52 protein-coding genes (1 of these 52 running past the window's edge) are annotated in these 57,671 nt (G+C 55.3%); 16 read left to right on the forward strand and 36 right to left on the reverse strand.

Translation table 11 applies throughout. From position 1 onward, the window contains the following. Positions 1 to 284: 284 nt before the first annotated feature. A complete protein-coding gene (gene gmhB, locus BM007_RS12135; protein ID WP_090418968.1) occupies positions 285 to 851 on the reverse strand; it encodes a D-glycero-beta-D-manno-heptose 1,7-bisphosphate 7-phosphatase in 567 nt (188 codons plus the stop codon). 188 nt (positions 852 to 1,039) lie between these two features. On the opposite strand from gmhB, the gene metN reads away from it, so the two are divergent. The 6 genes from metN to proS all read left to right on the forward strand — a co-directional run bounded on the left by metN (position 1,040) and on the right by proS (position 6,619). Next, complete coding sequence (gene metN, locus BM007_RS12140) at positions 1,040 to 2,071, forward strand: methionine ABC transporter ATP-binding protein MetN (protein WP_048990396.1); 1,032 nt, start codon at positions 1,040 to 1,042, stop codon at positions 2,069 to 2,071. Then, positions 2,064 to 2,717, forward strand: coding sequence for a methionine ABC transporter permease MetI (locus tag BM007_RS12145; RefSeq protein ID WP_014168730.1), 654 nt, complete (start codon positions 2,064 to 2,066; stop codon positions 2,715 to 2,717). The genes metN and BM007_RS12145 overlap by 8 nt, the downstream gene beginning before the upstream one ends. A gap of 40 nt (positions 2,718 to 2,757) precedes the next feature. After that, positions 2,758 to 3,573 carry a methionine ABC transporter substrate-binding lipoprotein MetQ gene (gene metQ, locus BM007_RS12150; RefSeq protein ID WP_014168729.1) on the forward strand — a complete coding sequence of 272 codons (816 nt, stop codon included), beginning with the start codon at positions 2,758 to 2,760 and terminating at the stop codon, positions 3,571 to 3,573. A 106-nt stretch (positions 3,574 to 3,679) separates the two neighbouring features. Beyond that, positions 3,680 to 4,084: an Rcs stress response system protein RcsF gene (gene rcsF, locus BM007_RS12155; RefSeq protein WP_032649711.1), complete on the forward strand. Its 405-nt coding sequence runs from the start codon at positions 3,680 to 3,682 to the stop codon at positions 4,082 to 4,084. Further along, positions 4,081 to 4,788 (forward strand): tRNA (N6-threonylcarbamoyladenosine(37)-N6)-methyltransferase TrmO, encoded by a 708-nt coding sequence (tsaA, locus tag BM007_RS12160; RefSeq protein WP_090418971.1) that lies wholly within the window; start codon positions 4,081 to 4,083, stop codon positions 4,786 to 4,788. The genes rcsF and tsaA overlap by 4 nt, the downstream gene beginning before the upstream one ends. Positions 4,789 to 4,900: 112 nt before the next feature. Then, positions 4,901 to 6,619 carry a proline--tRNA ligase gene (proS, locus tag BM007_RS12165; RefSeq protein ID WP_090418973.1) on the forward strand — a complete coding sequence of 573 codons (1,719 nt, stop codon included), beginning with the start codon at positions 4,901 to 4,903 and terminating at the stop codon, positions 6,617 to 6,619. Positions 6,620 to 6,666: 47 nt separating this feature from the next. Here proS and nlpE read toward each other — a convergent pair whose 3' ends face one another. From nlpE to BM007_RS12180, 3 genes are read right to left on the reverse strand one after another with little or no spacing between them, the layout of a single operon-like run. Next, a complete protein-coding gene (nlpE, locus tag BM007_RS12170; protein ID WP_090418976.1) occupies positions 6,667 to 7,365 on the reverse strand; it encodes an envelope stress response activation lipoprotein NlpE in 699 nt (232 codons plus the stop codon). Positions 7,366 to 7,399: 34 nt separating this feature from the next. Further along, a complete protein-coding gene (arfB, locus tag BM007_RS12175; protein WP_024907534.1) occupies positions 7,400 to 7,822 on the reverse strand; it encodes an alternative ribosome rescue aminoacyl-tRNA hydrolase ArfB in 423 nt (140 codons plus the stop codon). Next, positions 7,819 to 8,364 (reverse strand): YaeQ family protein, encoded by a 546-nt coding sequence (locus BM007_RS12180; protein WP_061715939.1) that lies wholly within the window; start codon positions 8,362 to 8,364, stop codon positions 7,819 to 7,821. The genes arfB and BM007_RS12180 overlap by 4 nt, the downstream gene beginning before the upstream one ends. Positions 8,365 to 8,560: 196 nt before the next feature. Here BM007_RS12180 and BM007_RS12185 point away from each other — a divergent pair, with 196 nt between their 5' ends. Together BM007_RS12185 and rof are read left to right on the forward strand one after the other, a co-directional pair. Next, positions 8,561 to 8,761, forward strand: a complete 201-nt coding sequence (locus tag BM007_RS12185) for a YaeP family protein (RefSeq protein WP_008501889.1) — start codon at positions 8,561 to 8,563, stop codon at positions 8,759 to 8,761. Next, positions 8,748 to 9,008, forward strand: a complete 261-nt coding sequence (rof, locus tag BM007_RS12190) for a Rho-binding antiterminator (RefSeq protein ID WP_024907532.1) — start codon at positions 8,748 to 8,750, stop codon at positions 9,006 to 9,008. Before BM007_RS12185 ends, rof begins: the two co-directional genes overlap by 14 nt. 28 nt (positions 9,009 to 9,036) lie before the next feature. Here rof and tilS read toward each other — a convergent pair whose 3' ends face one another. From tilS to rpsB, 20 genes are all read right to left on the reverse strand, one after another. Continuing rightward, on the reverse strand, positions 9,037 to 10,326 hold the full coding sequence (tilS, locus tag BM007_RS12195; protein WP_090418979.1) for a tRNA lysidine(34) synthetase TilS: 1,290 nt from the start codon (positions 10,324 to 10,326) through the stop codon (positions 9,037 to 9,039). A gap of 58 nt (positions 10,327 to 10,384) precedes the next feature. Next, positions 10,385 to 10,774 carry a VOC family protein gene (locus BM007_RS12200; RefSeq protein ID WP_023334583.1) on the reverse strand — a complete coding sequence of 130 codons (390 nt, stop codon included), beginning with the start codon at positions 10,772 to 10,774 and terminating at the stop codon, positions 10,385 to 10,387. A gap of 65 nt (positions 10,775 to 10,839) precedes the next feature. Continuing rightward, positions 10,840 to 12,972 carry a lysine decarboxylase LdcC gene (locus tag BM007_RS12205; RefSeq protein WP_090418982.1) on the reverse strand — a complete coding sequence of 711 codons (2,133 nt, stop codon included), beginning with the start codon at positions 12,970 to 12,972 and terminating at the stop codon, positions 10,840 to 10,842. 100 nt (positions 12,973 to 13,072) lie between these two features. Beyond that, a complete protein-coding gene (gene accA / locus BM007_RS12210) occupies positions 13,073 to 14,032 on the reverse strand; it encodes an acetyl-CoA carboxylase carboxyl transferase subunit alpha (RefSeq protein WP_008501895.1) in 960 nt (319 codons plus the stop codon). A gap of 12 nt (positions 14,033 to 14,044) precedes the next feature. Beyond that, positions 14,045 to 17,527, reverse strand: a complete 3,483-nt coding sequence (gene dnaE / locus BM007_RS12215) for a DNA polymerase III subunit alpha (protein ID WP_024907529.1) — start codon at positions 17,525 to 17,527, stop codon at positions 14,045 to 14,047. Positions 17,528 to 17,565: 38 nt separating this feature from the next. Further along, on the reverse strand, positions 17,566 to 18,162 hold the full coding sequence (rnhB, locus tag BM007_RS12220) for a ribonuclease HII (protein WP_045907841.1): 597 nt from the start codon (positions 18,160 to 18,162) through the stop codon (positions 17,566 to 17,568). Beyond that, positions 18,159 to 19,307: a lipid-A-disaccharide synthase gene (lpxB, locus tag BM007_RS12225; RefSeq protein ID WP_090418985.1), complete on the reverse strand. Its 1,149-nt coding sequence runs from the start codon at positions 19,305 to 19,307 to the stop codon at positions 18,159 to 18,161. Before lpxB ends, rnhB begins: the two co-directional genes overlap by 4 nt. Further along, on the reverse strand, positions 19,307 to 20,095 hold the full coding sequence (lpxA, locus tag BM007_RS12230; RefSeq protein WP_023310462.1) for an acyl-ACP--UDP-N-acetylglucosamine O-acyltransferase: 789 nt from the start codon (positions 20,093 to 20,095) through the stop codon (positions 19,307 to 19,309). The genes lpxB and lpxA overlap by 1 nt, the downstream gene beginning before the upstream one ends. A 3-nt stretch (positions 20,096 to 20,098) precedes the next feature. Continuing rightward, the gene (gene fabZ, locus BM007_RS12235; protein WP_010426706.1) at positions 20,099 to 20,554 is read right to left on the reverse strand and encodes a 3-hydroxyacyl-ACP dehydratase FabZ; all 456 of its coding nucleotides are present in this window, start codon (positions 20,552 to 20,554) and stop codon (positions 20,099 to 20,101) included. Between the two features lie 102 nt (positions 20,555 to 20,656). Continuing rightward, positions 20,657 to 21,682, reverse strand: a complete 1,026-nt coding sequence (lpxD, locus tag BM007_RS12240; RefSeq protein WP_032644136.1) for a UDP-3-O-(3-hydroxymyristoyl)glucosamine N-acyltransferase — start codon at positions 21,680 to 21,682, stop codon at positions 20,657 to 20,659. 3 nt (positions 21,683 to 21,685) lie between these two features. Beyond that, positions 21,686 to 22,180, reverse strand: coding sequence for a molecular chaperone Skp (gene skp, locus BM007_RS12245; RefSeq protein ID WP_008501902.1), 495 nt, complete (start codon positions 22,178 to 22,180; stop codon positions 21,686 to 21,688). A 122-nt stretch (positions 22,181 to 22,302) separates the two neighbouring features. Beyond that, positions 22,303 to 24,720, reverse strand: coding sequence for an outer membrane protein assembly factor BamA (gene bamA, locus BM007_RS12250; RefSeq protein ID WP_024907525.1), 2,418 nt, complete (start codon positions 24,718 to 24,720; stop codon positions 22,303 to 22,305). Positions 24,721 to 24,749: 29 nt separating this feature from the next. Beyond that, a complete protein-coding gene (gene rseP, locus BM007_RS12255) occupies positions 24,750 to 26,102 on the reverse strand; it encodes a sigma E protease regulator RseP (protein WP_024907524.1) in 1,353 nt (450 codons plus the stop codon). An 11-nt stretch (positions 26,103 to 26,113) separates the two neighbouring features. Further along, complete coding sequence (gene cdsA / locus BM007_RS12260; RefSeq protein WP_024907523.1) at positions 26,114 to 26,971, reverse strand: phosphatidate cytidylyltransferase; 858 nt, start codon at positions 26,969 to 26,971, stop codon at positions 26,114 to 26,116. A 12-nt stretch (positions 26,972 to 26,983) separates the two neighbouring features. Beyond that, positions 26,984 to 27,742 (reverse strand): (2E,6E)-farnesyl-diphosphate-specific ditrans,polycis-undecaprenyl-diphosphate synthase, encoded by a 759-nt coding sequence (gene ispU, locus BM007_RS12265; protein WP_024907522.1) that lies wholly within the window; start codon positions 27,740 to 27,742, stop codon positions 26,984 to 26,986. Between the two features lie 186 nt (positions 27,743 to 27,928). Further along, on the reverse strand, positions 27,929 to 29,128 hold the full coding sequence (gene ispC / locus BM007_RS12270; RefSeq protein ID WP_061715944.1) for a 1-deoxy-D-xylulose-5-phosphate reductoisomerase: 1,200 nt from the start codon (positions 29,126 to 29,128) through the stop codon (positions 27,929 to 27,931). Between the two features lie 95 nt (positions 29,129 to 29,223). Next, positions 29,224 to 29,781 carry a ribosome recycling factor gene (gene frr / locus BM007_RS12275; protein WP_014882629.1) on the reverse strand — a complete coding sequence of 186 codons (558 nt, stop codon included), beginning with the start codon at positions 29,779 to 29,781 and terminating at the stop codon, positions 29,224 to 29,226. Between the two features lie 167 nt (positions 29,782 to 29,948). Further along, positions 29,949 to 30,674 carry a UMP kinase gene (gene pyrH, locus BM007_RS12280; protein WP_008501910.1) on the reverse strand — a complete coding sequence of 242 codons (726 nt, stop codon included), beginning with the start codon at positions 30,672 to 30,674 and terminating at the stop codon, positions 29,949 to 29,951. 150 nt (positions 30,675 to 30,824) lie between these two features. Further along, positions 30,825 to 31,676, reverse strand: a complete 852-nt coding sequence (tsf, locus tag BM007_RS12285; protein WP_090418988.1) for a translation elongation factor Ts — start codon at positions 31,674 to 31,676, stop codon at positions 30,825 to 30,827. Between the two features lie 117 nt (positions 31,677 to 31,793). Beyond that, on the reverse strand, positions 31,794 to 32,519 hold the full coding sequence (gene rpsB / locus BM007_RS12290; protein WP_003856207.1) for a 30S ribosomal protein S2: 726 nt from the start codon (positions 32,517 to 32,519) through the stop codon (positions 31,794 to 31,796). A 321-nt stretch (positions 32,520 to 32,840) separates the two neighbouring features. On the opposite strand from rpsB, the gene map reads away from it, so the two are divergent. From map to BM007_RS12310, 4 genes are all read left to right on the forward strand, one after another. Further along, positions 32,841 to 33,635 (forward strand): type I methionyl aminopeptidase, encoded by a 795-nt coding sequence (gene map / locus BM007_RS12295; RefSeq protein WP_023310454.1) that lies wholly within the window; start codon positions 32,841 to 32,843, stop codon positions 33,633 to 33,635. A gap of 63 nt (positions 33,636 to 33,698) precedes the next feature. Further along, complete coding sequence (glnD, locus tag BM007_RS12300) at positions 33,699 to 36,374, forward strand: bifunctional uridylyltransferase/uridylyl-removing protein GlnD (protein ID WP_024907520.1); 2,676 nt, start codon at positions 33,699 to 33,701, stop codon at positions 36,372 to 36,374. A gap of 32 nt (positions 36,375 to 36,406) precedes the next feature. After that, positions 36,407 to 37,231 carry a 2,3,4,5-tetrahydropyridine-2,6-dicarboxylate N-succinyltransferase gene (gene dapD, locus BM007_RS12305; RefSeq protein WP_008501915.1) on the forward strand — a complete coding sequence of 275 codons (825 nt, stop codon included), beginning with the start codon at positions 36,407 to 36,409 and terminating at the stop codon, positions 37,229 to 37,231. Positions 37,232 to 37,342: 111 nt separating this feature from the next. Further along, complete coding sequence (locus BM007_RS12310; RefSeq protein ID WP_008501916.1) at positions 37,343 to 37,732, forward strand: DUF3461 family protein; 390 nt, start codon at positions 37,343 to 37,345, stop codon at positions 37,730 to 37,732. A gap of 59 nt (positions 37,733 to 37,791) precedes the next feature. Here the strand turns inward: BM007_RS12310 and cdaR are convergent, their stop codons facing one another. The 3 genes from cdaR to dgt form a co-directional block, all read right to left on the reverse strand. Further along, entirely contained in the window at positions 37,792 to 38,949 is a 1,158-nt protein-coding gene (gene cdaR, locus BM007_RS12315) for a DNA-binding transcriptional regulator CdaR (RefSeq protein ID WP_045327810.1), read from the reverse strand. 146 nt (positions 38,950 to 39,095) lie between these two features. Next, the gene (degP, locus tag BM007_RS12320; RefSeq protein ID WP_090418991.1) at positions 39,096 to 40,532 is read right to left on the reverse strand and encodes a serine endoprotease DegP; all 1,437 of its coding nucleotides are present in this window, start codon (positions 40,530 to 40,532) and stop codon (positions 39,096 to 39,098) included. A gap of 131 nt (positions 40,533 to 40,663) precedes the next feature. Beyond that, entirely contained in the window at positions 40,664 to 42,178 is a 1,515-nt protein-coding gene (gene dgt / locus BM007_RS12330) for a dGTPase (protein WP_024907517.1), read from the reverse strand. An 82-nt stretch (positions 42,179 to 42,260) separates the two neighbouring features. Between dgt and mtnN the strand changes: the two genes are divergently transcribed. From mtnN to BM007_RS12345, 3 genes are read left to right on the forward strand one after another with little or no spacing between them, the layout of a single operon-like run. Continuing rightward, on the forward strand, positions 42,261 to 42,959 hold the full coding sequence (gene mtnN, locus BM007_RS12335; protein WP_024907516.1) for a 5'-methylthioadenosine/S-adenosylhomocysteine nucleosidase: 699 nt from the start codon (positions 42,261 to 42,263) through the stop codon (positions 42,957 to 42,959). Continuing rightward, a complete protein-coding gene (gene btuF / locus BM007_RS12340) occupies positions 42,952 to 43,752 on the forward strand; it encodes a vitamin B12 ABC transporter substrate-binding protein BtuF (RefSeq protein ID WP_024907515.1) in 801 nt (266 codons plus the stop codon). The genes mtnN and btuF overlap by 8 nt, the downstream gene beginning before the upstream one ends. A 27-nt stretch (positions 43,753 to 43,779) precedes the next feature. Beyond that, positions 43,780 to 44,397 carry a TRIC cation channel family protein gene (locus tag BM007_RS12345; RefSeq protein ID WP_024907514.1) on the forward strand — a complete coding sequence of 206 codons (618 nt, stop codon included), beginning with the start codon at positions 43,780 to 43,782 and terminating at the stop codon, positions 44,395 to 44,397. A 93-nt stretch (positions 44,398 to 44,490) separates the two neighbouring features. Here the strand turns inward: BM007_RS12345 and erpA are convergent, their stop codons facing one another. Further along, positions 44,491 to 44,835 carry an iron-sulfur cluster insertion protein ErpA gene (gene erpA / locus BM007_RS12350; RefSeq protein ID WP_013095643.1) on the reverse strand — a complete coding sequence of 115 codons (345 nt, stop codon included), beginning with the start codon at positions 44,833 to 44,835 and terminating at the stop codon, positions 44,491 to 44,493. Between the two features lie 85 nt (positions 44,836 to 44,920). Further along, on the reverse strand, positions 44,921 to 46,321 hold the full coding sequence (gene clcA, locus BM007_RS12355) for a H(+)/Cl(-) exchange transporter ClcA (RefSeq protein WP_048990258.1): 1,401 nt from the start codon (positions 46,319 to 46,321) through the stop codon (positions 44,921 to 44,923). 177 nt (positions 46,322 to 46,498) lie between these two features. On the opposite strand from clcA, the gene hemL reads away from it, so the two are divergent. Beyond that, complete coding sequence (gene hemL, locus BM007_RS12360) at positions 46,499 to 47,779, forward strand: glutamate-1-semialdehyde 2,1-aminomutase (protein WP_032649736.1); 1,281 nt, start codon at positions 46,499 to 46,501, stop codon at positions 47,777 to 47,779. Positions 47,780 to 47,875: 96 nt separating this feature from the next. Here hemL and fhuB read toward each other — a convergent pair whose 3' ends face one another. The 7 genes from fhuB to BM007_RS12395 all read right to left on the reverse strand — a co-directional run. After that, positions 47,876 to 49,858, reverse strand: a complete 1,983-nt coding sequence (gene fhuB / locus BM007_RS12365; RefSeq protein WP_090418994.1) for a Fe(3+)-hydroxamate ABC transporter permease FhuB — start codon at positions 49,856 to 49,858, stop codon at positions 47,876 to 47,878. Beyond that, positions 49,855 to 50,745 (reverse strand): Fe(3+)-hydroxamate ABC transporter substrate-binding protein FhuD, encoded by an 891-nt coding sequence (gene fhuD / locus BM007_RS12370; RefSeq protein ID WP_045907824.1) that lies wholly within the window; start codon positions 50,743 to 50,745, stop codon positions 49,855 to 49,857. Before fhuD ends, fhuB begins: the two co-directional genes overlap by 4 nt. After that, positions 50,745 to 51,542: a Fe3+-hydroxamate ABC transporter ATP-binding protein FhuC gene (fhuC, locus tag BM007_RS12375; protein WP_090418997.1), complete on the reverse strand. Its 798-nt coding sequence runs from the start codon at positions 51,540 to 51,542 to the stop codon at positions 50,745 to 50,747. Before fhuC ends, fhuD begins: the two co-directional genes overlap by 1 nt. Positions 51,543 to 51,592: 50 nt before the next feature. Next, on the reverse strand, positions 51,593 to 53,803 hold the full coding sequence (gene fhuA, locus BM007_RS12380) for a ferrichrome porin FhuA (protein WP_048990251.1): 2,211 nt from the start codon (positions 53,801 to 53,803) through the stop codon (positions 51,593 to 51,595). A gap of 205 nt (positions 53,804 to 54,008) precedes the next feature. After that, positions 54,009 to 55,013: a fimbrial protein gene (locus BM007_RS12385; protein ID WP_090419000.1), complete on the reverse strand. Its 1,005-nt coding sequence runs from the start codon at positions 55,011 to 55,013 to the stop codon at positions 54,009 to 54,011. A gap of 12 nt (positions 55,014 to 55,025) precedes the next feature. Next, on the reverse strand, positions 55,026 to 57,503 hold the full coding sequence (locus tag BM007_RS12390) for a fimbria/pilus outer membrane usher protein (RefSeq protein ID WP_024907506.1): 2,478 nt from the start codon (positions 57,501 to 57,503) through the stop codon (positions 55,026 to 55,028). A gap of 20 nt (positions 57,504 to 57,523) precedes the next feature. Next, a protein-coding gene (locus tag BM007_RS12395; RefSeq protein ID WP_090419003.1) for a fimbrial biogenesis chaperone crosses the window boundary here: on the reverse strand, positions 57,524 to 57,671 show its 3' end. It continues 566 nt past the right edge of the window; only the last 148 of its 714 coding nucleotides appear in the window; its start codon lies off the right edge, out of view — the gene reads right to left on this strand; its stop codon occupies positions 57,524 to 57,526.

The following is a 57,671-nucleotide window of genomic DNA, read 5'->3' on the forward strand; positions in this document are numbered from 1 at the left end:
TTAAGAATCCATGTCACTTTGAGTGCCCACACAGATTGTCTGATAAATTGTTAAAGAGCAGTGCAACGCGGCTTTCGCTCACCGTTGCGAGGTGGCGTATATTACGCTTTCCTCTTTCAGAGTCAACCCGTTATTTCAGGATTTTTTCTCTTCAACCGACCGGGTTGTTTGTGAAGTGATTCACATCCGCCGTGTCGATGGAGGCGCATTATAGGGGGCCGCCGAGGAATGACAAGCGGAAAAATGCATTTTTATTTCAACCGCTCATCTTTTCGCCAAAAAGGCTATTTATGGTGCTTTTTAATCTCTTTTGGCAGATCGGCCAGACTATTAATCACCCAATCCGCTGCATTTTCTGCTTCTGGCGTTACTGGCTTACCGGTGCGGACTAATATTTTGGTCCCTACACCCGCTGCTGCTGCTGCCTGCATATCTTCCAGTTTATCGCCCACCATATAAGAAGCAGACATATCAATGTGCAGGAACTCCTGCGCAGAGATGAACATCCCCGGATGCGGCTTACGGCAGTCGCAGGTCTGGCGATACGCTTCTACCGTTCCCTGCGGGTGGTGCGGACAATAATAGATGCCGTCGAGATCCACGCCGCGGTCGGCCAGCGACCAGTCCATCCATTCCGTCAGCGTCTCGAACTGCGCTTCGGTGAATTTACCGCGTGCAATACCGGACTGGTTCGTTACAACTACCAGCGCATAGCCCATCTCTTTCAGCTGGCGCATGGCATCTATTACGCCCTCGATAAACTCGAACTCATCAATCTCATGGACATAACCGTGATCCACATTAATAGTGCCGTCACGATCGAGAAAAATTGCGGGTACTGATTTTGCCACCGGTTTGCTCCTGAAAAAGGCATGTTCGACTAGTATCTCATGAATCGCAGCGCAATAAAGTGCTCATCATACAGAGTTGGATTGATTTAGACGTCTGGATGCCTTAACATCCGTTTTGTTTACGGTCATCACCCGTATCTGGCAGAAGAAAATGCCACGGCTAACTTACATACGATAAAAATAATCTAATGATTAAACTTTCCAATATCACCAAAGTGTTCCAGCAGGGGAACCGAACCATTCAGGCGCTGAACAACGTCAGTCTGCATGTTCCTGCTGGTCAAATTTATGGCGTCATTGGCGCATCGGGTGCAGGTAAAAGCACGCTGATCCGTTGTGTTAACCTGCTTGAGCGCCCAACCCAGGGCAGCGTAGAAGTTGGCGGCCAGGAACTTACCGCCCTTTCAGAAAAAGAACTCACCAAAGCGCGTCGTCAGATTGGCATGATTTTCCAGCACTTTAACCTGCTGGCCTCCCGCACCGTGTTCGGCAATGTTGCCTTACCGCTTGAGCTGGATAACACGCCGAAAGAAGAAGTGAAGCGTCGCGTCACCGAGCTGCTCGACCTCGTGGGTCTGGGCGATAAACATGATAGCTACCCGGCAAATCTGTCCGGTGGGCAAAAACAGCGTGTGGCCATTGCCCGCGCGCTGGCAAGCAATCCTAAGGTACTGCTGTGTGATGAAGCCACCAGCGCACTGGATCCGGCCACCACGCGTTCGATTCTGGAACTGCTGAAAGACATTAACCGTCGCCTGGGCCTGACGATCCTCCTTATTACGCACGAGATGGACGTGGTGAAACGCATCTGCGACTGCGTGGCGGTCATCAGCAATGGTGAACTGATCGAGCAGGACACAGTAAGTGAAGTGTTCTCGCATCCGAAGACGCCGCTGGCACAGCAGTTCATCCAGTCCACCCTGCATCTCGATATTCCGGAAGACTATCTGGAGCGTTTGAAAACCGAATCCACCGCAGACAGCGTCCCGATGCTGCGCATGGAGTTCACCGGTCAGTCCGTTGACGCTCCCCTGCTTTCCGAAACCGCGCGTCGCTTTAACGTGAACAACAACATCATCAGCGCGCAGATGGATTACGCCGGTGGCGTGAAGTTCGGCATCATGCTGACAGAAATGCACGGCACACAAGAAGAAACCCAGGCCGCGATTGCCTGGCTGCAAGAACACCATGTAAAAGTAGAGGTACTGGGTTATGTCTGAGCCGATGATGTGGCTGCTGGTTCGCGGCGTTTGGGAAACGCTGGCAATGACCTTTGTCTCTGGCTTCTTTGGTTTTGTGATTGGCCTGCCGGTCGGCGTATTGCTGTACGTAACGCGTCCGGGTCAAATCATTGAGAACGCGAAACTGTACCGTACGCTCTCTGCGCTGGTGAACATCTTCCGTTCTATCCCCTTCATTATTCTGCTGGTGTGGATGATTCCGTTTACCCGCGTGATCGTCGGAACGTCTATCGGTCTGCAGGCAGCGATCGTTCCGCTGACCGTAGGGGCTGCGCCGTTTATCGCCCGTATGGTGGAAAACGCCCTGCTGGAAATTCCAACCGGTTTGATCGAAGCTTCCCGCGCGATGGGCGCAACACCGATGCAGATCGTGCGCAAAGTCCTGCTCCCGGAAGCACTGCCAGGCCTGGTGAATGCGGCAACCATCACGCTCATCACCCTGGTCGGTTATTCGGCAATGGGTGGTGCAGTTGGCGCGGGCGGTTTAGGTCAGATTGGTTACCAGTACGGCTATATTGGATATAACGCTACCGTGATGAATACCGTTCTGGTATTGCTGGTTGTTCTGGTTTACTTAATCCAGTTCTCTGGCGATCGCATCGTCCGGACCGTTACTCACAAATAACGTTACACACAACACAAACTCTACGAGTTAAGGATAAAACATGGCGTTTAAATTAAAGACCTTTGCAGCAGTAGGCGCGCTGATCGGCTCTCTGGCACTGGTGGGTTGCGGTCAGGACGAAAAGGATCCAAACCACATTAAAGTGGGCGTTATCGTGGGTGCAGAACAGCAGGTTGCTGAAGTTGCTCAGAAAGTGGCAAAAGAGAAATATGGCCTGGACGTTGAGCTGGTGACCTTCAACGATTACGTTCTGCCGAACGAAGCGCTGAGCAAAGGCGATATCGACGCGAACGCCTTCCAGCATAAGCCATACCTGGACCAGCAGATCAAAGATCGTGGCTATAAACTAGTGGGTGTCGGTAACACCTTCGTTTATCCAATTGCCGGTTACTCTAAGAAAATTAAATCGCTGGACGAACTGCAGCCGGGCTCTCAGGTAGCCGTGCCTAACGACCCAACCAACCTTGGTCGTTCCCTGCTGCTGCTGCAGAAAGTGGGTCTGATCAAACTGAAAGACGGTGTTGGCCTGCTGCCAACCGTTCTGGATGTCACCGAGAACCCGAAAAATCTGAAAATTGTTGAACTGGAAGCGCCTCAGCTGCCACGTTCTCTGGACGATGCCCAAATTGCCCTGGCCGTTATCAACACCACTTACGCCAGCCAGATTGGCCTGACGCCAGCCAAAGACGGTATCTTCGTTGAAGATAAAGATTCCCCGTACGTTAACCTGATCGTGACTCGCGAAGACAATAAAGACGCGGAAAACGTGAAGAAATTCGTTCAGGCTTATCAGTCTGATGAAGTTTACCAGGAAGCCAACAAAGTGTTTAACGGTGGCGCTGTTAAAGGCTGGTAATCTCACCTCAGTGTAATATCATCAGGACGGGCTTATGCCCGTCTTGTCATTTGTGCAGTCAACTGATTCAATATCTGACGTTTTGATTATCCATTGAGGAAATATTATGCGTGCTTTACCGATCTGTCTTTTAGCACTCATGCTGAGCGGCTGTTCAATGCTAAGCAGATCTCCCGTTGAACCCGTTCAAAGCACGGCAACCCCGCCAAAAACAGAGCCTGCGAAACCAAAAGTGGTTCGCCCTGCGCCAGTTCGCATTATCACGAAAGCGGACGAACTCGTCGGTAAACCGTTCCGTGAACTGGGCGAAGTAAGCGGCGATTCCTGTCAGGCGACCAATCAGGACTCACCACCGAATATTCCGACAGCGCGTAAACGCATGCAGATCAATGCCGCAAAAATGAAAGCTAACGCGGTCCTGCTGCACAGCTGCGAAGTCACCAGCGGCACGCCGGGTTGCTACCGTCAGGCGGTTTGCATCGGTTCTGCGTTGAACATCACGGCGAAATGAGTGCATTTCAGTTCGAGCAGATAGGCGTTATCCACTCTCCCTATAAAGAGAAGTTCGCCGTCCCCCGCCAGCCCGGTCTTGTCACCAGCGGACGCGGTGAGCTTCACCTGATTGCGCCTTACAATCTGGCCGATGCGGTACGCGGGCTCGAGGCTTTCAGCCATTTATGGGTGGTGTTCGTGTTTCACCAGACGATGGAAGGCGGCTGGCGTCCTACCGTGCGCCCTCCTCGTCTTGGCGGAAATGCGCGAATGGGCGTGTTTGCAACGCGCTCGACCTTCCGCCCAAATCCGGTTGGCATGTCGCTGGTTGAACTGAAAGGCATACGCTGCCAGAAAGATCGGGTGATACTGGAGTTAGGTAGCCTGGATCTGGTCGACGGCACGCCGGTTATCGACATCAAACCCTATTTGCCCTTCGCCGAAGCCCTCCCGGACGCGCGTGCAAGTTATGCTCAGGACGCACCGCAGGCGGACATGCCTGTTTATTTTACGCCTGAGATAACCGCGCAGCTCGGTCAACTGGAGAAACGCTATCCTCGCTTACGGGATTTCATCACCGAAGTTCTGGCACAGGACCCGCGGCCGGCCTACCGTAAAGAAGAGGAAGCAGGAAAATCATACGCCGTCTGGCTGCTGGATTTTAACGTTCGCTGGCGCGTCACTGGGGCAGGTTTTGAAGTGTTTGCCCTTGAACCCAGGTAATTTTGTTCTCCTCTCTTTTGGCATCTTTGCCACACTGGTAAACTAAACCACTTTTTTTGTGTCAGGCTGGTGTTTCAGCCTGTTCCAATCGTCGAAATGGAACCGTAACAACATGCGTACTAGCCAATATCTGCTCTCCACTCTGAAGGAGACGCCTGCCGACGCCGAAGTGATCAGCCATCAGCTGATGCTGCGCGCCGGGATGATCCGCAAGCTGGCCTCTGGGTTATACACCTGGCTGCCGACCGGCGTGCGCGTCCTGAAAAAAGTCGAAAACATCGTGCGTGAAGAGATGAACAACGCCGGTGCTATCGAGGTGTCCATGCCTGTGGTTCAGCCCGCTGACCTGTGGCAGGAGAGTGGCCGTTGGGAACAATATGGCCCAGAACTGCTGCGCTTCGTCGATCGCGGCGAGCGTCCGTTCGTTCTCGGCCCAACGCATGAAGAAGTCATTACCGACCTGATTCGTAATGAGCTGAGCTCTTACAAACAGCTGCCGCTGAACTTCTTCCAGATCCAGACCAAGTTTCGTGACGAAGTTCGCCCACGCTTCGGCGTCATGCGCTCTCGCGAATTCCTGATGAAAGATGCCTACTCTTTCCATACCTCTCAGGAATCACTGCAAGAGACGTACGACGCAATGTACGCGGCATACAGCAAAATCTTCTCCCGCATGGGCCTGGATTTCCGTGCTGTGCAGGCTGATACCGGCTCCATCGGCGGTAGCGCATCCCATGAGTTCCAGGTACTGGCGCAGAGCGGTGAAGACGATGTGATCTTCTCTGACTCTTCAGACTACGCGGCGAACATCGAATTTGCAGAGGCGCTGGCGCCAAAAGAACCACGTGCTGCTGCAACGCAAGAGATGACGCTGGTTGACACGCCAAACGCGAAAACCATCGCCGAGCTGGTTGAGCAGTTCAACCTGCCAGTTGAAAAAACCGTTAAGACCCTGCTGGTGAAATCCACCGAAGGGAGCGCTTACCCGCTGGTTGCCCTGCTGGTGCGTGGCGATCACGAGCTGAACGAAGTGAAAGCCGAGAAGCTGCCGCAGGTCGCCAGCCCGCTGACATTCGCGACGGAAGCGGAAATCCGCGCCGTGGTGAATGCGGGTCCAGGTTCACTGGGTCCAGTCAATCTGCCGGTTCCGGTTGTTATTGACCGCACGGTAGCCGCGATGAGCGACTTCTCCGCCGGTGCGAACATCGACGGTAAACACTACTTCGGCATCAACTGGGATCGCGATGTGGCGACGCCGGAAGTGGCTGACATCCGCAACGTGGTAGCAGGCGATCCAAGCCCGGACGGCCAGGGTACCCTGATGATCAAGCGCGGTATCGAAGTGGGTCACATCTTCCAGCTGGGCGATAAATACTCGCGCGCGCTGAACGCCGCCGTTCAGGGTGAAGATGGCCGTAACCAGATCCTGACCATGGGTTGCTACGGGATCGGGGTGACGCGCGTGGTAGCTGCCGCCATTGAGCAGAACTACGACGAGCGCGGCATCGTCTGGCCGGACAACATCGCGCCGTTCCAGGTTGCTATTCTGCCAATGAACATGCACAAGTCTTACCGCGTGCAGGAGCTGGCCGAGAAGCTGTATGCCGAGCTGCGCGCTCAGGGTATCGAAGTGCTGATGGATGACCGTAAAGAGCGTCCGGGCGTGATGTTTGCCGATATGGAACTGATCGGTATCCCACACACCGTCGTGATCGGCGACCGTAACCTCGACAGCGACGAGATTGAATACAAATACCGTCGCAGCGGCGAAAAACAGATGATCAAGACCGGCGACATTCTTGATTACCTGGTGAAAGCCATCAAAGGCTAAACAAAAAACCCCGCTCAGGCGGGGTTTTTTAATGGCGCTACGTCAGCTTACTTGCTGTTACAGTCTTTGCCCGCAATAAATTTCGCGTCTTTGTCCGCCACCAGCGTTTTCACCATCTCTCCGCTATCCGGGTTTGGCTCCAGCGTAAAGTGACCGTCCACCGTCAGCAATACCGGCTTGCTGTCATTGCCGCGCGCCACAGCGTAATCGCGTTCAAGCTGGGCATTGTTTGCCACGCTAACCTTCTTGCCGGTTGCGCAGTCGGTAAAGATCGCCGCATCCGCCATATAGAAGTACATCCCCCGCATTGCCATCGGCGTTGCAGGCAGGGCCGCTTTCACCGGCGCCAGCGTGTAGTTTAACTGGGATTGAATAGGGTTACCTTCGCGGTCGAGCATCTCCATGCTGTCACCTTTAGGACGGAACCAGGTTTTCTCACCGGTGGTATCGGTCAGGACCAGCTTCTCCGCCGTACGCGCCCATGTTCCATAAGTCGCAAAAGAAGAAGGCTCTTTCGCCCCCTGATAGCGCTGGTTCATTACCCAGGTGCCGTCTTTTTGCAGGAACAGGGACGTTTCAATGCCTTCACAGTCCGAGCAAGGCAATACGCCACGCCAGCTCTGCTGCATCGGTTTTAATTCTTCCGTTTGCGTGGGTTGTAAAACCTGCGTTTCGGAGCGGTTGTTACACCCGAAAAGCGCAAACAGCGTACTCACTGCCAGCGCTGACCATAATGCTTTTTTCACAATGAATTCCTTATGAAAAGTGTGTTCCCTTTCGTCACTCTGTCGGGCGACGAACTTTACCGCGTAGTGCTTTCACTGTGGATTTTTGGGCCTTCGAGGACAAACGACGCTCTTTCGATGCGCGGGTTGGCCGCGTTGCCCGGCGGCTTTTTTGTACTGCCGTTAACTCTTTGATGACCGCCACCAGCCTGGCTATCGCCGCTTCCCGGTTGAGCTCCTGGCTACGGTACTCCTGGGCTTTAATCACAATCACACCATCGCTGGTGATCAGGTGGTGGCTGGCGGCAAGCAGACTTTCTTTATAATACTCTGGCAGGCTTGAGGCCCGAATGTCAAAACGCAAATGGATAGCCGTCGACGCCTTGTTGACGTGCTGCCCACCGGCCCCCTGTGCACGGATGGCGGTGATCTCCAGCTCGTTGTCAGGAATGCTGACGCTTCGGGACAAGACGATCATGAGGCCGGTTGCCACGCCGTCAAATGAATTTCCAGATTATTCTGAGAATCAGAAAGCCAGATTGCACCGTCCTGAATCGTCGCCTGCAATACCATGGTCCGGCTGGCAAACTCGCTCAGCTGCGCCAGCTGCTCATCATCCAGATACCAGACCGTAAGATTTTTAAACTGTCCGCACTTGCTCTTGTTTTGCTGCCACCAGATCTCCGCAGCGCGCTGATTATACGCGAATAAGGCCACTTCAGCGGACTGGGTGCAGGCCTTCTTAATTCGGCGCTCGTCCGGCAGTCCGAGTTCGATCCACAAATCGATACCCAGATGATCGTTGCGCAGCCAGGCTTCAGGCTCGTCTTCTGCGCTTAACCCACGGGTAAACTGCAGACGCTCGTCGGCATACTTCATCCACGCCAGCAGGCGCAGCATCATACGCTCCTGGGTTTCGGAGGGGTGGCGTGCCAGCGTCAGCGAGGCGTCCAGGAACTGGTTGCGATCCAGATCGGCCACATTGACCACTGCTTTATAAATTGTCGCTTTCAGCGCCATGAGAGAACTCCATTCGAATCAGGCGCCCATTGTAGCGAAAACCGCGGCAAAAGGCTGTTACGGGGTAATAAATACACCGCTATCAAGGCGCTGATATTGCTTAAATGAGTATGGTATAGTCACCTTGCTAAACCGAGTTTATCTTCGTAGGCTTAATGATATCTCACAGTAAGTCAGTGCGCTGGCGGGAGGGGATGTGAATAATTATTGTGAGTTAATTCGCAAACGGTATGCGGAAATCGCCAGCGGAGATCTGGGGTATGTCCCGGACGCGTTGGGCTGTGTATTGAAAGTGCTTAATGAAGTGGCCTCTGATGAGAGCCTTTCGGAGTCGGTCAGGGAAAAAGCAGCGTATGCTGCGGCGAATTTACTGGTGAGCGATTATGTCGATGAATGATACTTATCAACCCATCAATTGTGATGACTATGACAACCTCGAACTCGCCTGCCAGCATCATTTATTACTGACGCTGGAGCTAAAAGATGGCGAAGTGTTGAAGGCGAAAGCCAACGATCTGGTTTCACGTAAGAACGTGGAATACCTGATAGTGGAAGATGCCGGTGCGACGCGTGAGCTGCGTCTGGATAAAATAGCCAGCTTCAGCCACCCGCAAATCGGCACCGTCGTGGTGAGCGAATCCTGATGACACTAACGGGCAGCCTGGCTGCCCGTTACGCTTTCTGCCACTCAAACCTGACCCCGTCTTCCGCCCATCCCGCTTCCGTGACGAAAACCCCTGCCGCAGCAATTAACGTTTCACCATAGAACAGCAGTGGCGTGGTGTCGCGCAGCCACGGCGGTACGTTGCACTCCTGCCATATTTTCTTCAGCTTCCGCCCCCCGTTGCGCCCGACGATGTGCAGCATGCCGCCAGCCTTAAAGCGCACGGTGACCGGTTCACCGGGCTCCGGCAGCCGCACATGACCAGACGGCAGGAGAGAGACGCGTCCTGCCTCACAGGGCAATACCAGCGGTGCGTCAGGTGAAAGCCAGTAGAGCACCACATCGGTCAGTGAGGGCGTGGATTTTATCCACCAGAGTTCCCCTTTATAGCGTCTTACGTCAAAACCGTTCAGGTGGACGCACGGGGAAGCATCATCCCGCGCCAGCGCGACTTCGTCCCAGATGCGGCTCAGCATCGCCCGCGACGGCATCGCAGCGTGATGACAGGCCAGCCAGCGTCGTATCAGTGCGGCGCGACGCACCGGACTCATCGCTGTCAGCGGTGCAATGGCCAGCGCTCCGTCTTTAGAAATCAGTTCAGCCAGCTCGTCGCTCAACAGCTCGTCCAGCAGCGATTCCTGTTCGGCGCACAGCATGGCGCTTCTTGCCGTCGCGTCGGCGAAATGCGGCCAGCGCTCGCTCAATAGCGGGAGGACGCGCAGACGTAGAAAGTTACGGTCATAGCCGTCATCCTGGTTGCTCTCATCTTCAATCCACCTCAGCTGATGTTCTCGCGCCCAGCCCTCAAGCGAGGCACGCGTCTCGCCAAGCAGCGGACGCAGTAACGTTGTGCCGGCAAATGCAGAACGCGCCGGCATGGCTGACAGCCCCGCCGGTCCGCTGCCCCGCTTAAGCGCCAGCAGAAAGGTTTCACACTGATCGTCCAGATGCTGGGCCGTGACCAGCGCTTCTCCAGGACGTAATGCCCCGGCAAACGCGGCATATCGGGCTTTACGCGCCTGCGCCTCGATGCCCAGCCCTTCCTCCGCAAGCGTGACGCGCTCGACGATGAGCGGGATCGCCCACGCCGCACACAAGGCTTCGCAGTGCGCCACCCACTCCTCCGCGTGAGGACTTAATCCGTGGTGAATATGCATCGCCCGAAGCTGGACGTCAGGCTCCCGGTCGCGCCAGCGTTTAAGACGATGGAGCAGAACGGTGGAATCCAGGCCACCGCTAAACCCCACCAGCAGCTGGCGGTACGGTGAAACGGCGTGTGCGATAGCGGGTAAGGTCATAGGGAATTACACATAAAAAATGCCCGAACTGAGCGGGCATTATCACACAGGACGAAGATTACTGCTGATAAAGCTCCAGCGGCAGGCCGTCCGGGTCGTTGAAAAAGGTAAAGCGCTTGTCGGTGAACGGATCGACGCGGATCGCTTCACACGTCACGCCGTGCGCTTCCAGATGTTTTACTGCGCTATCAAGATCATCGACGCTGAAGGCAAGATGGCGCAGGCCACAGGCCTCCGGACGGGACGGACGCGCAGGCGGAAAAGGGAAAGAGAACAGCTCAATCACATACTGCCCGTTTAACGCCAGATCGCCCTTCCAGGAGTCGCGCTCTTCACGGTAGGCCTCGCTCATGAGCGTAAAGCCCAGGATGTCGCAGTAGAAGGCCTTACTTTTCGCGTAATCGGTCGCAATGATCGCAATATGATGAACAGCTTTTAAACCCAGCATAGCTTCTCCTTTTTATGATGCCTGAACGTTACAACCGAAAACCCGCACCTTGCAAGCGGTCACCCTTATTTTAGGACTCGCACCCAGTAAACGCCGTTCTCATCGCGCTTCGCACCGTGAATATCCGTCTCAAAACCGGGATAGTGACGCCCTACTGAACAGAGCATCAGCAGGAAATCGAGCACGGCCCGACTATCCTCGGTAATCATCTCTCCTGGCATCAGGAGCGGAACGCCCGGCGGGTAAGGCAGGATCATATTGGCCGATACGCGCCCAACCAGATTTTCCAGCTCGACGGTTTCGACCTCCCCTTTCACCTGGCGCTGCCAAGCCTTGTGCGGGGTTAATTTCATCTCAGGTAACACATCGAACGCCTGAAGCATCAGACGCGGCAGATCGTGCTGGCGGATCAATCTGTGGATCCCCTGGGCCAGATCCTGAATACGCATATTGCGATAGAAGTCAGGATCTTCCGCGTAGAGATCCGGCAGCATGTTCTTCACCCGCAGGTTAAGATCGTAGGCGCGCTTAAACTCCATCAGACCGCGCAACAACCCCATCGCCCGCGTTTTATCAATACCAATACTGAACAGGAACAGCAGGTTATAGGGGCCGGTTTTTTCCACCACCACGCCACGTTCATCAAGGAATTTCGCCACCAGCGCGGCCGGAATACCTTCTTCACTCATCTTGCCCTGCTCATCCATGCCCGGTGTCAGGATCGTCACTTTTACCGGGTCGAGGAACATATGGTCGCTATCTGCATCCCGGAAGCCATGCCAGTCTTCGCCGGGCGAGACGGGCCAGCACTCCGCCTCATCAATCTCTTCCGGCTGCCAGATATCAAAGAACCAGCCGTCGGCTTCATCTTTCAGCCGCTGAACCTCTTTGCGGAAATGCAGCGCGCGCTCCACCGAACGGTTGATGAGACGTTTGCCCGGGTTGCCGCGCAGCATCGCCGCGGCCGTTTCAATAGAGGCCACCAGCGGATAGCTCGGTGAAGTGGTAGTGTGCATCATAAAGGCTTCGTTGAACGTGTCTTCGTCGTACTCACCTTTGATGTGGATAAGCGAAGCCTGGGAAAATGCTGCCAGCATTTTGTGCGTCGACTGCGTTTCAAAGAATACTTTACCCGGCACGCGTTCACCGCTCATGCCGCTTTTACCTGCGTAAATCGGATGGAAGTTGGTGTATGGCACCCATGCGGAATCGAAGTGGATCGACGGCACGTCCAGCGCCTTTTTGATCCAGTCTGTATTGTACAGCAGACCGTCATAGGTCGAGTTGGTGATCACCGCATGGACAGGCCAGCTTGCGCCAGGCACTGCCGCGACCTTGCTTTCAATGGCTTCATGGGTGAACTCCCGGCGCGGAATGCCGCCAAGTATACCGAGCGCGTTACGCGTGGGTGACAGCCAGAGCGGTACGACGTCGCTCATCATCAGCAGGTGAGCCAGCGATTTATGGCAGTTACGGTCAATCAGCAGGGTGCTGCCAGCAGGCGCGGCGTACATCCCGACGATTTTGTTCGAGGTCGAGGTGCCGTTGGTCACCATATAGCTCTGCTCTGCGCCAAAGGTGCGGGCGATATACTCTTCGGCTTCATGATGCGGGCCGGTGTGATCCAGCAGAGAGCCTAATTCGGTGACTGAAATCGACACGTCCGCTTTCAGCGTGTTGCCACCAAAGAAATCATAGAACAGGCATCCCACCGGGCTTTTTTGATAAGCCGTACCCGCCATATGACCCGGCGTACAGAAGGTATATTTCCCCTCCTTTACGTAGGTGAAAAGCGCCCGGGTAAACGGTGGCGTAATGTTATCGAGATATTCATTCGTGTATTGCTGAATTCGGGTCGCAATATCGTCCGCCACGCCGAGGGAATATTCAAAGAACCACAGCGCCATACGCATATCATTGGCGCTGACGTCCATGGTGGAGTGGGTATTAATAAACGCATACAGCGGGAGGTATTCGTTCAGCTTGTTGATGTCGCTGCACAGTTCGAGATCATATTCATCCCAGTCGAAGATCACGCCGCAGATACGCGGGTTATGTTCGATGAACTTCAGCAGGTCGGCGCTGTTGTGCGGCCAGATTAGCTGATACCCGCGTGACTGCAGGGCTTGCTCCAGCTCCTTAATCGGCTCATCTTTATAAAAGACGCCGTGCGGCCCCATAACGGCAATGATATTCATGGGCTTCCTCCTTAAAAAACATTAGCTAAGCATAGTCCGGCTAAACCGCAGGTATAAAAAAAGCCGCAACATTGTGCGGCTTTTAGGATAATTGTGAAGCTTACGCGTAGCCGTAAGTCATCAGACGCTGGTAACGGCGGTTGAGCAGATCTTCTTTGCTCAGCACGTCAAGGTCTGCCAGATCGGCCAGCAGCTGCGCTTTCAGGGACGCGGCCATCACTTCCGGCTTACGATGTGCACCACCCAGCGGTTCCGGGATGATGGAATCGATCAGCTTAAGCTCTTTCAGACGTGGCGCAATGATGCCCATTGCTTCTGCAGCCAGCGGCGCTTTGTCGGCGCTTTTCCACAGAATGGACGCGCAGCCTTCCGGGGAGATAACGGAATAGGTGCTGTACTGCAGCATATTCACTTTATCGCCCACGCCAATCGCCAGCGCACCGCCGGAACCACCCTCGCCGATAACGGTACAGATGACCGGCACCTTCAGACGAGACATCTCGCGCAGGTTGCGCGCGATGGCTTCAGACTGACCGCGCTCTTCCGCGCCCACGCCAGGGTATGCACCCGGGGTATCGATGAAGGTGATGATTGGCATGTTGAAACGCTCAGCCATCTCCATCAGACGCAGGGCTTTGCGGTAGCCTTCTGGTGCTGGCATACCAAAGTTACGACGGATTTTCTCTTTGGTTTCACGACCTTTCTGATGACCAATGATCATCACCGGGCGTCCGTCCAGACGCGCGATACCGCCAACGATAGCTTTATCGTCAGCGTATGCGCGATCGCCTGCCAGTTCGTCAAATTCGTCAAACGCCAGGCGGACATAATCCAGGGTGTACGGACGCTGTGGATGGCGAGCCAGCTGGGCCACCTGCCATGCGCCGAGATCGGCAAAGATTTTGCGCGTCAGCTCTACGCTTTTCTCGCGCAGACGATGCACTTCTTCGTCGATGTTAATATCCAGTTTTTCATCCTGACGGCTTACCGCTGTCAGAGAATCGATTTTCGCTTCCAGCTCAGCAATCGGCTGTTCGAAATCAAGGAAATTCAGACTCATAGTATTCCTGTATTAGTCAAACTCCAGTTCCACCTGCTCCGAACCAATGAGGCCACGGAGATCGTTCAGTAAACGATCGCTCGGAGAGACACGCCACGTTGCACCAAAGCGCAACCGCGCGCGTGCATCCGCCCTCTGATAGTAGAGATGTACTGGAATTGTCCCCGAGCGGTGGGGTTCCAGAGACTGACGGAGTCGGTTTAAAAGCTGGTCATCAATTTGCCTGTCCGTCAGCGAGATAGCAAGCCCGCGAGCATATTTTTCCCGGGCTTCGTCAATGTCCATCACTTCGCGGGCGGTCATTTTAAGCCCCCCACTGAAGTCATCAAAGCTGACCTGTCCGCTGACGATAAGTATGCGGTCTTTTTCCAGCAATTGCTGGTATTTATCCAGCGCGTCGGTGAACAACATCACCTCCAGACGCCCGGAACGGTCATCCAACGTACAGATGCCGATACGATTGCCGCGCTTGGTGACCATAACCCTTGCAGCAATCACGAGCCCCGCAGCCGTGGTGATTTTACCACGTTCTGTCGGATGCATGTCTTTAAGCCTGTGGCCGCCGACATAGCGCTCAATTTCTTTGATGTACTGGTTGATCGGGTGCCCCGTCAGGTACAAGCCTAACGTCTCACGCTCCCCATCCAGTACCACCTGTTCAGGCCACGGCTGGCAGTTGGAGTAAGATTGCTCGATCTGCTCCGGCTCTTCCGCCAGCACCCCGAACATATCCGCCTGACCAATGGCTTCCGCTTTTGCATGCTGATCCGCCGCTTTCAGCGCATCGCCGAGGGAATTCATCAGCGCGGCGCGGTGCGGCCCCAGCCGGTCAAACGCACCGGACATGATCAGTTTTTCCAGCACGCGACGATTCAGTTTTTTGGTATCGGTGCGGGCGCAAAGATCGAACAGCTCGCGGAAATACCCGCCGTTGTTACGCGCTTCGATGATCGCCTCGATCGGACCTTCACCCACGCCTTTGATCGCGCCGATCCCGTAAACGATCTCTCCGTCGTCGTTGACGTGGAAGTGGTAGAGACCCGAGTTAATGTCCGGCGGCAGGATCTTAAGCCCCATGCGCCAGCACTCGTCCACCAGGCCCACCACCTTCTCGGTGTTGTCCATATCGGCCGTCATTACCGCCGCCATAAATTCAGCAGGATAGTGCGCTTTCAGCCACAGCGTTTGGTATGACACCAAAGCATAGGCGGCGGAGTGGGATTTGTTAAATCCGTACCCGGCGAATTTCTCCACCAGGTCAAAGATCTTAATCGCCAGTTCACCATCAACGCCGTTTTTTCTCGCGCCTTCTTCGAAAGTGCCTCGCTGCTTGGCCATCTCTTCCGGCTTTTTCTTACCCATTGCACGACGCAGCATGTCCGCGCCGCCGAGGGTATAGCCGGAAAGCACCTGGGCGATCTGCATAACCTGTTCCTGGTACAGGATGATGCCGTAGGTGGGCTCCAGCACCGGCTTCAGGCTTTCATGCTGCCACTGAACGTCCGGGTAGGAAATCTCTTCGCGCCCGTGCTTACGGTCGATAAAGTTATCTACCATCCCTGACTGCAGCGGGCCCGGACGGAACAGGGCAACCAGTGCGATCATATCTTCGAAGCAGTCGGGCTGCAGGCGCTTAATCAGATCTTTCATGCCGCGCGATTCAAGCTGGAAGACGGCGGTGGTCTCCGAGCGCTGCAGCATGTCGAAACTTTTCTTGTCATCCAGCGGGATGGCCGCGATATCCAACGGCGGCTCGCCGTTCTTCTCGCGGCGGGCGTTGATCATCTCCAGCGCCCAGTTAATGATGGTCAACGTACGCAGACCAAGGAAGTCGAACTTCACCAGCCCGGCGTATTCTACGTCGTTCTTATCGAACTGGGTAACCGGGTGCTGGCCCGCTTCGTCGCAGTAGAGCGGCGCAAAGTCGGTAATTTTGGTCGGGGCGATAACCACGCCCCCCGCATGCTTACCGGCGTTACGCGTGACGCCTTCCAGCTTGCGCGCCATGTCGATCAGCGCTTTGACTTCTTCGTCCGCTTCGTAGATTTCCGGCAGCTGTGGTTCAGCCTCAAAGGCTTTTGCCAGCGTCATGCCCGGATCGGGCGGCACCAGTTTAGAGATGCGATCGACAAACCCGTACGGGTGGCCCAGCACGCGGCCGACGTCACGGATAACCGCTTTCGCCGCCATCGTACCGAACGTAATAATCTGCGATACCGCATCACGGCCGTACATATCGGCGACGTGCTCGATCACCTGGTCACGTTTCTCCATGCAGAAGTCGACGTCAAAGTCGGGCATGGAAACACGTTCCGGGTTGAGGAAACGTTCGAACAGCAGGTCGAATTCCAGCGGATCGAGGTCGGTAATTTTAAGCGCATAGGCCACAAGCGACCCAGCACCGGAGCCTCGGCCCGGTCCGACCGGTACGCCGTTATCCTTCGACCACTGGATAAACTCCATGACGATCAGGAAGTAGCCCGGGAAGCCCATCTGGTTGATCACCTGGAGTTCAATGTCCAGGCGTTCATCGTACGGCGGCCGCTTCTCTTTGCGAACGGCCTCATCCGGGAACAGGAACTCCAGACGCTCTTCCAGACCTTCTTTTGATTTTGCGACCAGGAAATCTTCCGTGGTCATGTCTCCTGTCGGGAACTGCGGCAGGAAGTACTCGCCAAGGCGGACGGTAACGTTACAGCGCTTGGCAATCTCTACGCTGTTTTCCAGCGCTTCCGGGATATCGGAGAAGAGCTCACACATCTCCTCTTCGCTGCGCATGTACTGCTGCGATGAGTAGTTGCGCGGTCGTTTAGGATCGTCCAGCGTGAAGCCATCGTGGATCGCAACGCGAATTTCGTGCGCGTCAAAATCCCCCGGCTCAAGGAACCGCACATCGTTGGTAGCCACCACAGGCAACCCACGCTCTTCTGCAAGTGCCACAGCGGCATGAAGATAGTTCTCTTCGTCCTGACGGCCGGTGCGGATCAGCTCCAGATAATAACGATCCGGGAAATACTCTTCATAGAACGAGAGGCATTGATCCACCAGCGCGCTATTGCCGCGCAGCAGGCATTTGCCGACATCGCCCATACGGCCGCCGGAGATCAGCAGCAGCCCTTCGTTCAGCTCAGCCAGCCAGTCACGGTCGATCCACGGCCCCAGCGCACCGTATCCACGCTGGTAGGCTTTTGAGATAAGCAGAGTGAGGTTTTGATAGCCCGTGTTGTTCATCGCCAGCACGGAGATTTGCGTCATTTCATCGCCGATGAGATCGCTCTGCACATGAAAATCTGCGCCAACGATAGGCTTCATCCCCGCGCCATGCGCCGTTCCGTAGAACTTCACCAGGCCACACAGGTTGGTAAAATCGGTTATCGCCAGCGCGGGCATGCCAAGGGAGGCCGCCTTTTTTACCAGCGGCCCGGTCTTCGCCAGCCCATCGATCATGGAGTAGTCGCTATGCACCCGCAGGTGTACGAAACGTGGTTCAGCCATCTTCAGATTCCGCGTTACTTAATTGCTTGCGTATTGATTCAGGACACCCGTCCCAGCGCGCGCTTCACCGGGCCAAAGCTGCGACGGTGGTGTTCGGTTGCGCCATGTTCAGCCAGCCTTTCCAGATGGAAAGGTGTGGGATACCCCTTATGCTGGGCGAAACCATACTGAGGGTAAGTGAGGTCCAGCGCGGCCATTTCAGCGTCGCGCGTCACTTTGGCAATAATAGAAGCTGCGCTGATTTCTGCGACCCGGCTATCGCCTTTGACGACCGCCATTGAAGGCATGGGTAGTGCCGGACAGCGGTTGCCGTCAATCAGGACATATTCAGGGGCGATTTTCAGCCCCGCTACCGCACGCTGCATCGCCAGCATCGTGGCGTGCAAAATATTCAGCTCGTCTATCTCATGCGGTTCAGCGCGCCCCAGGCTCCAGGCCAGCGCTTTCTCCTGAATCTCACTAAACAGCGCCAGCCGGCGCTTTTCAGACAATTTTTTAGAGTCGTTCAGCCCGACGATCGGCCGAGCCGGATCGAGGATCACCGCGGCGGTCACCACAGCCCCGACTAACGGACCACGACCCACTTCATCCACGCCCGCCACAAGGTGGGTGTGAGGATAAACAAATTCCATCATTTTGCTAGCTCCAGCACCGCATCAGCCGCTTGCTCATCAGCATTACAGCGGATCAGTTGATGCAGTTCGCGGAAGGTGTCGTGCATCTGGTGGCTGGTCTTGCCGTTTGCCAGCAGCGGCAGCAGTGCATCGGCAAGCGCCTGCGGCTGGCACTCATCCTGCAATAGCTCTTTCACCAGTTCGCGCCCGGCAAGCAGGTTTGGCAGGGAGACATAATCCGTTTTCACCAGACGTTTTGCCAGCCAGAAGGTGAAAGGCTTCATGCGGTAACCGACCACCATCGGGCATTTCGCCAGCATACATTCCAGCGCCGCCGTGCCGGAAGCCAGCAATGCGGCATCGCTCGCATACATCGCTTCTCGCCCTTTGCCGTCCAGAAGACGGACGTGGAGATCCGGGGCGACTTCCGCTTTGATGCGCTCAAACTGCTCGCGGCGTTTGGCATTCACCAGCGGAACAACCACTTCAAGATCGGGATAGGTCTGGCGAAGAATTTGCGCTGTTTTGAGGAAATCGGCGCTCAGCATCTCCACTTCTGCACCACGGCTGCCTGGCAGCAGTGCCAGACAATGCACATCATGGGGGATGCCCAGCACGTCGCGCGCCGCGTTTTTATCCGGATCCAATGGCATCGCATCCGCCATGGTATGACCGATAAAACGGCACGGAACATTAAATCTGTCGTAAAACGCTTTTTCGAAAGGCAGAAAAGCCAGCACCAGGTTGGTGGACCGTCCAATTTTGAAAACGCGTTTCTGTCGCCACGCCCAGACGGACGGACTGACGTAGTGAATGGTTTTTATGCCCTGCTTTTTCAGATTCCCTTCGAGGGTAATGTTGAAATCAGGTGCATCGATACCGACAAACACATCGGGTTTGAGTTCGGTAAAACGGCGGGTGAGATCGGCACGAATGTGCAGCAAACGGCGGAGCCGTCCCAGCACCTCAACGATGCCCATCACGGCCAGCTCTTCCATTTCATACCAGGCTTCACAGCCTTCGGCCTGCATCAGCGGGCCAGCAACGCCGACAAAGCGAGCGTTGGGTACACGCGCCTTAAGCGCGCGGATGAGACCTGCACCAAGAATATCGCCGGAGGTTTCTCCGGCGACCAGGGCTATCGTAAGCGGACGACTGTCGACCATTAACGAATCAGACCCCTTGTTGAACGGTCAAAGAATTCCATGAACGCGTTCACTTCCGGGTGCTTATTCGCCAGCTCGGCAATTTCCGGCTTCGCCTCTTCCAGCGTTTTACCGCTACGGTACAGCAGTTTGTACGCGTTGCGGATGGCAGTAATCGCTTCGCGGCTAAAACCACGACGCTTGAGGCCTTCGATGTTCACGCCAAACGGCGTGGCATGGTTGCCCTGCGCAATCACATACGGTGGGACGTCCTGCGCCACACCGGAGCAGCCGCCAACCATCACGTGTGCACCAATGATGCAGAACTGATGGACTGCGGTCATGCCGCCAATAATTGCGAAGTCATCAACCGATACGTGTCCTGCCAGCGTTGCGTTGTTGGCAAGAATACAGCGGTCACCCACGGTACAGTCGTGCGCGATATGCGCATTAACCATAAACAGGTTATCGCTGCCCACCTTCGTCAACCCACCACCCTGTACTGTTCCACGATGAATGGTGACGCTTTCGCGAATACGGTTACGATCGCCAATTTCCAGACGGGTCGACTCACCAGCATATTTCAGATCCTGGTTAACTTCGCCGATGGAGGCGAACTGATAGATCTCGTTATTGCAGCCAATGGTCGTATGACCATTCACGACAACGTGAGATTTCAGTACTGTACCCTCACCAATTTCGACATGGGGTCCAACAATACAAAACGGGCCAATGTGGACGTTAGCACCAATGATGGCACCGGTTTCCACAATCGCGGTAGGATGAATAAAGGCGGATTTATCAATCACGTATCAGGACTCCCGGCTACGAGCACACATCATCGTCGCTTCGCAAACAACTTTGCCGTCAACCAGTGCTACGCCTTTGAAGCGAGTCAGGCCACGACGCGTTTTTTCAAAAGTGACTTCCATGATCATCTGATCACCAGGCACGACAGGGCGCTTAAAGCGCGCTTCATCAATACCCGCGAAGTAATACAGCTCACCTGGCTCCAGTTTGCCGACGCTTTTAAACGCCAGAATACCGGTAGCCTGAGCCATCGCTTCCAGAATCAACACACCCGGGAAGATAGGCTTACCAGGGAAGTGCCCCTGGAAGAACGGCTCGTTCACGGAAACATTTTTCACTGCGCGCAGAAAACGACCTTCTTCAAAATCCAGCACGCGGTCTACCAGCAGAAACGGGTAGCGGTGCGGCAGAAGTTCTAAAATCTCTTCAATATGCAGAGTATGAGTGTCAGTAGTCAAAATACTCTTCCTGTCAAAATGTACTGATAACAATAATAACACGGCCTGCCGGTTTATTAGAAAGCCGACAGGCCGGGAAAAATAGCGTTAAACGGATGACGCTTAGTCTTGTTGATCGATCTTACGCTCAAGAGACTTGAGGCGCTTGCTCATATCATCAATGTTCATCACCAGAGCTGCTGTTTTACGCCATACCTTGTTGGGCTGTAGCGGAATGCCTGAGGAATAAACGCCAGGTTCAGTGATAGGACGCATTACCATGCCCATTCCCGTCACGGTCACCTTGTCGCAGATTTCCATATGGCCATTAATCACGCTCGCACCGCCAATCATGCAATAACGGCCAATTTTCAGGCTGCCCGCCATGATGACGCCACCCGCAACCGCGGTATTGTCGCCAATCACAACGTTATGCGCAATCTGGCACTGGTTATCGATGATAACACCATTGCCAATGATCGTGTCGTCAAGCGCGCCACGGTCAATGGTGGTACAAGCGCCGATCTCCACGCGATCGCCAATAATAACGCGACCAAGCTGTGGGATCTTCACCCAGTTACCGCGATCGTTAGCGTAACCAAAGCCATCAGAACCAATCACGGTGCTGGACTGGACGAGGCAGTTTTCGCCAATTTCAACGTCATGATAAACGGACACATTGGCCCACAAACGGGTCCCTGCGCCGATTTTCGTATTTTTCCCAACGAAGCAGCCTGGGCCAATGACGACGTTATCGCCCAGCACAACGCCGGATTCGATAACCGCATTCGCCCCAACGGCGACGTTGTTACCCAGCCTGGCCGTCGCATCAATCGCTGCGCTGGCAGCAATGTTCTGGGCCGGTTGCGGCGTGGTATCAAGAATTTGAGCCATGCGTGCATACGTCAGGTAGGGGTTTTTCACTACCAGCGCGCTTACAGTGGCAAATGGAAGATCGTCCTGCGTCAGTACAACAGCTGACGCCTGGCATTGAGCCAGTTGCTCACGGTACTTAGGGCTTACCATGAAGGTAATCGTGCCAGCTTTAGCAGATTGCATGGACGCAACAGCGGTGATGACGATATCGCCATCACCGTGTAATTCTGCATCCAACTGCTGAGCTAAATCAGCCAGTCGAATTGAAGGCATTACTTATTTAACCTGTTTCAGAACATCAGCAGTGATGTCTTTAACATCTTTGCTGTTGAAAGCGACGGCGTTCGCATCAACAACCAGATCGATGCTCTGATCGGCAGCCACTGCTTTAACAGCGGTCTGAATGCGAGTCACCAGCTTGCCGCGTTCTTCGTTAGAACGACGCTGACGATCCTGCTCGAAAGCCTGCGCTTTCTGAGAGAACGCCTGGCGCTGAGCCATTACGTCTTTTTCCAGCTTGCTGCGGTCGCTTGCCTTCATGGTAGAACCATCACGCTGCAGACGCTGCATTTTGGACTGAAGATCGTTTTCCATACCCTGCAGTTCGCTTGCACGGCCTTTGAATTCGTTTTCCAGAGTCGCAGAAACACCTGTTTTCTGTGCAACCTGCTGGAACAAATTACCCATGTTGACGATTGCAATTTTGTCTGCTGCCTGAGCAGAAGTTGCCATCGCTAAACCGAGACCTGCAGCTAATAACCACTTTTTCACAATTAACTCCTTACCATCCCATTGGCACCAGAAGGTACCGTTCTTTGCGTGGCAAGGCGACCGTGTTACCGATCGCCAGTTGTCAGCGCTACACTGCCAACGCATTCCTTTGCAGCGGATTATTACCAGGTTTTACCAATGTTAAACTGGAATTGCTCCGACTTATCTCCATCATATTTCTTAAACGGCTGGGCGTAAGAGAAGACCAACGGTCCCAGCGGTGACATCCATTGTAATGCGATACCGGCAGACATGCGAATATTGCTCGGATCGCTGTAGTCAGGAATGCCTTCTGCGCGCATCTGGGCAGTATTCTGCCAGTTGGTATCCCATACGGTACCGGCATCCCAGAAGAAGGACGTACGGACCGAGTTCGCATATTTATCGCTGATAAACGGCGTTGGCGTGATGAACTCCAGGCTGGCAACGGCCATGGCGTTACCGCCCACCGCATCATTAGAGCTACAGACTTCCGAAGAGGAAGACTTATCACAGTTATCTTTGTCGTTCCCGCCGTAGTAAACCGCTTTCGGACCAATGTTGTTGGACTGGAAGCCACGAACGGTACTGGAACCACCGGCATAGAAGTTTTCATAGAACGGCAGTTCTTTGCCGCCTAAACCGTCGCCGTAGCCCCAGCGGGTACGACCCAGAACCACCCACTTATGATCGTCATCGATCGGGAAGTAGGACGCGGTATCCAGCGTGACCTTATAGAACTCGTTATCGGAGCCCGGCACGGTCACTTTACCGTTCAGGTTGACGCGAGAACCTTCCGTTGGGAAGTAACCACGGTCAAGACGGTTGTAGGTCCAGCCGTAGTTAAAGGTGAAGTCATCCGCAGCGAAGCCATTGTCATGACCAGTTTTGCTGGTTGACTGACCAATGGAGTCCAGGTAACGCCACATCGCCACCTGCGGTTGCATATTGGACAGGTCGTTATGCACGTAACCTAAGCCCGCACGCAGGGTGTTGTATTCGTTAACCGGGAAGCCAAGCGTACCGTCCACACCGTAACTCTTGTTGGTGTAAGAAGACAGATCCGCATCGTCTGCTTTAAAGTCGTTATAGAAGATACGACCGCCCAGGCTCACACCGTCAACGGTGAAGTATGGGTTCGTTACAGAGAACTCAGAGTAGGTCTGGTAGTCGTTTTTGGTGCCGTTAATCCCGACAGAGTAACCCGTACCCAGCCAGTTATCCTGCTGCACGCCGACCTGGAAGCTGACGCCGCTCTCGGTACCGTAGCCCACACCGAAGTTGAAGCTACCGGTGTTGCGCTCTTTCACTTTATAAACAACATCAACCTGATCCGGGCTGCCCGGTACGCGCTGGGTATCGGTATCCACCGTTTCAAAATAGCCCAGACGGTTCAGACGCTCTTTACCCTGATCAACGAGGTCGCTACCCAACCATGCGCCTTCCATCTGACGCATTTCGCGACGCAGAACGGAATCTTTGGAGGTGTCGTTACCGACGAAGCGGATCTTACGCACGTAGAAACGGTTGCCCGCGTCAACATTCACGTGCAGCTTAACGGTTTTATCCGCGTCATTGATTTCAGGCTGAGTCTGTACGCGCGGATAGGCATAACCATAGCGGCCGAGCAGCTTCTTAATGCTGTCTTCCATTTTGGTTACCTTGGAACCGCTATACAGGTCGCCTGGCTGAATTTTGGTCAGCGATTCGATTTCAGCAGAATGCCCCGCCAGGTTACCACTCACCTCAACACCCGAAAGCTTGTACTGCTCGCCTTCAGTGATGTTGACCGTAATGTAGATCCCTTTCTTGTCCGGCGTCAGGCTTACCTGAGTCGAGTCGATGTTGAAACGCGCATAGCCACGATCGAGATAGTAGCTGCGCAGGGTTTCAAGGTCGCCCGCCAGTTTCTGTTTCTGGTATTTGCGATCGCCTACCACGTTCCACCATGGCACTTCATCACGCAGCTGGAAGGTGGAGATCAGTTCGTCGGTGCTGAACGCGTGGTTGCCGACAATGTTGATCTGCTGGATCTTCGCAGAAACACCTTCCTGGAAGACCAGCTTCAGGTCAACACGGTTGCGCGGCAGCGGAGTGACAACCGCTTTCACGCTGGCACTGTATTTACCGACGCTGTAGTAGAAGTCTTCCAGACCTTTTTCAATGTCTGAAAGGGTTGTGCGGTCCAGGGATTCCCCCACACGAACACCGGATGCTTCAAGGTTTTGCTTGAGCATGTCATCTTTCACCGACTTGTTACCGGAGAAAGTGATACTGGCGATCGTTGGACGTTCTTTTACCTGTACCAGCAGCGTATCACCATCGCGCAGGACGCGGACATCCTCGAAGTTGCCGGTGGCAAACAGAGCACGGATGGTGTTACTGATATCATCATCATTAACCGTATCGCCGGGGCGTACAGGCATACTGAGGAGGGCCGCACCAACGGCGACACGCTGGAGGCCTTCGAAATGAATGTCTTTCACTACGAACCCGTCAGCACCGTATACGGTGGCGCTGCTAAACAGCAGCGACGCTATGAGCAACTTTTTCATCGCCATCGTTATTATGCGTTCTTCCTAACACTCTCTTACAACCGAGAGAAATCATTGAAAAGTGCAAGCCCCATTAACAGCACCAGCAAAATCGAGCCAATGCGATAACTAAAGTCTTGAACTCGCTCGGATACCGGTCCGCCTTTTAGCTTTTCAATCGCTAAAAACAGCAGATGACCCCCGTCTAAAACGGGAAGCGGGAACAGGTTGATTATCCCAAGGTTCACGCTAATGAGCGCGAGGAACATGAGATAGTAAATCACCCCGAACTCCGCTGACATCCCAGCCCCCTGGGCAATCGAAATTGGCCCACTGAGGTTGTTCAGTTTCACATCACCGGTTATCAATTTCCCCAACATGTTGACCGTCAGCTTCATCAGTTGCCATGTTTTATCCGTGGCTTCAAGGATGGCGCTGAACGGCCCATACTGGCGTATTGTCTTGTACTCATCTGGCAGCGGGATCACTTTTGGCACAACGCCTGCAAACCCTTCTGCCTTTTTGCCGACCGACTTCGTGTCCGGGATCAGCGTCAGCGAAAGCGGACTGCCTTGCCTTTCAACTTCCAGCGCGAGAGACGTTCCCGGATTATCGCGCACCAGAGTAACAAAGGTCATCCACTCTGTTAATGGTTGACCATCGACTTTAACGATCCTGTCGCCCGCTTGCAAACCCGCTTTGCTCGCCGCCGAATTTGCCTGTACTTCGGCTAATACCGGCTCGATCTGCGCACCGCGTGGACGAATACCCAGCGCAGCGACGGGATCTTCTTTGTCTGGCTCGAAACGCCAGTGACGTAAATCGAGCACTTTGTCCTGACGCGCATCGGAACCAAACGGCGATACGCTGATGGTGGTCTGCGGATCGCCAATTTTGGCAACCAGCTGCAGTCGCACGGCATCCCAATCAGGGGTTTCGATGCCATCAATCGCTTTAAGTTCCATCCCGGATGTAATTTGCGCACTCGCCGCGATGGAGTTGGGAGCAATTTCCCCCACCACCGGACGCACGCCCGGGACGCCGATGATAAACACCAGCCAGTAAGCGAAAATCGCAAAGATGAAGTTGGCTACCGGTCCGGCAGCAATGATGGCGGCGCGTTGTCCAACGGTTTTATTGTTGAAAGCGCTGTGTCGCAGCTCAGGTGCGACAGGCTCGACGCGTTCGTCGAGCATTTTGACGTAGCCGCCCAGCGGGATAAGGGCGATGACAAATTCCGTGCCGTGGCGGTCGGTGCGCGTCCAGAGTGATTTGCCAAAACCGATGGAAAACCGCTCTACGCGCACGCCACAGCGGCGAGCAACCCAGAAATGGCCAAATTCATGCACGGTAATCAGTACACCCAGTGCAACAATGAACGCCGCCAGATTCCAGAGAATGCTCAGCATAAAACCTTCCGTTAAATCGTCCCGAATACCAGTAAAAGCAAACATGCAAACACTGGAACAGCCGCTGTCAGGCTATCAATGCGATCCAGTATACCGCCATGCCCTGGAATCAGGTGTCCGCTGTCCTTAATCCCTGCTTCACGCTTAAACATACTTTCGGTTAAATCACCGAGCACGGAGGCAAGCGCAGCAAAAATCGAGCACACCAGCAGTATTGACGGTGCCACTTCAAGATTCGCCCAGACGCCGTAGCCCCAGGAGATGATCGCTGCCGTAAACAGGCCGCCGATGAATCCTTGCCAGGTTTTACCCGGGGAGACCTTCGGTGCCAGCTTATGTTTGCCAAACAGTTTACCAAACATATAGGCCCCGGAGTCAGCCCCCCAGACCAGAATCATCACATAAAGCAGCCAGATCGCACCGCTGTAGTGGTTTTCGTCGTAGTGCCAGGCGCGCAGCGCAACCATACCCCAGAAAAAAGGAATAATGGTGAGCAAACCAAAAATCAGTCGTAGCACTTTTGAATTACGCCATAATGCCGCGGAACCTGGATAAAAAAGGACCAGCAACAGCGCGGCAACCCACCAGACCAACGATATCCACAAGGAGCCGGCAACCAGGGGCTGATGAATATCATGGTGATATTCAGGCAACGTAAACAGCATTATGGCCAGGATAAAGCCACAAAGTACCGCGAGCCATACCCGCTGAGTGCGCGAGGTAAAGCCGCTAAACTGTCCCCATTCCCACGCGGCGAGCATGCACACCACCAGCGTGACAATAGCGAATCCCACCGGGGGCAGTAAAAACAGCGCCGCAATGACAATGGGTATTAATACAAAAGCGGAAATCAGGCGATACTTCAGCAAAAGCTACCCCCATCAGGCTTTGTCGCCACCAGGCTCGGTGCCGCCGAAACGACGCTCTCGATTGGCAAAGGCATGCAGCGCACCTTCAAAGTCTTGTTCATCAAAATCGGGCCAAAGAACATCCGTAAAGTAAAGTTCGGCATAGGCAATTTGCCATATCAAAAAGTTACTTATGCGATGTTCCCCCCCTGTCCTAATTACCAAATCCACAGGCGCCTGTTCATTCATGCAGATTTGCTTGCTCAGCGCCTCTTCATCAATTTGGTCGGGTCTCAACAGCCCTTCCTGAACCTGTTCGGCCAGATGCCGAACGCCCTGGATAATATCCCAGCGTCCGCCGTAATTCGCCGCAATATTCAGCGTCAGACCGGTATTATTTTCCGTCAGCGCTTCTGCTTTACGAATCCGTTCCTGCAAACGTGAGTTAAAACGACTGGTATCGCCAATGATACGCAGGCGGACGTTGTGGCGGTGCAGGCTTTTTACTTCGCTGTCTAGCGCCCACACAAACAATTCCATCAACGCAGTCACTTCCTGCAGAGGTCGATTCCAGTTTTCACTGCTAAAAGCATAGAGCGTTAACGCATCAATGCCGTTGTTGGCGGCAAAAGAAACGGCGCGACGAACGGATTTCGCCCCCGCTTTATGCCCAAAGGCTCGTATCTTCCCTTGTCTTTTCGCCCAGCGGCCATTGCCATCCATAATGATTGCTACATGACGGCAGCCATGAGCTGGCAAATTTTCGCTTATTGGTTGATTCGCAGACAACATAACGCGTTTTTTGTCCCTGAAAAGGATTTAACGGTACTCAGGAATACTGAAGCCTATACATAAAAAAGCCGTGTCAAACCACGGCTCACCTGACCACATTAAGTCAAATACCTGCGATCAGGTGGCGCAGACTATATCACTGAAGCCCAACGCTAACAAATAGCACGACGACTAGTGGTTGCTTTATCACCAGCTTGCGAGACGTGTCACCTGTTGACGCGCAATATTACGCGCAGTTGCATCCACCGCCAGCACCTCTTCCACGCTTTGTGGTTCGCGCAAATCCATCATCTCCAGTACCGATAAATTTAACGACGCGATATCGGTAAAACGAATTTGCTGATTCAGAAATGCCTCAACGGTAATTTCATTGGCTGCATTAAGTGCCGTCGTCGCCGCCTGCCCCTGGTCAAAGGCAGTCATCGCAAGCTTCAGACAAGGATAGCGGTCATAGTCCGGTTCACTGAACGTCAGGGAACTTAGCTTGCAGAAATCAAGCGGCTTCACGCCGGATTTCACTCGATTTGGCCACGCCATGGAATGGGCAATCGGCGTACGCATGTCCGGCTCGCCCAGCTGTGCCAGCACGCTGCCATCCTGATAACGCACCATCGAGTGAATCACCGATTGCGGGTGAATCAGTACTTCCATCTGTTTCGCTGACGCATTAAACAGCCAGCGCGCTTCAATGTATTCCAGACCTTTGTTCATCATGGTGGCAGAGTCAACGGAGATTTTACGCCCCATCGACCAGTTCGGATGACGGCACGCCTGATCCGGCGTCATGGCGCGCAGTTCAGACAGTGGCGTTTCACGGAACGGGCCACCAGACCCGGTAAGCAGGATAGACACCACGCCATTCTGCTCCAGGTCAGCGTACCCCAGGTTCTGTTGAAAAGGTTGCGGTAAACTCTGAAAAATCGCGTTGTGCTCGCTGTCGACCGGCAAAAGACGCGCGCCGCGCTGCTTCACCGCATCCATAAACAGGCGTCCACAGGTGACCAGCGACTCTTTATTGGCCAGCAGAACGTCCTTGCCGGCATCAATCGCGGCAAGCGTAGGCAATAACCCTGCCGCCCCGACGATGGCCGCCATCACCTGATCCACCTCATCCAGCGCCGCCATCTCGCAGGCCGCCTGTTGGCCACTCAGCACCTCGGTTCGACAGCCCTGTTCAAGCAGCTGTGCTTTCAGCAGACGTGCGCTCTCTTCGTCATCCATCACCGCATAGCGGGGCGCAAACTCCAGGCACTGCTCGACCATTCGCTGCACATTCTTACCGGCCACCAGCGCTGTCACGGTGTAGAGTTCAGGATTATGGCGAACGACGTCGAGAGTGCTGCAACCGATAGAGCCGGTTGAGCCAAGGAGTGTTAAATGCTTCATGAGATGCCCGAAAAAAGTTAGACCAGATAAAAGCAAAACGCCGCCAGCAAGACCCGAAGTCCCTCTGAACGGCGTTTATCAGTGTACGACAGAAATCAGAACTGCATCAGTTCCGCTTCTTTATCTGCCAGCGCCGCATCAATTTTCTTGATGGCAGCGTCGGTCATTTTCTGAATGTCGTCCTGAGAACGACGATCGTCATCTTCACTGATCTCTTTTTCTTTCAGCAGCGCTTTTACTTTATCGTTCGCATCGCGACGGACGTTACGCACGGATACACGACCCTGCTCAGCTTCGCCACGAACCACTTTGATCAGATCTTTACGACGCTCTTCCGTCAGTGGAGGCAGTGGAACGCGGATGTCAGAACCCGCAGAGCTTGGGTTCAGTCCGAGGTCAGAGGCCATGATCGCTTTCTCAACGGCCGGGCTCATAGAACGATCGAACACGTTGATTTTCAGCGTACGGGTATCTTCTACCGTTACGCTCGCCAGCTGACGCAGAGGGGTTGGCGTACCGTAGTATTCTACGATGATGCCATCCAGCAGGCTTGGGGAAGCACGGCCAGTACGGATTTTGCTGATTTGGGTTTTGAACGCTTCTACGCATTTTTCCATGCGTACTTCAGCATCTTTTCTGATGTCGTTAATCACGTTACGAATCCTTGAAAACTTGTCTCAGGCAGACTATCCGCCAGCACAGCGCTACAGGTGTGCTAAGTATAGTCGCGTTTAATTCATGACAACGCCAAAGGCGCGCCCGGGTAAGATACCACTACAAAATAAAGCGGAATCTTACCTGTATTTATCGTCAACGGAAATTATTCCGTGATCAAAGTGCCTTCTTTTTCGCCCATGACCACGCGACGCAGTGCGCCAGGCTTGTTCATGTTGAAGACACGGATCGGCAGTTTGTGGTCGCGAGCCAGCGTGAAGGCGGCAAGATCCATCACTTTCAGCTCTTTATCCAGCACTTCGCTGTAGCTCAGCTGATCGTACATGGTGGCAGAAGGATCTTTTGCCGGGTCGGCAGTAAACACGCCGTCTACTTTGGTCGCTTTCAGTACCACATCGGCTTCGATCTCGATACCGCGCAGGCAGGCAGCGGAATCGGTTGTAAAGAACGGGTTACCCGTACCGGCGGAGAGGATCACCACGCGGTTATTGCGCAGCAGGCTGATAGCTTCTGCCCAGCTGTAATTATCGCAAACGCCATTCAGCGGAATCGCGGACATCAGGCGGGCATTCACATAGGCGCGATGGAGCGCATCACGCATTGCCAGGCCATTCATCACGGTTGCCAGCATACCCATGTGGTCGCCCACTACGCGGTTCATCCCCGCTTTCGCCAGACCAGCACCACGGAAAAGGTTGCCACCGCCAATGACCACGCCAACCTGGATACCCAGTTCGACCAGTTCTTTGATTTCCTGTGCCATGCGATCAAGGATGCTTGCGTCAATACCGAAGCCTTCCGATCCCTGCAGCGCTTCGCCACTCAGCTTAAGCAGAATGCGTTTGTACACGGGTTTTGCATTGGTAGCCATGTTTCTTTCCTGAGACTGTCAACGATTAAGATGGGGGTTAATTCTGGCGACATGATATGCCGCAAATCAGCACAGCGATACTGGAGCCTGTCTGATTTCCTGTGACGGGTGACAAAAAGAAGCCGCCCTCAGGCGGCTCCTTTTCAATCATTAAGACTGCTTGGACATTGCAGCAACTTCTGCTGCGAAGTCAGTCTCAACTTTCTCGATGCCTTCGCCCACTTCGAAGCGGATGAAGCCAGTTACGTCAGCGTTGTGCTCTTTCAGCAGCTGCGCAACAGACTTGCTTGGATCCATAACGAATGGCTGGCCAGTCAGAGAAACTTCGCCGGTGAATTTCTTCATGCGGCCTTCAACCATTTTCTCTGCGATTTCTTTTGGTTTACCAGACTGCATCGCGATGTCCAGCTGAACCTGGTACTCTTTTTCTACCACATCAGCAGACACGTCTTCTGGCTTAACGAATTCTGGTTTGCTTGCAGCGATGTGCATAGCCAGCTGTTTAACCAGCTCTTCGTCAGCGCCTTTAGCCGCAACCAGAACACCGATACGTGCACCGTGCTGGTAAGAGCCCAGAACGTCGCCTTCCAGAGAAGCAACGCGACGGATGTTGATGTTCTCACCGATTTTAGCAACCAGCGCAACACGTTCTTCTTCGAACTGTGCTTTCAGAACTTCAACGTCAGTGATTTTGCCAGCAACAGCTGCGTCCAGAACTTTGTTAGCAAATGCCTGGAAACCACCATCTTTAGCAACGAAGTCAGTCTGGCAGTTAACTTCCAGAATGATGCCGTAGGTGCCGTCGATTTTAGTGATGATCACGCCGTCAGCAGCAACGTTGCCTGCTTTTTTAGCTGCTTTGATCGCACCGGATTTACGCATGTTTTCGATTGCCAGCTCGATGTCGCCGTTCGCTTCAGTCAGCGCTTTTTTGCAATCCATCATGCCTGCGCCAGTACGCTCGCGCAGCTCTTTTACCAGGGATGCGGTAATTTCAGCCATTCTTAAATCCTCGGGAGATGTGAACTGCCCGGCCGGGGGCCAAACAGTGTAAATTGAAAAAAGGGGCCGGTAATGGGCCCCTATTCATACACGGTACTAATAAGGGGTAAAACCTTATTATTCAGCTTCTACGAAGCTTTCTTCCGCCTGAGAAGCCAGATCCTGGGAACGGCCTTCACGAACGGTAGCAGCTACAGCGCTCAGGTACAGGCTAACAGCACGGATTGCGTCGTCGTTACCCGGGATAACGAAGTCAACACCGTCCGGATCGGAGTTGGTATCAACGATAGCGAATACCGGGATACCCAGGTTGTTAGCTTCTTTGATTGCGATGTGCTCGTGGTCTGCATCGATTACGAACAGCGCGTCTGGCAGGCCGCCCATATCTTTGATACCGCCCAGGCTGTTTTCCAGCTTGTCCAGTTCACGAGTGCGCATCAGCGCTTCTTTCTTAGTCAGCTTGTCGAAAGTACCGTCCTGAGACTGGGTTTCCAGATCTTTCAGGCGTTTGATGGACTGACGAACAGTTTTCCAGTTGGTCAGCATGCCGCCCAACCAGCGATGGTTCACGAAGAACTGGTCGCAGCTGTTAGCAGCATCTTTCACAGCTTCGCTTGCAGCGCGCTTAGTACCAACGAACAGAATCTTACCTTTACGGGAAGAGATCTTGTTCAGCTCAGCCAGGGCTTCGTTGAACATTGGTACAGTTTTCTCAAGGTTGATGATGTGAACTTTGTTACGCGCGCCGAAGATGAAAGGCTTCATTTTCGGGTTCCAGTAACGGGTCTGGTGACCAAAGTGAACACCAGCCTTGAGCATGTCGCGCATGGAAACAGTTGCCATGTTTAAAACCTCTATATTGAAAGTTGGGGTTATGCCTCCACGTATCCCATATTACCGACCCCAAAGGGCACCCCGGAATATGTGCCGATACGTGTGTGTTGTTACACAAAGTGAGATTTGTCGCTTCCGTCCAGCCTGTGTATCTGAGATGGATCGGAAGTCCGGCGCGCTTTATACCACAAAACACGACCAGAAACCAACAGTTGTTGGCGGAGTGTGCTGTTAATGATTCTCAATTTGGCACGGGGTGTGCCTGACTGATACCATTGACGACACTTAGACTAGTATTGTCGAAAAAATCGACACCGATGGACAGAATACATGGCTATCTCTATTAAGACACCTGAAGAAATTGAAAAGATGCGCGTCGCCGGTCGTCTGGCCGCGGAAGTGCTGGAAATGATCGAGCCGTTCGTAAAGCCGGGCGTCAGCACCGGTGAACTGGACCGTATCTGTAACGACTATATCGTGAACGAGCAGCACGCGGTTTCGGCCTGCCTCGGCTACCACGGTTTCCCGAAATCCGTCTGCATCTCTATTAATGAAGTGGTGTGTCACGGCATTCCGGACGATGAAAAACTGCTGAAAGATGGCGACATCGTCAACATTGACGTGACCGTCATTAAAGACGAGTACCACGGTGACACCTCAAAAATGTTCATCGTTGGCAAGCCGACTATTCTTGGCGAGCGTCTGTGCAAAGTGACGCAAGAGAGCCTCTACCTGGCGCTGAAAATGGTTAAACCGGGTATTCGCCTGCGTACCATCGGTGCGGCAATCCAGAAGTTTGTGGAAGCAGAAGGTTTCTCCGTGGTGCGCGAGTACTGCGGTCACGGCATTGGTCGCGTCTTCCATGAAGAACCGCAGGTTCTGCACTATGATGCAGATGACGGCGGCGTGGTGCTGCAAAAAGGCATGACCTTTACCATTGAGCCGATGGTCAACGCGGGTGACTACCGCATCCGTACCATGAAAGACGGCTGGACGGTGAAAACCAAAGACAGAAGCTTGTCTGCGCAGTACGAGCATACTATTGTGGTAACAGACAACGGCTGCGAAATTATGACGTTGCGCAAGGATGACACCATCCCGGCGATACTGACGCACGACGAATGATAAAAAAGCCGGCAAATGCCGGCTTTTTTAATGGCTATAGTTTTTTCTTATGGGTGGCGCACGATGAGTAATCTTTTACCCGAACAGTATGCTAACACAGCACTTCCCACCCTTCCCGACCAGCCCGATAACCCGGGCGTCTGGCCGTCGCACGAGCTGACCTGCGCGCATATTAAAGCCCACATGGATGTTTTCCATCGCTGGCTGGGCAGCGCGTTCGACGCAGGCGTGTCGGCCGAGCAGCTCATTGAAGCGCGCACCGAATTTATCGACCAGCTTCTGCAGCGCCTGTGGATCGATTACGGGTTTGGGCAAATCAGTGATGTTGCGCTGGTTGCCGTCGGGGGCTATGGCCGCGGTGAGCTGCATCCGCTTTCCGATATCGATCTCCTGATCTTAAGCCGCAAAAAGCTGCCGGACGAACAGGCGCAAAAAATTGGCGAACTGCTGACGCTCCTCTGGGACGTGAAGCTGGAGGTCGGCCACAGCGTGCGCACCCTGGAAGAGTGTCTGCTGGAAGGGTTATCCGACCTGACCGTCGCCACCAACCTGATTGAAACCCGTCTGCTGATTGGCGACGTCGCGCTGTTTCTGGAGCTGCAAAAGCACATCTTCAGCGACGGCTTCTGGCCGTCAGAAAAGTTCTTCGCCGCGAAGGTCGAGGAGCAAAACCAGCGTCACCAGCGCTACCACGGCACCAGCTATAATCTTGAGCCCGATATTAAAAGCAGCCCCGGCGGCCTGCGCGACATCCATACCCTGCAGTGGGTCGCTCGCCGCCATTTTGGCGCCACCTCGATGGACGAGATGGTCGGCTTCGGCTTCTTAACCGAGGCAGAGCGTAACGAGCTGAACGAGTGCCTGCACCTGCTGTGGCGCATTCGATTTGCCCTGCATCTGGAAGTCACCCGCTACGATAACCGTCTGCTGTTTGACCGCCAGCTCAGCGTGGCGCAGCGCCTGAATTATCAGGGCGAAGGCAACGAGCCGGTTGAGCACATGATGAAGGATTTCTTCCGCGTCACCCGCCGGGTGACCGAGCTGAACCAGATGCTGCTGCAGCTGTTCGACGAGGCCATTCTGGCCCTGACGGCGGATGAGAAACCGCGCCCGATTGATGACGAATTCCAGCTGCGCGGCACGCTTATCGATCTGCGCGACGAAACGCTGTTCATCCGCGAGCCGGAAGCGATTCTGCGGATGTTCTATACCATGGTGCGCAACAGCACCATCACCGGGATCTACTCCACCACCCTGCGCCATCTGCGCCATGCGCGCCGTCATCTGACGGAGCCGCTGTGCTATATCCCGGAAGCGCGCTCGCTGTTCCTGAGCATGCTCCGCCACCCGGGCGCCGTCAGTCGTGGGCTGCTGCCGATGCACCGCCACAGCGTGCTGTGGGCCTATATGCCGCAGTGGTCGCACATTGTCGGGCAAATGCAGTTCGATCTGTTCCACGCCTACACGGTGGATGAACACACGATCCGCGTGATGCTCAAGCTGGAAAGCTTTGCAAAAGAAGAGACGCGCTCCCGCCATCCGCTGTGCGTGGAGCTATGGCCGCGCCTGACCCACCCGGAACTGATCCTGATTGCTGCCCTGTTCCACGATATCGCCAAAGGTCGCGGCGGCGATCATTCGGTGCTGGGCGCACAGGACGTACTGAAATTTGCCGAGCTGCACGGCCTGAACTCACGTGAAACGCAGCTGGTGGCCTGGCTGGTACGCCATCATCTTCTGATGTCGGTTACCGCGCAGCGTCGTGACATTCAGGATCCTGAGGTGATCAAGCAGTTCGCGGAAGCGGTTCAGACGGAAAACCGTCTGCGCTATCTGGTCTGCCTGACGGTGGCCGATATCTGCGCCACCAACGAAACGCTGTGGAACAGCTGGAAGCAGAGCCTGCTGCGCGAGCTGTACTTCGCTACCGAAAAACAGCTGCGTCGCGGGATGCAAAACACCCCGGACATGCGCGAGCGCGTGCGCCATCACCAGCTGCAGGCGCTGGCGCTGCTGCGGATGGATAACATTGATGAAGAGGCGCTACACCAGATATGGGCCCGCTGCCGTGCCAACTATTTTGTCCGCCACAGCCCAAACCAGCTTGCGTGGCACGCGCGGCACCTGCTGAAGCACGACCTGTCCCAGCCAATGATTCTGCTGAGCCCTCAGGCTACCCGAGGCGGAACGGAGATTTTCATCTGGAGCCCGGACCGACCTTATCTGTTTGCTGCGGTCTGTGCCGAGCTGGACAGGCGAAACCTGAGCGTTCACGACGCGCAGATTTTCACCACCCGCGACGGCATGGCAATGGACACCTTTATCGTGCTGGAGCCGGACGGCAGCCCGCTGTCGTCGGACAGGCATGAAGGGATACGTTTTGGTCTGGAACAGGCGATTACCCAGCGCAGCTGGCAGCCCCCGCAGCCGCGTCGCCAGCCAGCGAAATTGCGCCACTTTACCGTCGATACCGAGGTCAACTTCCTGCCGACCCACACCGACCGTAAATCGTTCCTGGAGCTGATCGCGCTCGACCAGCCGGGGCTGCTCGCCCGCGTCGGCCAGGTTTTTGCCGATCTGGGAATTTCGCTCCATGGCGCCCGAATTACAACGATTGGCGAGCGAGTAGAAGATTTATTTATAATCGCGACAGCGGACCGGCGTGCCCTTAATAATGACCTGCAGCTTGAAGTGCAACAACGGTTGACAGCAGCCCTCAATCCAAACGATAAAGGGTGATATGTTTTTTAGTGAAATGGAAAGAGTAAACAATGCAGCAGTTACAGAACGTTATTGAGTCCGCTTTTGAGCGTCGTGCCGAGATTACCCCGGCAAATGTGGATACCGTGACCCGTGAAGCGGTAAACCAGGTGATTTCCCTGCTGGATTCCGGCGCGCTGCGCGTGGCAGAAAAAATCGACGGTCAGTGGGTCACTCATCAATGGCTGAAGAAAGCCGTTCTGCTCTCTTTCCGTATCAACGATAACCAGGTTATCGACGGAGCTGAAAGCCGCTACTTCGATAAAGTCCCTATGAAATTCGCTGACTACGACGAAGCGCGTTTCCAGAAAGAAGGCTTCCGCGTGGTGCCACCTGCGGCAGTGCGTCAGGGCGCTTTCATTGCACGCAACACCGTCCTGATGCCATCCTACGTGAACATCGGTGCCTACGTTGACGAAGGCACCATGGTTGACACCTGGGCGACGGTCGGCTCATGCGCGCAGATCGGTAAAAACGTTCACCTGTCCGGCGGCGTAGGCATCGGTGGTGTTCTGGAGCCACTGCAGGCTAACCCGACCATCATCGAAGACAACTGCTTCATCGGCGCGCGCTCTGAAGTGGTTGAAGGCGTGATCGTTGAAGAAGGCTCCGTGATCTCCATGGGCGTTTACATTGGTCAGAGCACCCGTATTTATGACCGTGAAACCGGCGAAGTTCACTACGGTCGCGTTCCGGCGGGCTCCGTGGTGGTTTCCGGCAACCTGCCGTCTAAAGATGGCAAATACAGCCTGTACTGTGCGGTTATCGTGAAGAAAGTGGATGCGAAAACGCGCGGTAAAGTGGGCATCAACGAGTTGCTGCGCACCATCGATTAATCGGGTATAACAAAAAGCGGGGGCAACCCCGCTTTTTTTGTATCTGAGGGTGGCGAAAATAGATTTTTTCGTTAATTATTCAAAGGTTATGTTGAGATCAAGGGTACCGCTATGTACGATAATCTGAAAAGTCTGGGCATTACCAATCCTGATGAAATTGATCGTTACAGCCTCCGTCAGGAAGCCAATAACGATATTCTGAAAATCTATTTTCACAAGGACAAAGGAGAGTTTTTCGCCAAAAGCGTGAAGTTTAAATATCCACGCCAGCGTAAGACCGTTGTTGCTGACGGTGTAGGACAGGGATACAAAGAAGTACAGGAAATCAGCCCTAACCTGCGCTATGTGATCGATGAACTCGATCAGATCTGCCAGCGCGACCGCACCGAAGTCGATCTCAAGCGTAAGATCCTTGACGATCTGCGTCACCTTGAAAGCGTTGTGACCAATAAGATCAGCGAGATTGAAGCGGATCTTGAGAAGTTAACCCGCAACAAATAAGTTAAGTGCGGCCTGATGCCCTCACCCCGACCCTCTCCCACAGGGAGAGGGTGAAACCCTTATCGCTGTTCATCCAGCTGCAGCGCCACATACAGCAGCAGCCTGTCGTCGAAATTCCCCAGATCCAGCCCCGTCAGCTCTGAAATTCGGTTTAACCGATACTCCAGGGTATTGCGGTGAATAAACAGCGCTTTTGACGTCGCCAGCGGCTGCACGTTATGACGGAACCATGCCTGCAATGTGCGGCGCAGCAGGCCGTTATTGTCCATGGCTTTCAGACGCGCTAATGGCCGCGCCAGCTCATTGGCCTGCCAGCCCCCGCGCAGGCTGTCGAGCAGCACCGGCAGCATCAGGTCCTGATAGAAATAACTGCGGCTCTCCGGCATCCGCTGCTTGCCCACCATCATGGTGGTGCGCGCGGTACGCCAGGAGCGGGCGATGCTGCCCGGCCCGGTAAAGTAGTTGCCCAGCGCAACGCGAAAACGCAGCTGACCATTCTCCTTCATCCGGGAGATCAGCAGCTCCACGCGACGACGATGATCGTCCGCATCCCAGCGGCCGAACGCGTTGAGCGCTGGTTTGAGTACCACCATTTCCGTCAGAGAAACGATCGCCACCAGGTTGTCGCGCTCCGGCGTCGCCAGCGCATTTTGCAGCTGCTGCAGCTCGGCCATCGCGCTGTCTACGCCAAGCTGGCCGCTATCGACCTCAATCACCGCCACCACGCGCGGCTGGTTCAGATCGATCCCCAGACGCTGCGCCCATTCGCTGAGCGCGGGCGTGTGCTCTTCCGCCTGGATAAGGTTCATCACCAGCTCTTCACGCAGGCGGCTGTCCTGGGCAAGCAGGTGCATCAGGCGCGACTGCTCCAGCATCATCTCTGCCGTCATACAGACCAGCTCACCGTATTTTCGCAGTGACTCGGGCTCGCCGGTCAGGCCGATGACCCCCACAATCTCGCCTTCAAGACGCAGCGGTAAATTGATGCCCTGACGGACGCCGTGCAGGTGTTTCGCTACCGCATCGTCGATATCCACGACCCGCCCCTGGGAAAGCACCAGCAGCGCGCCTTCGTGCAATTCCCCAATACGCTCGCGATCGCCGCTGCCAATAATGCGCCCGCGGGCATCCATCACGTTGATATTGGTATCAATGATGCGCATGGTGCGCGCCACGATATCCTGCGCCATTTTGGTATCAAGATGCCAGCCAGCCATAGAACCCTCCAGTGAGCAGAGCTCAAGCATAGGGAAGTTCAGCGGCGGCTGCATTGTGCGAATGCACAAAGAGAGAGGGAGATGTATGGAGTTGTGGCAAGAATCACAGAAACGAAAAAGCCCCTGTGAACAGGGGCTTCAGAGGATTACTGCATCAGCAGATAAAGCGAAGTATCACCACGCTGGATATTCAGCGCCAGCACGGAAGGCTTGCTGTCGAGGATCTTGCGCAGTTCAGCGATGTTTTTCACCGGCTGCTGGTTAGCGCCCATGATCACATCGCCTTTTTTCAGGCCGATACGGGCTGCCGGTGAATTCGCTTTCACGTTGTTCACCACCACGCCTTTGTCTGCGCCTTTATTGCTCATCTCGGCACCTTCAATACCGCTAAAGATGGTGCTGGAATCCACCTGATTCTGGCTGCTCTGCTGCAGCTCCAGGCTCACGTTAACCGGCTTACCGTCGCGCAGCAGGCCGAGGGTCACTTTGCTGCCAATCGGCATTGAGCCCACTTCGGCACGCAGGGCGGCAAAGCTGCTGATCGGCTTACCGTTCAGGGAGGTGATGACATCACCCGCTTTAATACCCGCTTTCGCCGCGGAGGAGTTCGGCATCACCTGGCTGACAAATGCCCCGCGCTGGGCGTCAACTTTCATCGCCTTAGCCAGTTCGGAGTTCAGCTCGGTCCCGAGGATACCCAGCTCGCCGCGTTTCACCTGGCCATACTGCACCATCTGCGCGGTCAGGTTTTTCACCATGTTGCTTGGGATAGCAAAGCCGATCCCGATGTTGCCGCCGTCCGGTGCCAGAATCGCGGTGTTGATACCGATCAGCTCACCGTTCAGGTTCACCAGCGCACCGCCGGAGTTACCGCGGTTGATCGCCGCATCCGTCTGGATGAAGTTTTCGTAGTTTTCCGCGTTCAGGCCGCTACGACCCAGCGCAGAGACGATACCGGATGTCACGGTTTCACCCAGACCGAACGGGTTACCGATCGCCACGGTATAGTCGCCCACGCGCAGCGCGTCAGAGTCGGCAATTTTAATCGCCGTCAGGTTTTTCGGATCCTGGATCTGGATCAGCGCGATATCGGAGCGCGGGTCTTTACCCACCACTTTGGCGTCGAACTTACGGCCATCGCTCAGCTGAACCTTAATGCTGTTCGCGTTATCAACAACGTGGTTGTTTGTGACGACATAGCCTTTCGCTGCATCAATGATTACCCCCGAGCCAAGCGCCATGAATTTCTGCTGCTGGGCGCCGCCCTGGCTGTCATCCCCTGCGCCACCGCCCTGGCAGAACGGAGAGCTCTGGAATGGCGAACCGTCCTGGCAGAACGGCGAGTTGTCACCGAAGAACTGCTGGAAGTTACGCGGCATACGCGGCGTATTGACGGTCGTACTGCCCTCAACGTTAATACTCACCACCGATGGCATCACTTTTTCGAGCATCGGTGCCAGGCTTGGCATCTGCTGCGCGGTTGCTGCCGACGACGCGGTCTCGGCTGCAGTAGCAGTCAGAGGAGACAGCGCTAAACCTAAACTCAGAGCCAGTGCACTCATTGCTAATGTGGTTTTTTTCATGTTTCTCAATCTCGATTTACAGGTAACGCAAAATTGCTGTGTAACTCAGATTCGTTTTATACCGCTTAGTTCCGGCGATAAGTTTATGGAAAAGGTAAAAATTTATTGGCCGTCTTTACAAAACTCCGGGATTATTCCACCGCCATCAGCTTGCGGTATTCATCCCAGGCATACAAATCCGTCATGCCGCTGATATAGTCCTGGATTAGACGGCTGCGATAATAATATTCCATCACCGGCCATTGGGAAGAGTGGCGATCCAGCTTGCCAATCGCTTCGACATACGCCAGACGATGCCGGGTAGAAAGTTTCTGATAAAGACGCGATTCGATAGGTATTCTGCGCACGCGCTCGTGTTCCACCAGCTCGCTGAACTCGTCGACCGACAGCTGGAGCAACGGGGAATAAATTTCCAGTAACCCACTGATTACCCGATAACCCTGCAGCTCTAACTGCTCGACATCCGGATGGCTAAATACATGCCGCATCGCCACATGTTTATAAAGCTCGAGGAGCTGGCTGAAACTGCTGTCATCTTCCAGCAGCGCGTGGTTGAATTCCCCGCTGAAGATAAGCGGTAAATTATCAATAAAGCGCGACGCCGCATACGGCACCAGTTTATTTAATGTATTGACCCGCAAATACATAAAGAACTGGTCTTCTGTACTACGGCTTAATGTATTTGAGCGCGATTTTTCCCAGGCATTTTCGACAACCTGCGCAAACAGCGAGCCTTTTTCATGGGTACCCCAGGCCGCATAAAGATGCTGATAAAGCTCCTCAACGCTGAAGATTCTTTTCTCAACGGCATCTTCCAGATCGGCCACGCAATAGGAAATATCATCGGCGGCTTCCATAATCCAGGTCAATGGAAAGCGGCCGTTTGGCGTCAATGAAAGTTCTTTACGTAGCCGTTCAATATAGGCCTCTTCGGAAAGGTAATAGCCCGGTTTTTTCATTAAATAGCTGTGGGACGCGGGCGTATCTCCCATCCACCACGCGGGGCGGGTATATTTCAGAATGCAGCCGACCTGTGCCCAGGTCAGGTTCATGCGCATCAGGGAGTGGACCAGCCGGATCCCCTGCGCGTTGCCCTCAAAGTGACACAAATCCTGGCGCACTTTGCGTCGCAGATCGTTCAGCCCCTCTTCGCCTTCACGCAGGCGTAAATCGCGTACGATACAGCGGTCGTCGCTCAGCGGCTGGCTTACCGCATCCGAAGGGTAAAGCCGTTGTTTAAACCAGTCATTGATCGCCGCCTCACCAAAGTGGCCGAAAGGCGGGTTGCCGATGTCATGCATCAGGCAGGCCATCTCAACGATGCTCTCAAAAGGCCCCGTCAGCTCGTCCAGACCATAGGTTTCCAGTAAACGCTGCTCTTTGAGACGGCTTAAAATCTCTTTAGCAATGTAGCGCCCGACCTGCTGCACCTCCATGGAGTGGGTTAAGCGCGTGCGCACCGCGGCGTTACGCTCAAGCGGAAAGACCTGGGTCTTTTGCTGCAGACGGCGGATGGCTGGCGAGTTAATGATCCGCCCGCGATCGCTTTCGAAGATACGCAGGATCTCATGTTCGCTCTTGTCGCCCTGCGGCGAACGGAAACGTCGGTGCCAGTTAATTTTGGTGCGAAAATCGATTGGTGCCATGTGCTCCCCCGCGTGAGAATGCGTTTCCCCTTAACCGCATGATAGACTATGCATCTTAACAAGGCACATCGCGAGTAAATCTATGAAAATCGGCATTATTGGTGCAATGGAAGAAGAAGTTACGCTGCTGCGTGACAAAATTGAGAACCGTCAGACCCTCTCTCTTGGTGGTTGTGAGATCTACACCGGCCAGCTGAACGGTGTTGACGTGGCTCTGCTGAAATCAGGCATCGGTAAAGTGGCAGCTGCGCTGGGTGCAACCCTGCTGCTTGAGCGCTGCAAGCCGGATGTGATCGTGAATACCGGCTCTGCGGGCGGCCTGGCGCCGACGCTGAAGGTGGGTGATATCGTTGTCTCCGACGAAGCGCGTTACCACGATGCTGACGTCACCGCGTTCGGTTACGAGTACGGTCAGCTCCCGGGCTGCCCTGCTGCTTTTAAAGCTGACGACAAACTGATTGCGGCGGCGGAGACCTGCATCGCAGAACTCAACCTCAACGCGGTACGCGGTCTGATTGTCAGCGGTGATGCGTTCATCAACGGCTCCGTTGGGCTGGCGAAAATCCGTCATAACTTTCCTCAGGCGGTTGCCGTTGAGATGGAAGCGACCGCGATTGCGCACGTTTGCCATAACTTCAGCGTACCGTTCGTGGTGGTTCGCGCCATCTCTGACGTGGCAGACCAGCAGTCCCACATCAGCTTCGACGAGTTCCTGACCGTTGCGGCAAAACAGTCCACCGTGATGGTGGAACGCCTGGTGCAGAATCTGGCACGTGGCTAAACATACCGTCAGGGCGCTGGCCGCCCTGCTTCTTCTCGCACCGCTGTGGCTCTATGCTGTACCGCGCGTGATTACACTCTCTCCCGCAAATACGGAACTGGCGTTTGCCGCCGGGATCACGCCCGTTGGCGTGAGTAGCTATTCGGATTATCCGCCGCAGGCCGCGGGAATTGAACAAGTCGCCACCTGGCAAGGGATGAACCTTGAGCGCATCGTGGCGCTTAAACCGGATCTCGTGCTGGCCTGGCGCGGCGGTAACGCCGAGCGGCAGGTCAACCAGCTCACCTCACTTGGCATAAAAGTGATGTGGATTGATGCCGTCAGCATTGAGCAAGTCGCTCAGGCGCTACGCGCCCTGGCACCCTATAGCCCTACGCCCAAAAAAGCCGAGGCGGCGGCGAAACAGATGCTGAGCGACTATGCCGCGCTGAAATCCCGATACGATACCCCTGTTAAAAAGCGCATCTTCCTGCAGTTTGGCAGCCAGCCGCTGTTCACCACCGGAAAAGGGTCGATTCAGAACCAGGTGCTGGAAGTCTGTGGCGGTGAAAACATCTTTGCAGCCAGCCGGGTGCCGTGGCCCCAGGTTAGCCGTGAACAGGTCCTGGCGCGCCAGCCGCAGGCTATCGTCGTGGTCGGAAATGCGAGCGAAATTCCCAAAATTGAACAATTCTGGCAACGGCAGCTAAAAATACCGGTAATTCCCCTTAACAGCGACTGGTTTGAACGCGCCAGCCCGCGTATTATCCTCGCCGCAAAACAGCTCTGTGCCGCGCTGGCAGAGAGTCACTAACATAAGACCCTTTTCGAGGATTTAACGATGCTCGTTTATTGGCTGGATATTCTTGGCACAGCCGTTTTTGCTATCTCCGGCGTCCTGCTCGCCGGAAAACTACGCATGGATCCTTTTGGCGTGCTGGTGCTTGGGGTCGTGACCGCCGTCGGTGGCGGGACAATCCGCGATATGGCGCTGGCGAATGGCCCGGTGTTTTGGGTGAAAGATCCTACCGATCTGGTGGTCGCGATGGTCACCTGTCTGTTAACCATTGTGCTGGTTCGCCAGCCCCGCAGATTACCCAAATGGATATTGCCGGTACTGGATGCCGTCGGCCTGGCCGTGTTTGTCGGTATTGGCGTCAATAAGGCGTTTAATGCGGGTACCGGTCCAATGGTGGCAATCTGTATGGGCGTATTAACCGGCGTGGGCGGTGGGATCATTCGCGACATTCTGGCGCGTGAAGTACCGATGATCCTGCGTACTGAAATTTACGCAACGGCCTGTATCGCGGGGGGCATTGTCCACGCGACCGCGTACTACACGTTTGCACTTCCGCTGGAAAACGCCGCGATGCTGGGGATGGTCGTGACGCTGGTGATACGTTTAGCGGCGATACGCTGGCACCTGAAGCTGCCGACGTTTGCGCTGGATGACCGGTAAAAGCAAAACGGTAACCTGACGGTTACCGTTTTTAGTCTTTTCTCCCTCTCCCTGTGGGAGAGGGCCGGGGTGAGGGCAACAGCCCGCACCCTCTTAAATACTGAACGAAGAACCACACCCGCAGGTGCTTGTTGCGTTCGGGTTGGTCACCACAAAGCGCGAACCTTCCAGACCTTCGGTGTAATCCACCGAACCGCCCACCAGATATTGCAGGCTCATCGGGTCAACCACCAGCGCAACGCCCTGTTTCTCGATAGTCATATCGCCATCGTTAACCTGATCGTCAAAGGTAAAACCATACTGGAAGCCGCTGCAGCCGCCACCGGTAATATAGACGCGCAGTTTCAGATCCGGATTGTCTTCGTCTGCAATCAGGGTTTTCACTTTGTTGGCTGCTGCTTCGGTAAATTCCAGCGGCAACGCTACATCATCACTCATCATTTGCTCCCATGAATACTGCTACTGCGATTGGGTAAAATTCACCCAATTCTTTGTGTCATTATCTAATACCCTGGTAATTCATTCAAGTATTCTGCGCTGCGGCCCGTTCAGCCTCTTGTTTTGCCAGAGTACGCGCTAGGATGGTGGAGTATAGCGGCTTTCCACCCAGGAACTGGGCTAATAGTGTCGCGCCGAGACAGGTAATGATCATTGGCAAAATGAGCTGGTAATTGTCCGTCATCTCCAGCACCAGCACGATCCCGGTCAACGGCGCACGCAGGGATGCGGCCAGCAGCGCTCCCATTCCGGCGATGGCAAAGGTCCCGGCGTCAAGATGATAGGCGGGAAAACCCACTTCAGCCGCCATACCAAACGCGGTGCCCAGCAAGGTCCCCAGCGCCAGCATCGGGGCAAATATCCCGCCGGGCGCGCCGGAGGAAAAACAGAGTACCGTCGTGATGACGCGGGAGATAAACATAAACAGCAGCAGACCCACGCTGAAATTCCCCGCCGCCGCAATGGGAATCAGCCCGAACCCGCCGCCTGCGGCATTCGGCTCGATAAACCCGAGCACGCCACACATTCCGCCCAGCAGACCGCCCATCAGCACCCATTTCGTGGTGTTCCCGCCGTGAATGCGCTGGAACATATCCTGAGCGCGCAGGATAAAGGTGTTAAACAGCGGCCCCACCACGCCAAAAATCATGCCGAGGATTAGGTAAAGCCACAGGGTGTTGACCGGCGCGTTGGTCAGTTTACCCACCTCAATGACCGCCCCTTCGCCGTTAAAGAGGCGAAAGACGATGCTCGACATAATGACGCCGGTAAACACCGCTTTAATGGAGATCAGGTTGTAGCGAAACTGCGCGCGCATCTCTTCGATAATGAACAAAATGCCCGCCAGCGGCGCGTTAAACGCCGCCGACAGCCCCGCCGCCGCACCGGTAGCCAGCAGCGTATGGCGCGCTTCGGCGCTTCGCATCCGAAACAGATCGCCCACCATGCGGCCGACGTTCCCCCCCAGCTGTACCGTGGGCCCTTCCCGGCCAAGTACCATGCCTGCGCCCAGCGTACCCATGCCGCCGATGAATTTAACCGGAATCACCCGCCACCAGCGCACCGGACGCAGCTCCTCCAGCGCACCTTCAATTTCCGGGATGCCCGACCCACCCGCCTCCGGCGCGAATTTACGCACCAGAAAATACCCCACCATGGCAAACAGCGCAGACAGCCCAAATGCCCAAACCCAGACCAGCCATTCGCTATCGGCGAAACCGGCCACGGTGCCCACTCGCCAGTTGAGTACGGCATTAACCGCTTTTTCAAACGCCACGCCAATCAGCCCCGCGAGAGTCCCCACCACGGCAGCGGCCAGCAGGATCGCCAGCGGCGTTTTATCGCGATTGAGCAGCCGCCGAATACTGACCCGGTGCCGGGCGCGCGTAAACTGTTGTTCTTCAAAAGACGGAGAATCTGATTTCATGTCCTGTTCTTATTCGTCATACAAAAAGCCGCGGGGATTTTACCAGAGACTGCCCCACCGTCTCCTGAAAATTACTTAACAAATCTTAAAGCATTACCCGGCTAAAAATTTCATAACCTTCCCCGAATCACTTAGAATAGTGGGCTTAATCATTTTATACGAACCAGGAACGACGCCATGAGCAAGTCTGAAAACCTCTACAGTGCAGCCCGCGAGCTTATTCCGGGTGGCGTGAACTCACCTGTGCGCGCCTTCACCGGCGTGGGCGGTACGCCGCTGTTTATCGAACGTGCTGACGGCGCGTATCTGTATGATGTCGATGGCAAAGCCTATATCGATTATGTCGGCTCCTGGGGCCCGATGGTGCTGGGGCACAACCACCCGGCTATTCGTAATGCGGTGATTGAAGCCGCTCAGCGCGGCCTGAGTTTCGGCGCGCCAACCGAAATGGAAGTGAAAATGGCGGAGCTGGTGACCGAACTGGTGCCGACCATGGACATGGTGCGTATGGTGAACTCCGGTACCGAAGCCACTATGAGCGCCATCCGCCTGGCGCGCGGTTTTACCGGTCGCGATAAAATCATCAAGTTTGAAGGCTGCTACCACGGCCATGCGGACTGCCTGCTGGTGAAAGCCGGTTCCGGCGCGCTGACGCTCGGCCAGCCGAACTCGCCGGGCGTACCAGCAGATTTCGCGAAGCACACCCTGACCTGCACCTACAACGATCTTGCTACCGTTCGCGCGGCGTTCGAACAATATCCGCAGGAGATCGCCTGCATCATCGTTGAGCCGGTTGCGGGCAACATGAACTGCATCCCACCGCAGCCTGAGTTCCTGCCGGGCCTGCGCGCCCTGTGCGACGAGTTCGGCGCGCTGCTCATCATCGATGAAGTCATGACCGGCTTCCGCGTAGCGCTGGCGGGTGCCCAGTCTTACTACGGCGTTGAGCCGGACCTCACCTGCCTCGGTAAAATCATCGGCGGCGGCATGCCGGTCGGCGCATTCGGTGGTCGTAAGGACGTGATGGAAGCCCTGGCGCCAACCGGCCCGGTTTACCAGGCGGGCACGCTCTCCGGTAACCCCATAGCCATGGCCGCGGGCTTTGCCTGCCTGACCGAAGTGGCCCAGCCTGGCATTCACGAGACCCTGACCGACCTGACGACGCAGCTGGCAAACGGACTGCTTGAAGCGGCAGAGGAAGCCGGTATTCCGCTGGTGGTTAACCACGTGGGCGGCATGTTCGGGATCTTCTTCACCGATGCGAAAACCGTGACCTGCTATCAGGACGTGGTGAAGTGCGACGTTGAGCGCTTCAAGCGCTTCTTCCACCTGATGCTGGAAGAAGGCGTGTACCTGGCACCGTCAGCGTTCGAAGCGGGCTTTATGTCCGTGGCGCACAGCGAAGAAGATATCAATAACACCATCGACGCGGCGCGTAAGGTGTTTGCGAAGCTCTAAGGTCATTGCCGGGTGGCGCTAACGCTTACCCGGCCTACGATGTTCTCCCTCTCCCTGTGGGAGAGGGCTGGGGTGAGGGCATCAGGCCGCACCTGACTACCGACTCTGCTTTCTCAACAGATAAATAAAATACGGCGCACCGATAAAGGTCGACAGCAGACCCGCCGGGATCTGGTACGGGAACAGCACCATTCTTCCGCACCAGTCTGCGAACACCAGCATCACCCCGCCCGTCAGGGCCGACATGACGATATGCGGCATCGTCCTGCGGAAGCCCATCATTCTGGCAATGTGCGGCGCCATTAACCCCACAAAACTCAGCGGTCCAATCGTCAGGGTTGCCGTCGCCGTCAGGCACGCCGCCAACAGCAGCAGCGCGACACGCGCTGGGGTCAGCGCCATTCCCACCGCACGCGCGGTTTCCCCGCCGAGCGGCAGAATGGTCATCCAGCGGCGGCACAGCGGCACCATCGCCAGCAGCACGAGCATCACCATCCCGGACCAGACCACCTGGCTGCCGGTGGCGTTGTAGGTCGAGCCGGAAATCCAGGTCAGTATCTTCGCCATACGCGGATCGCCGCTTGCCTGCAGCATCATCAGCAGCATCGTAAACGCGGTACTGAGCGCCATCCCGGCCAGCAGCATGCGGTGCGGTGAAAACCCACCGCGACCGGCGGCTATCAGGATAATCATCAGCGTAACCGCCGCGCCGATACTGCCGGCAGGCATCAGCCAGCCAAACGCATTGCCCGGCACAAAGAAGAGCATCAGCACCACGCCAAAGGCGGCGCCAGAGCTGATCCCAAGCACTTCCGGGCTCGCCATCGGGTTGCCGGTCAGACGCTGAATGATGCACCCCGCCACCGCCAGCATCACCCCGGCGATCAGCGCAGCGACGATACGCGGCCAGCGCCACTGTAGCAGTTCATTGAGCAAATCACCCGTTGCCCAGTGCCAGCCCGCGGCATCGCGTCCAAATGAGAGCGCCGCGAACGAGGCGATAATCAGCACCGCCAGACCGGCAAGGCTAAACCAAAGCACCGACCGACGTTCAGCGTAGACTTTATCGCCCGCGTCCATCGCCGGTGCACTCATGCTGCGCAGCCGCGGGAGCAGCCACAGCAGCAGCGGCGCCCCGATAAGCGCGGTCACAGAGCCGGTGGAGACTTCCCGCCAGACCTGCGCCAGCCAGAGAATAAGTTGATCGGAAAGCCAGAGGATCAGCGCCCCAATCAGCGGCGCCAGCATCAGACGCGTCAGTAAACGACGCGCCCCAAGCATTTTCGCCAGCAGCGGCGCAAACAGGCCGATAAACCCGATGATGCCGACCGCGTTCACCAGCAGGGCGCTCAATACAATTGCCAGCGTCAGCGCCGCCAGGCGAGCCAGCGACAGCGCCAGCCCCAGGTTACGCGCCACGCCATCATCCAGCCCCATGAGCGTAAGAGGACGCAGGAGCAGCAGCGTCAGCACAACACCGCCAGCCAGCTGCGGCCAGAGGCGCTGCACCACGCTCCAGTCGGTCTGGGTCAGCGTTCCGGTACTCCACATGAACATGCTTTGCAGCTGATCGTGGTGGAACAGGACCAGCAGCTGGTTGATCGCCCCACAGTACAGGCTGACCACCAGCCCGGCCAGAATCAGCGTCACCGGGGAAAGGCGTTTACCCCAGGCCACGCCAAAGACCAGCGCGCCCACCGCACACGCTCCGGCAAGTGCCGCAAACTGCGAGGCTAACGCCCCCGGCAGCGTCCACAGCGTGGTGATGGTGATCCCTAGCTGAGCGCCGGTCGCGACGCCGAGTGTGGTGGGTTCCGCCAGCGGGTTACGCAAAACCTGCTGGAACAGCACCCCCACCAGCCCTAAACCGGCACCAACCAGCAGGGAGACTGCCAGACGCGGCAGCAGGCTGTAGTGGAACAGCATCTGCTGAATATTGTCGATATCCGGCGAGGCCAGCGCGGCCCCCCACTGCGTGCGCGGTAATGCGGCCGAGAGGTTGACCCCGGTTAACGCCAGCGCGGCAAGAAAAATCAATACCAGCAGAAGCGCCGGGAAGCGGGCAATACGTGAACTCATGCTTTACCTCCCAGCGCGTTATCCAGCACGCGGGCAAAATGCATGGCCGACAGCGTCGCGCCGTAGAACCAGACCGCCGGGGCGCGCTGGAAGCGTTGCTCACGGACAAACGGCATCGCCTGCCAGAGCGGCGTCGCCATCAGGGTTTGCATGGCGCGCTCGTTGCCGTGATCGAAGCACAGCACATCCACGTCGCGAAACGCCGCGAGACGATCGATACCCACAGCGGTACTGCCCCAGAACGTCATCTCCCCTTCCCAGGCATTACGAATACCAAAACTGTCGAGGACTTCCTGGAACAGGCAGTTTTTACCGAAAACCAGCATATGGCGGGCATCCAGCAGCGTCACCATCAGCAGCGGACGATCGCCACGGTGAGCAAAACGCGGCTTCAGAGCGTCAATCAGGGCATCGAATTCGTCGAGATGTTTTTTAGCCTCCGCTTCCCGGTTGAGGAAATGCGCCATCTCGTTAACCGACTTTTTCGCCATCGCCAGTGGTTTTTTACCGTCGCTGAAAGCGAATCCACGTCCGGGCGCAATGCGCGCCATGGTCTCTTCTGACGGACCGTAGCCCGCGGACCAGAACAGGAACGACGGTTTCATCTGGGTGAGCAGCTCGAGGTTTGGCTCCGTCCGCAGGCCGACGTCGATTACCGAGTCCGGCAGCTTCGGCTCGTTCACCCAGAGGTTATAGTTAGGAATGTCCGCCACGCCGTAGGGCGTGACGCCGAGCGCCATCATCAGCTCGACCGGCAGCCACTCCAGCGCCACTATGCGGTGCGGATCGACGGCGGCGGCACGCGCCGTATTCATTTTTAACAGCAGCGGTGAGAGGGCCATCGCCGTCAGCAGGCGACGGCGGCTAATGCGCATGTTGTCGAGCATCAGTAGACGAAGCTCACCGGTGCAGCCCCGGCCGGGTGAGGCAGAATACCCATCGGAATACCATAAATATGTTCCAGCGTTTCGCTGCGCATCAGCTCGGAGGGCGTTCCCTGCGCAATCATTTCGCCGCCGCGCAGCGCAACAAGGTAGTCGCAATAGCGCGCCGCCATGTTGATGTCATGCAGCACCGCAATCACCGTCAGACCACGCTGCTGGCTTAAGCGGTGCACCAGCGCCAGGACATCGACCTGATGGGCGATATCGAGCGCGGAGGTGGGTTCATCAAGGAGCAGGCAGCGGCTGTCCTGGGCCACCAGCATCGCAATCCACGCGCGCTGGCGTTCACCGCCGGACAGGCTATCCACCAGACGGTGCGCCAGCGGCTTCAGCCCGACCAGCGCAATCGCCTCTTCCACTTTCTCTCTGTCGGCCACGCCGAAGCGTCCAAGCGCGCCATGCCACGGATAACGCCCAATCGCCACCAGCTCTCGCACCGTCATCCCCTCCGCCTGCGGCAGCTGCTGCGGCAGATACGCCACTTTGCGGGCAAACGCTTTACTGCTCCAGCTCTCCAGCGGTTGGTCATCCAGCAGGATGTCGCCTTCTGACGGCGGCTGATGGCGTCCCAGCATCTTAAGCAGCGTGGACTTACCGGAACCGTTGTGACCAATCAGGCCAGTGACTTTACCTACGGGGAACGTCAAAGAGAGCGGATGCAGCAAGGTGCGCCCGGGTACGCGAAAGGAGAGATGGTTGAGCGTAAAGGTGGTGTCGGGTTGCGTTTGATTATCCTGCATATCAGCCAACTTAAATAAAAAGGGCACGGCGAACCGTGCCCGGACAGAGATTAGAAGCGGAAGGTCGCGGTGGCAACAACCTGACGTCCTGCGCCCCAGTAGCATGCATATTCGCTGTAGCAGCTGGAGACGTATTCACGATCGAAGATGTTGTTCACGTTGACGCCGACGGATGAGCCCGGCAGTCCAAAGCGTGCCAGGTCGTATTTCACGGTCGCGTCAGCCAGTGCGTAGCCCGCGACGTTGAACGACTGGTAGGCTTTTGGCGACGAGGCAGAGTAGTAGGACACGGTGTTACCGATGTAACGGGTGCCTGCCCCTACTGTCAGACCGCTCAACGCCGTCTCGTGGAAGGTGTAATCTGCCCACAGAGACGCCATGTTACGCGGCACTTCCGCCGGACGACGGCCTTCATACCAGGTATCGTGCGTGTATTCCGCATCAGTAAAGCTATAGGACGCCGTCACGTTCACGTTGGCAGACACTGCCGCTTTCGCTTCCAGTTCGAAACCGCGAGAGCGAATTTCACCGCCCTGTACGCTAAAGCCGCTGGTCGGGTTCGCAGGATCGGCCGTCAGGTTGTTGTTTTTGGTCAGCTGATACACAGCAGCGGTGACCACAACAGGCAGATCTTTCGGTACATACTTCACGCCCGCTTCATACTGCTTGCCGCGAGCCGGATCGAACGGTTTGCCGCCCTGGGTTGCGCCGGAAATAGGCTCGAAGGATTCGCTATAGCTGAAGTACGGCGTAATACCGTTATCAAACAGGTAGTTGATCCCGCCGCGCCAGGTGAACGCCCGATCGTTGATTTCAGCCGTCGTGTCGGAGGAACGCGTCAGTGTGGACGTTTTGGCAAAATCATAGCGTCCACCCAGGGTCAGTACCCACTTATCCCACTCAGCCTGATCCTGCGCGTACAGGCCCGTTTGCTCCTGACGATTGAGCACGGCATACGGGAAGTTCACGTTGATATTGGCATTGTTGTGCTGCGGATTCGTCATGCTGATAGGGTCAGCGCTGCCGTAATCTGCATCAATATCGTTACGCATGCGCAGGTAATCGACGCCCGTTAACAGAGTATGATCCACTGCACCGGTCGCAAATTTGGACTGCAGCTGGGTATCGACCGTGAACGAGTTGAGGTCCTCATCAGAGCGCACGTACGCGCGGCTGATCTGAGCCGGTGCAATATAGCCGTTACCGTAAACGGAACGGTAAAGCGTATTGATTTTGGTGTAGCGCAGGTTTTGACGCACGGTAAAGGTGTCATCAAACTGATGGGAGAAGCTGTAGCCCACCATTTTCTGGCGACGGGAGATCTTGTTGTCTTCGTCACCTTCGTTGAAATCGGTCGGCAGCTTGTGCGCGTTGCCGTTGGCGTCGTAGTAAGGCACAACGGTACCTTCCCGCGGCAGCCAGCCGTAATAGCCTGCATCCGGATCGCTCTGGAAGTTGCTCAGGAAAGTAAAATCGGTTTTATCGTCAGGACGCCAGCTGAAAGCAGGCGCAATGGCGTAGCGGGTGGACTTAACCATTTCCTGCTGCGCATTTTCGCTGCGCCCCAGACCGGTCAGACGGTATGACCACACGCCGTCATCATCAATCGCATCGCTGAAATCAAACCCAGTCTGCCACAGGTTATCGGTACCCATTTTGAACTGAATTTCTTTCAGTGGCTCGGTGGTTGGCCGCTTGCTGACCATGCTGACCACGCCGCCCGGGTGACTTTTACCGTACAAAACGGACGTAGGGCCGCGCAGCAGCTCGACGCGCTCAAGGAAATACGGATCCATGGACGCTTCAGAATAGTTATCACCCTGCAGCTTCATCCCGTCCAGATACTGGTTGGTATTCACGGTACTGGAGGTGGTGAACCCACGAATAGAAACAACATCATACGTTGTTGACGCACCGCGTGTTGCGAACACGCTCGGCGTATAGGCCAGCGCCTGTTTAACCGTCCCCGGCTGCTTCATGTCCATCTCTTCACGGGTGACGACAGAAATAGACTGCGGGGTTTTCTCAATCGGGGTATCGGTCTTGGTCGCGGTGGCGGTGCGTTTAGCCGCAATCGTGGGTGCCGGTCCCCAGGCACTTTCCTGTGCCGCAGGTGCTGCGGTTACCGTGATAGTTTCTTCTTTTTTCGGGGTTTCGGCCGCATGAGCATACGCGGACACGCCGGCAACCGCTGTGGCGACGACGACCGCGAGTTTACGCAGCGACGTGTTCATTGGCTGAGCAGTATTGGAAAGCGCCATGATGTTTCTCTGATGGAAAAGTGAATGATAACGTAAACGAGAATTATTATTATGAGCGCCAGAATAATATGCGAAACGCGGGTTGCATAGCAAGCAGTAAGCAGCCCTACAAGATTTAAGGGTTTAAGAATTAACCAGATGAAAAGAGTGGGTTAATAAGGATAGCGAAATGATCGCTAAAGCCCGCCAAAACGGGCAGAGAGGGTTAACGGTAAAATACCTCGAACGTGGCGACGGAATCGACTTTGCCCGCTTTAACCTCCCCCGTTTTGATGTAGCGCGCCTTGAGAGGGATTTCAACGGGGATCTTGTCCTGCGTACTGGTTATCGCCGTGTAGTTCTGATCAAACTGCAGCACCGTATTATTCTTATCAAGAATTTGGATGCCGACACCCGCGGCGGCGGAATCTCCGGCAGCGATGCCGAGGATATTGCCGTTCTTCACGCCCGTTGAGCCCGCGCTGGTGAACTGATAATCGATCTTTGTCCCCGCAGAACAGTCGGTGATTTCAATCTTAAAACTGCTGTCGGTAAGTATCTCTGAGTATTGCCCGTCAAAATCCTGAACGTTGACCGTTTTAAGAGGCACATAAATGTTACGGTCGACCAGGTTACAGGTGTTGGTTGTAATGCGAACGCTGGCAGGAGAAAAGCGCATTTCACCGATCACCACGTTCCCCAGGATATCCATTGAGGTTAATCGTGAGGTATCGAGATATCCTTCCTGAATATCGCCCGTTATCACCAGCTGCGCAGTGGCGCGAAAGGTAGATACTCCATGCGAATAGCCATGTGTTGAGCCAATATAGTGCATTGGCCTGACAAGATCCTCGTCATTATAGTTTGGTAACTGCTCATTCGAGGAAGCGGCCCGAATTCCAATCCCCGGGACATTAGTTTGATAAACGCCAGGCATAACATCTTCACGCGCATCGCTTTCCGTCAAGGAGAGATAGCCTCGCCGTATTTGCGCTTCACCAGTGCAGTCTATGGCCACTTCTTTACTTTCAACGCTGTCATCGTAAATGATTGTGCCTTTCGGGGTATCAGGAGCAACAATAATCACCGGCGGAAGTTGAAACGTCACCACAGCATCCACGCCAGAGCTGCCGTTAAAAGTACAGTCTGCTCGAGCTGAATGGAAAAAGGCGGTCGCCAGCAACATCAGCACGGGTAAGAAAAACGTTTTCATGGAAAAGTGTAGATTCATGAAATACCTCTTTTAATGACAGTTGACCGTGGCTTTCACGATCCCTGCTGAGCCCTGGGAGGGAAGATCCAGCTCTCCATGACACTGATGAACGTGTTCTTCCCCCCACTGCACGCTAAACGTTGTTTTGCCGGACAGCCCCGTGAGGTAAACCTCACCGTCATCCCCGACGATGGCGGTGGTACTCTCCAGCGCTACCACAGCCCCAAACGGAACGGGCTTACCTGCGTAGAGCAAGGTCACCAGCGCGCGTCGTCCAACGCGAGCATCGAAGGTCGCGTGCAGAGCCGCCCCTTTCGTCGGCACGAGATCGAGCGTTGCCGCATCGATATCAATATCTTCCCGATCCTGTGTATTTACGGTGATGACGTTGTGCCGATAGGCCGTCATAGAGGGCACTATGGCGTTACCAAAACGGTCTGTAGAGATGCCGCGCCCGTTTTGCACTTTGATGTTATCGCCATCCTTAATGTGCACAATGGCAAAAGCGTCGCGTACGGGTTGCCCCAGCGTCACGCCATGCTCGTGGGCAACGATCGACCCCTGCGCGCTGTAGTTCCACTGTCTATTATCACCGCTGTAGCTGTAGCTCATCCCGACCTCACCGGAAGCGCCACGGTAACGCCCGGACAGGCTGCCGCCGTAGCCGGTATTCTGATTGGCATAGCTCTGCTGGAGGTTGTAGCTCAGCTTATTGTCCTCCAGCGCGGTGCCGCCGAGCCCGACCTGATGTGAAACAAACCCACCGCTGGCGGTGTTAGCGCTGTAGGTTGCCCAGGAGTCAGGCAGCCACTTTGAGAACGGAATGTTGACCGTCAACGCCATCTGCCGGTCGGTATTGGCGTCCGGGGTGCGGGTCAGGTTGTAGCTTATCGACCAGGTGATATTGCGCCAGCTGGAGCTCAGCCCCGCGCTGACGCTGCGCTCATGGCCGTCCATATCCCAGTAATCCTGCTGATAGCCGTTGAGATAAGCCGAGCCCCAGTCTGAAATACGCTGGGAAAGGTTTAGCTGCATGCGGCTACGGCGGTTGTTGGTTCTGCGATAGGTATAAATGCCGTCATCGATCTCGCCGTCACGCCGATCGATAGCTTCCTGAAAGGTATAAAACCCCGAGGTAGAGTAGCGGTAGCTGGCAAGCGTGACGGTCGTATCCGTGTCAGGGATATCTTTGGAGTACTGGGCCCGCCACGATAAACCGCTGGCATCGTCAAGCCCGTCATCAAACGCGGTACGCGCGGCGGTGAAGTCGACAGATGCGGAGCCGAAGTGCCCCAGGTCGGCACCAAGCCCCAGCAGCAGCGCATGATACAGTGACGCCCCCAGCGCGCCGGTATAGGCCGTGACGCCGTAAGGCAGACCATAGATAGCCGTACCTTGCGCAAAGATGGGTTCATCTTCACCTTCATTACCGCGATAGCGCCCTGCTGCCAGCGAGTACTTAAAACCGCCTTCTCGCTGTAACACCGGCACCGACGCGCTGGCCTGAATGAAGCTATGCTCGCTGCCATCCGCCTCTTCGACGGTCACTTCCAGATCGGCTCCGGAAGTCACCTGGCTCAAGTCGCGGATCTCAAAAGGCCCTGGCGAGACGTTTGTCTGATAGATGGTATAGCCGTTTTGCTTGATGGTGACTTTCGCGTCGCTATTCGCAATACCTCGCACAACGGGCGCAAAGCCTTGCTGGCTGACGGGCAGCATAGCGGTGTCCGTTTCCAGCTTCACGCCGGTCATCTGGACGCTGTCAAAAAGCTCGCCATTGGTATACGTCTGCCCCATCTCAAGCTGGCTTTTCAACGCTTTGATGTCACGCTGTAAAGTGCTGGCGATAGCCTCCCAGCCGGAAGCATCGCTCCAGGTGCTGTTATTACGCAGTCGCCACGCGCCAAGATTCATCCCCGACTCCAGACCCAGCCAGGTTGAAGAGGCTTTGCCCGAACTATAGTGTTGCTGAGAGCCGCTGAGCTGATAGCTTGTCCAGGCGGCAGGCGCGCCGTCATCCCAGAATTTCGGGTTAATCGCTCCGGCGGCGGCGCGATCGCGATAGATCTGCGGAATGACCAGCTTCAGGGTCTGGTTATCCTGATCGTAATCGTAGCGTGCATTTTCAATGAAATGAGAGATGTCCCGAACGTAAGCCTCGTCGTCCAGACCCTTTAAGTCAGGGATCGTGTCAACTTTCACGCCGTATTCGCGCAGGTCCGCTTTGGTCAGCTCCGGCAGCAGATGCTGTTTGTCGTCAGAAAGCACATAGGTGAGCGTACGTGTATCCAGCACGTCCCGATCCCACATAATCGTCGTGGGGTAGCTCCCCGCAAGTAAGCCATTATCATTGATGAATTTTTTGAGCGTGGAGGTATTTTCGAGAGGGGTATCCAGTTCAAGGATCCGCAGGTTGAATTCGTCATCCGCACTTGCAGGCTGGATCGCGGCGAGCAGCGCCAGCGCGATCCCGGACAGTACCTGTTTGTGAAGTAAAGATGACGACATAACTTACCAACATGATCGATTTAAAGAGCCTGCTTGCGTAGAGGAGTCTGGGCGCCGAAATCATTAATAGCCGTCCAGGTCACCGCGCCATTTGCCGCTTTTGGTAGCGCGAAACTCTGCTTGCTAAACGGTGCAACCATCATTGAAATGGCACCCGGCGTGGTTTTG

This window comes from Enterobacter sp. NFIX59 (assembly GCF_900113755.1).
GTDB classification, from domain to species: Bacteria; Pseudomonadota; Gammaproteobacteria; order Enterobacterales; family Enterobacteriaceae; genus Enterobacter; species Enterobacter pseudoroggenkampii.

Excerpts from the sequence above, each read along its gene's own strand:
- metN (WP_048990396.1), top strand. The coding sequence starts at position 1,040 with ATGATTAAACTTTCCAATATCACCAAAGTGTTCCAGCAGGGGAACCGA.
- BM007_RS12145 (WP_014168730.1), top strand. The coding sequence starts at position 2,064 with ATGTCTGAGCCGATGATGTGGCTGCTGGTTCGCGGCGTTTGGGAAACG.
- metQ (WP_014168729.1), top strand. The coding sequence starts at position 2,758 with ATGGCGTTTAAATTAAAGACCTTTGCAGCAGTAGGCGCGCTGATCGGC.
- rcsF (WP_032649711.1), top strand. The coding sequence starts at position 3,680 with ATGCGTGCTTTACCGATCTGTCTTTTAGCACTCATGCTGAGCGGCTGT.
- tsaA (WP_090418971.1), top strand. The coding sequence starts at position 4,081 with ATGAGTGCATTTCAGTTCGAGCAGATAGGCGTTATCCACTCTCCCTAT.
- proS (WP_090418973.1), top strand. The coding sequence starts at position 4,901 with ATGCGTACTAGCCAATATCTGCTCTCCACTCTGAAGGAGACGCCTGCC.
- arfB (WP_024907534.1), bottom strand. The coding sequence starts at position 7,822 with ATGATCGTCTTGTCCCGAAGCGTCAGCATTCCTGACAACGAGCTGGAG.
- BM007_RS12180 (WP_061715939.1), bottom strand. The coding sequence starts at position 8,364 with ATGGCGCTGAAAGCGACAATTTATAAAGCAGTGGTCAATGTGGCCGAT.
- rof (WP_024907532.1), top strand. The coding sequence starts at position 8,748 with ATGTCGATGAATGATACTTATCAACCCATCAATTGTGATGACTATGAC.
- tilS (WP_090418979.1), bottom strand. The coding sequence starts at position 10,326 with ATGACCTTACCCGCTATCGCACACGCCGTTTCACCGTACCGCCAGCTG.
- BM007_RS12200 (WP_023334583.1), bottom strand. The coding sequence starts at position 10,774 with ATGCTGGGTTTAAAAGCTGTTCATCATATTGCGATCATTGCGACCGAT.
- BM007_RS12205 (WP_090418982.1), bottom strand. The coding sequence starts at position 12,972 with ATGAATATCATTGCCGTTATGGGGCCGCACGGCGTCTTTTATAAAGAT.
- accA (WP_008501895.1), bottom strand. The coding sequence starts at position 14,032 with ATGAGTCTGAATTTCCTTGATTTCGAACAGCCGATTGCTGAGCTGGAA.
- dnaE (WP_024907529.1), bottom strand. The coding sequence starts at position 17,527 with ATGGCTGAACCACGTTTCGTACACCTGCGGGTGCATAGCGACTACTCC.
- rnhB (WP_045907841.1), bottom strand. The coding sequence starts at position 18,162 with ATGATGGAATTTGTTTATCCTCACACCCACCTTGTGGCGGGCGTGGAT.
- lpxB (WP_090418985.1), bottom strand. The coding sequence starts at position 19,307 with ATGGTCGACAGTCGTCCGCTTACGATAGCCCTGGTCGCCGGAGAAACC.
- lpxD (WP_032644136.1), bottom strand. The coding sequence starts at position 21,682 with ATGCCTTCAATTCGACTGGCTGATTTAGCTCAGCAGTTGGATGCAGAA.
- bamA (WP_024907525.1), bottom strand. The coding sequence starts at position 24,720 with ATGGCGATGAAAAAGTTGCTCATAGCGTCGCTGCTGTTTAGCAGCGCC.
- rseP (WP_024907524.1), bottom strand. The coding sequence starts at position 26,102 with ATGCTGAGCATTCTCTGGAATCTGGCGGCGTTCATTGTTGCACTGGGT.
- ispU (WP_024907522.1), bottom strand. The coding sequence starts at position 27,742 with ATGTTGTCTGCGAATCAACCAATAAGCGAAAATTTGCCAGCTCATGGC.
- ispC (WP_061715944.1), bottom strand. The coding sequence starts at position 29,128 with ATGAAGCATTTAACACTCCTTGGCTCAACCGGCTCTATCGGTTGCAGC.
- pyrH (WP_008501910.1), bottom strand. The coding sequence starts at position 30,674 with ATGGCTACCAATGCAAAACCCGTGTACAAACGCATTCTGCTTAAGCTG.
- tsf (WP_090418988.1), bottom strand. The coding sequence starts at position 31,676 with ATGGCTGAAATTACCGCATCCCTGGTAAAAGAGCTGCGCGAGCGTACT.
- rpsB (WP_003856207.1), bottom strand. The coding sequence starts at position 32,519 with ATGGCAACTGTTTCCATGCGCGACATGCTCAAGGCTGGTGTTCACTTT.
- map (WP_023310454.1), top strand. The coding sequence starts at position 32,841 with ATGGCTATCTCTATTAAGACACCTGAAGAAATTGAAAAGATGCGCGTC.
- glnD (WP_024907520.1), top strand. The coding sequence starts at position 33,699 with ATGAGTAATCTTTTACCCGAACAGTATGCTAACACAGCACTTCCCACC.
- dapD (WP_008501915.1), top strand. The coding sequence starts at position 36,407 with ATGCAGCAGTTACAGAACGTTATTGAGTCCGCTTTTGAGCGTCGTGCC.
- BM007_RS12310 (WP_008501916.1), top strand. The coding sequence starts at position 37,343 with ATGTACGATAATCTGAAAAGTCTGGGCATTACCAATCCTGATGAAATT.
- cdaR (WP_045327810.1), bottom strand. The coding sequence starts at position 38,949 with ATGGCTGGCTGGCATCTTGATACCAAAATGGCGCAGGATATCGTGGCG.
- degP (WP_090418991.1), bottom strand. The coding sequence starts at position 40,532 with ATGAAAAAAACCACATTAGCAATGAGTGCACTGGCTCTGAGTTTAGGT.
- dgt (WP_024907517.1), bottom strand. The coding sequence starts at position 42,178 with ATGGCACCAATCGATTTTCGCACCAAAATTAACTGGCACCGACGTTTC.
- mtnN (WP_024907516.1), top strand. The coding sequence starts at position 42,261 with ATGAAAATCGGCATTATTGGTGCAATGGAAGAAGAAGTTACGCTGCTG.
- BM007_RS12345 (WP_024907514.1), top strand. The coding sequence starts at position 43,780 with ATGCTCGTTTATTGGCTGGATATTCTTGGCACAGCCGTTTTTGCTATC.
- erpA (WP_013095643.1), bottom strand. The coding sequence starts at position 44,835 with ATGAGTGATGATGTAGCGTTGCCGCTGGAATTTACCGAAGCAGCAGCC.
- clcA (WP_048990258.1), bottom strand. The coding sequence starts at position 46,321 with ATGAAATCAGATTCTCCGTCTTTTGAAGAACAACAGTTTACGCGCGCC.
- hemL (WP_032649736.1), top strand. The coding sequence starts at position 46,499 with ATGAGCAAGTCTGAAAACCTCTACAGTGCAGCCCGCGAGCTTATTCCG.
- fhuB (WP_090418994.1), bottom strand. The coding sequence starts at position 49,858 with ATGAGTTCACGTATTGCCCGCTTCCCGGCGCTTCTGCTGGTATTGATT.
- fhuD (WP_045907824.1), bottom strand. The coding sequence starts at position 50,745 with ATGCTCGACAACATGCGCATTAGCCGCCGTCGCCTGCTGACGGCGATG.
- fhuC (WP_090418997.1), bottom strand. The coding sequence starts at position 51,542 with ATGCAGGATAATCAAACGCAACCCGACACCACCTTTACGCTCAACCAT.
- fhuA (WP_048990251.1), bottom strand. The coding sequence starts at position 53,803 with ATGGCGCTTTCCAATACTGCTCAGCCAATGAACACGTCGCTGCGTAAA.
- BM007_RS12385 (WP_090419000.1), bottom strand. The coding sequence starts at position 55,013 with ATGAATCTACACTTTTCCATGAAAACGTTTTTCTTACCCGTGCTGATG.
- BM007_RS12390 (WP_024907506.1), bottom strand. The coding sequence starts at position 57,503 with ATGTCGTCATCTTTACTTCACAAACAGGTACTGTCCGGGATCGCGCTG.